The 51,250-nt window shown below is 73.3% G+C and carries 43 protein-coding genes and 1 other RNA gene (1 of these 44 running past the window's edge); 32 read left to right on the plus strand and 12 right to left on the minus strand.

The window, feature by feature from the left end:
• Nucleotides 1–137 carry the 3' portion of an NAD-dependent epimerase/dehydratase family protein gene (locus IQ251_RS09245; protein WP_193928067.1) on the plus strand. Its footprint begins 775 nt before the window's first position, so only the last 137 of its 912 coding nucleotides appear in the window; the start codon falls outside the window, past its left edge; the stop codon is at nucleotides 135–137.
• Between the two features lie 9 nt (nucleotides 138–146).
• Here IQ251_RS09245 and IQ251_RS09250 read toward each other — a convergent pair whose 3' ends face one another.
• Complete coding sequence (locus IQ251_RS09250; protein WP_193928068.1) at nucleotides 147–935, minus strand: enoyl-CoA hydratase/isomerase family protein; 789 nt, start codon at nucleotides 933–935, stop codon at nucleotides 147–149.
• A gap of 165 nt (nucleotides 936–1,100) precedes the next feature.
• Here IQ251_RS09250 and IQ251_RS09255 point away from each other — a divergent pair, with 165 nt between their 5' ends.
• Both IQ251_RS09255 and mshB read left to right on the plus strand, forming a co-directional pair.
• The gene (locus IQ251_RS09255; RefSeq protein WP_193928069.1) at nucleotides 1,101–2,051 is read left to right on the plus strand and encodes a DUF3048 domain-containing protein; all 951 of its coding nucleotides are present in this window, start codon (nucleotides 1,101–1,103) and stop codon (nucleotides 2,049–2,051) included.
• Between the two features lie 77 nt (nucleotides 2,052–2,128).
• A complete protein-coding gene (gene mshB / locus IQ251_RS09260) occupies nucleotides 2,129–2,953 on the plus strand; it encodes an N-acetyl-1-D-myo-inositol-2-amino-2-deoxy-alpha-D-glucopyranoside deacetylase (RefSeq protein WP_193928124.1) in 825 nt (274 codons plus the stop codon).
• Between the two features lie 13 nt (nucleotides 2,954–2,966).
• On the opposite strand, the gene IQ251_RS09265 is transcribed toward mshB, so the two are convergent.
• On the minus strand, nucleotides 2,967–3,665 hold the full coding sequence (locus IQ251_RS09265) for a GntR family transcriptional regulator (protein ID WP_193928070.1): 699 nt from the start codon (nucleotides 3,663–3,665) through the stop codon (nucleotides 2,967–2,969).
• A gap of 270 nt (nucleotides 3,666–3,935) precedes the next feature.
• On the opposite strand from IQ251_RS09265, the gene IQ251_RS09270 reads away from it, so the two are divergent.
• From IQ251_RS09270 to IQ251_RS09300, 7 genes are all read left to right on the plus strand, one after another.
• Entirely contained in the window at nucleotides 3,936–5,156 is a 1,221-nt protein-coding gene (locus IQ251_RS09270; RefSeq protein ID WP_193928071.1) for an NRAMP family divalent metal transporter, read from the plus strand.
• A gap of 8 nt (nucleotides 5,157–5,164) precedes the next feature.
• A complete protein-coding gene (locus IQ251_RS09275; RefSeq protein ID WP_193928072.1) occupies nucleotides 5,165–5,923 on the plus strand; it encodes a LamB/YcsF family protein in 759 nt (252 codons plus the stop codon).
• A gap of 4 nt (nucleotides 5,924–5,927) precedes the next feature.
• The gene (locus tag IQ251_RS09280; protein WP_193928073.1) at nucleotides 5,928–6,542 is read left to right on the plus strand and encodes a 5-oxoprolinase subunit B family protein; all 615 of its coding nucleotides are present in this window, start codon (nucleotides 5,928–5,930) and stop codon (nucleotides 6,540–6,542) included.
• Nucleotides 6,539–7,417 (plus strand): 5-oxoprolinase subunit C family protein, encoded by an 879-nt coding sequence (locus IQ251_RS09285; RefSeq protein WP_193928074.1) that lies wholly within the window; start codon nucleotides 6,539–6,541, stop codon nucleotides 7,415–7,417. Before IQ251_RS09280 ends, IQ251_RS09285 begins: the two co-directional genes overlap by 4 nt.
• 59 nt (nucleotides 7,418–7,476) lie before the next feature.
• Nucleotides 7,477–8,241 carry a putative hydro-lyase gene (locus IQ251_RS09290; protein ID WP_193928125.1) on the plus strand — a complete coding sequence of 255 codons (765 nt, stop codon included), beginning with the start codon at nucleotides 7,477–7,479 and terminating at the stop codon, nucleotides 8,239–8,241.
• Nucleotides 8,242–8,615: 374 nt separating this feature from the next.
• A complete protein-coding gene (locus IQ251_RS09295; RefSeq protein ID WP_370591298.1) occupies nucleotides 8,616–9,200 on the plus strand; it encodes a TMEM165/GDT1 family protein in 585 nt (194 codons plus the stop codon).
• A gap of 113 nt (nucleotides 9,201–9,313) precedes the next feature.
• On the plus strand, nucleotides 9,314–10,372 hold the full coding sequence (locus IQ251_RS09300; protein ID WP_193928075.1) for a saccharopine dehydrogenase family protein: 1,059 nt from the start codon (nucleotides 9,314–9,316) through the stop codon (nucleotides 10,370–10,372).
• Nucleotides 10,373–10,437: 65 nt separating this feature from the next.
• Here the strand turns inward: IQ251_RS09300 and IQ251_RS09305 are convergent, their stop codons facing one another.
• The 4 genes from IQ251_RS09305 to IQ251_RS09320 are packed head-to-tail and all read right to left on the minus strand — an operon-like array spanning nucleotide 10,438 to nucleotide 18,605.
• Nucleotides 10,438–11,691, minus strand: a complete 1,254-nt coding sequence (locus IQ251_RS09305; protein ID WP_193928076.1) for a TIGR02679 domain-containing protein — start codon at nucleotides 11,689–11,691, stop codon at nucleotides 10,438–10,440.
• 16 nt (nucleotides 11,692–11,707) lie between these two features.
• Entirely contained in the window at nucleotides 11,708–15,796 is a 4,089-nt protein-coding gene (locus IQ251_RS09310) for a TIGR02680 family protein (protein ID WP_193928077.1), read from the minus strand.
• Complete coding sequence (locus IQ251_RS09315) at nucleotides 15,793–16,998, minus strand: TIGR02678 family protein (protein WP_193928078.1); 1,206 nt, start codon at nucleotides 16,996–16,998, stop codon at nucleotides 15,793–15,795. The genes IQ251_RS09310 and IQ251_RS09315 overlap by 4 nt, the downstream gene beginning before the upstream one ends.
• Nucleotides 16,995–18,605 (minus strand): TIGR02677 family protein, encoded by a 1,611-nt coding sequence (locus IQ251_RS09320; protein WP_193928079.1) that lies wholly within the window; start codon nucleotides 18,603–18,605, stop codon nucleotides 16,995–16,997. Before IQ251_RS09320 ends, IQ251_RS09315 begins: the two co-directional genes overlap by 4 nt.
• Before the next feature lie 151 nt (nucleotides 18,606–18,756).
• On the opposite strand from IQ251_RS09320, the gene IQ251_RS09325 reads away from it, so the two are divergent.
• A complete protein-coding gene (locus tag IQ251_RS09325; RefSeq protein ID WP_193928080.1) occupies nucleotides 18,757–19,698 on the plus strand; it encodes a cobalamin biosynthesis protein in 942 nt (313 codons plus the stop codon).
• Between the two features lie 9 nt (nucleotides 19,699–19,707).
• On the opposite strand, the gene IQ251_RS09330 is transcribed toward IQ251_RS09325, so the two are convergent.
• From IQ251_RS09330 to IQ251_RS09340, 3 genes are all read right to left on the minus strand, one after another.
• Nucleotides 19,708–20,613: an SURF1 family cytochrome oxidase biogenesis protein gene (locus IQ251_RS09330; protein ID WP_193928081.1), complete on the minus strand. Its 906-nt coding sequence runs from the start codon at nucleotides 20,611–20,613 to the stop codon at nucleotides 19,708–19,710.
• Between the two features lie 115 nt (nucleotides 20,614–20,728).
• Complete coding sequence (locus IQ251_RS09335) at nucleotides 20,729–21,607, minus strand: fructosamine kinase family protein (protein WP_193928082.1); 879 nt, start codon at nucleotides 21,605–21,607, stop codon at nucleotides 20,729–20,731.
• Nucleotides 21,604–22,074: a low molecular weight protein-tyrosine-phosphatase gene (locus tag IQ251_RS09340; RefSeq protein WP_193928083.1), complete on the minus strand. Its 471-nt coding sequence runs from the start codon at nucleotides 22,072–22,074 to the stop codon at nucleotides 21,604–21,606. Before IQ251_RS09340 ends, IQ251_RS09335 begins: the two co-directional genes overlap by 4 nt.
• 127 nt (nucleotides 22,075–22,201) lie before the next feature.
• Here IQ251_RS09340 and cobC point away from each other — a divergent pair, with 127 nt between their 5' ends.
• The 17 genes from cobC (at nucleotide 22,202) to IQ251_RS09425 (ending at nucleotide 39,382) form a co-directional block, all read left to right on the plus strand.
• On the plus strand, nucleotides 22,202–23,278 hold the full coding sequence (cobC, locus tag IQ251_RS09345) for an Rv2231c family histidinol phosphate aminotransferase CobC (protein WP_193928084.1): 1,077 nt from the start codon (nucleotides 22,202–22,204) through the stop codon (nucleotides 23,276–23,278).
• 91 nt (nucleotides 23,279–23,369) lie between these two features.
• The gene (locus IQ251_RS09350) at nucleotides 23,370–24,227 is read left to right on the plus strand and encodes a Nif3-like dinuclear metal center hexameric protein (RefSeq protein WP_193928085.1); all 858 of its coding nucleotides are present in this window, start codon (nucleotides 23,370–23,372) and stop codon (nucleotides 24,225–24,227) included.
• Nucleotides 24,224–24,958, plus strand: coding sequence for a zinc ribbon domain-containing protein (locus IQ251_RS09355; RefSeq protein ID WP_193928086.1), 735 nt, complete (start codon nucleotides 24,224–24,226; stop codon nucleotides 24,956–24,958). Before IQ251_RS09350 ends, IQ251_RS09355 begins: the two co-directional genes overlap by 4 nt.
• Nucleotides 24,955–26,109, plus strand: a complete 1,155-nt coding sequence (locus IQ251_RS09360; protein WP_193928087.1) for a bifunctional RNase H/acid phosphatase — start codon at nucleotides 24,955–24,957, stop codon at nucleotides 26,107–26,109. The genes IQ251_RS09355 and IQ251_RS09360 overlap by 4 nt, the downstream gene beginning before the upstream one ends.
• An 85-nt stretch (nucleotides 26,110–26,194) precedes the next feature.
• Nucleotides 26,195–26,587: RNase P RNA component class A (gene rnpB, locus IQ251_RS09365), an RNA gene on the plus strand.
• 821 nt (nucleotides 26,588–27,408) lie between these two features.
• Nucleotides 27,409–27,696 carry a hypothetical protein gene (locus tag IQ251_RS09370; protein WP_193928088.1) on the plus strand — a complete coding sequence of 96 codons (288 nt, stop codon included), beginning with the start codon at nucleotides 27,409–27,411 and terminating at the stop codon, nucleotides 27,694–27,696.
• A 6-nt stretch (nucleotides 27,697–27,702) separates the two neighbouring features.
• Complete coding sequence (locus IQ251_RS09375) at nucleotides 27,703–28,203, plus strand: hypothetical protein (protein WP_193928089.1); 501 nt, start codon at nucleotides 27,703–27,705, stop codon at nucleotides 28,201–28,203.
• A gap of 16 nt (nucleotides 28,204–28,219) precedes the next feature.
• On the plus strand, nucleotides 28,220–31,075 hold the full coding sequence (locus IQ251_RS09380) for an ATP-binding protein (protein ID WP_193928090.1): 2,856 nt from the start codon (nucleotides 28,220–28,222) through the stop codon (nucleotides 31,073–31,075).
• The gene (locus IQ251_RS09385) at nucleotides 31,072–32,985 is read left to right on the plus strand and encodes a hypothetical protein (RefSeq protein ID WP_370591299.1); all 1,914 of its coding nucleotides are present in this window, start codon (nucleotides 31,072–31,074) and stop codon (nucleotides 32,983–32,985) included. Before IQ251_RS09380 ends, IQ251_RS09385 begins: the two co-directional genes overlap by 4 nt.
• A gap of 42 nt (nucleotides 32,986–33,027) precedes the next feature.
• Nucleotides 33,028–33,603 carry a hypothetical protein gene (locus IQ251_RS09390; protein ID WP_193928091.1) on the plus strand — a complete coding sequence of 192 codons (576 nt, stop codon included), beginning with the start codon at nucleotides 33,028–33,030 and terminating at the stop codon, nucleotides 33,601–33,603.
• Between the two features lies 1 nt (nucleotide 33,604).
• Nucleotides 33,605–34,624 (plus strand): C40 family peptidase, encoded by a 1,020-nt coding sequence (locus IQ251_RS09395; RefSeq protein WP_193928092.1) that lies wholly within the window; start codon nucleotides 33,605–33,607, stop codon nucleotides 34,622–34,624.
• A 36-nt stretch (nucleotides 34,625–34,660) separates the two neighbouring features.
• Nucleotides 34,661–35,119 (plus strand): hypothetical protein, encoded by a 459-nt coding sequence (locus IQ251_RS09400; protein WP_193928093.1) that lies wholly within the window; start codon nucleotides 34,661–34,663, stop codon nucleotides 35,117–35,119.
• Nucleotides 35,120–35,199: 80 nt separating this feature from the next.
• Nucleotides 35,200–35,385, plus strand: a complete 186-nt coding sequence (locus tag IQ251_RS09405) for a hypothetical protein (RefSeq protein ID WP_193928094.1) — start codon at nucleotides 35,200–35,202, stop codon at nucleotides 35,383–35,385.
• A 6-nt stretch (nucleotides 35,386–35,391) separates the two neighbouring features.
• Nucleotides 35,392–36,822: an RNB domain-containing ribonuclease gene (locus IQ251_RS09410; RefSeq protein WP_193928095.1), complete on the plus strand. Its 1,431-nt coding sequence runs from the start codon at nucleotides 35,392–35,394 to the stop codon at nucleotides 36,820–36,822.
• Between the two features lie 78 nt (nucleotides 36,823–36,900).
• Nucleotides 36,901–37,566, plus strand: coding sequence for an NADPH-dependent F420 reductase (gene npdG / locus IQ251_RS09415; protein ID WP_193928096.1), 666 nt, complete (start codon nucleotides 36,901–36,903; stop codon nucleotides 37,564–37,566).
• 32 nt (nucleotides 37,567–37,598) lie between these two features.
• The gene (locus tag IQ251_RS09420) at nucleotides 37,599–38,345 is read left to right on the plus strand and encodes an SDR family NAD(P)-dependent oxidoreductase (RefSeq protein WP_193928097.1); all 747 of its coding nucleotides are present in this window, start codon (nucleotides 37,599–37,601) and stop codon (nucleotides 38,343–38,345) included.
• Nucleotides 38,346–38,389: 44 nt separating this feature from the next.
• Entirely contained in the window at nucleotides 38,390–39,382 is a 993-nt protein-coding gene (locus IQ251_RS09425) for a glutathione S-transferase family protein (RefSeq protein WP_193928098.1), read from the plus strand.
• Between the two features lie 41 nt (nucleotides 39,383–39,423).
• Here IQ251_RS09425 and panB read toward each other — a convergent pair whose 3' ends face one another.
• Together panB and IQ251_RS09435 are read right to left on the minus strand one after the other, a co-directional pair.
• On the minus strand, nucleotides 39,424–40,281 hold the full coding sequence (gene panB, locus IQ251_RS09430) for a 3-methyl-2-oxobutanoate hydroxymethyltransferase (RefSeq protein ID WP_193928099.1): 858 nt from the start codon (nucleotides 40,279–40,281) through the stop codon (nucleotides 39,424–39,426).
• 151 nt (nucleotides 40,282–40,432) lie between these two features.
• The gene (locus tag IQ251_RS09435; RefSeq protein WP_193928100.1) at nucleotides 40,433–42,190 is read right to left on the minus strand and encodes an NAD+ synthase; all 1,758 of its coding nucleotides are present in this window, start codon (nucleotides 42,188–42,190) and stop codon (nucleotides 40,433–40,435) included.
• Between the two features lie 83 nt (nucleotides 42,191–42,273).
• Here IQ251_RS09435 and IQ251_RS09440 point away from each other — a divergent pair, with 83 nt between their 5' ends.
• The 4 genes from IQ251_RS09440 to IQ251_RS09455 all read left to right on the plus strand — a co-directional run bounded on the left by IQ251_RS09440 (nucleotide 42,274) and on the right by IQ251_RS09455 (nucleotide 50,819).
• Nucleotides 42,274–43,845 carry an alpha/beta hydrolase gene (locus tag IQ251_RS09440; RefSeq protein WP_193928101.1) on the plus strand — a complete coding sequence of 524 codons (1,572 nt, stop codon included), beginning with the start codon at nucleotides 42,274–42,276 and terminating at the stop codon, nucleotides 43,843–43,845.
• Between the two features lie 102 nt (nucleotides 43,846–43,947).
• Complete coding sequence (locus IQ251_RS09445) at nucleotides 43,948–45,564, plus strand: SLC13 family permease (RefSeq protein ID WP_193928102.1); 1,617 nt, start codon at nucleotides 43,948–43,950, stop codon at nucleotides 45,562–45,564.
• 135 nt (nucleotides 45,565–45,699) lie between these two features.
• Nucleotides 45,700–47,043, plus strand: a complete 1,344-nt coding sequence (gene glnA, locus IQ251_RS09450; protein ID WP_193928103.1) for a type I glutamate--ammonia ligase — start codon at nucleotides 45,700–45,702, stop codon at nucleotides 47,041–47,043.
• Between the two features lie 125 nt (nucleotides 47,044–47,168).
• Complete coding sequence (locus IQ251_RS09455) at nucleotides 47,169–50,819, plus strand: FkbM family methyltransferase (protein ID WP_193928104.1); 3,651 nt, start codon at nucleotides 47,169–47,171, stop codon at nucleotides 50,817–50,819.
• A 43-nt stretch (nucleotides 50,820–50,862) separates the two neighbouring features.
• Here the strand turns inward: IQ251_RS09455 and IQ251_RS19705 are convergent.
• Nucleotides 50,863–51,250, minus strand: a 388-nt coding sequence (locus tag IQ251_RS19705; protein WP_228046426.1) for a hypothetical protein, incomplete at its 5' end; no start/stop codon positions are given.

Raw genomic sequence — 51,250 nt, forward strand, 5'->3', positions numbered from 1 at the left:
CGGTCGTCTACCGGGCCGGCGAGATCGGGCCCGCCCCGCACCCGCGGGCGAACACCGCCAAGCTGCGCCGGCTCGGCTGGCGCGCCGAGCACTCCGATCCGGCGCTGCTGGTGCGTGAGCAGGCCGCCGCGCGCTGAATCCGCTGTTCAGGCGGGCGGTTTCCAGGGGAACTCGGGGCTGCGCCGCTGCAGGAAGGCCGAGATCCCCTCGGCGCCCTCCCCGTACCGTGCGCTCTGCGCCCGCCAGTACCGGGCGCGTTCGGCCACGGGCAGGCCCTGCGCCGCGCGGTCGATGATCTCCCCGGCCGCGGCCACCGACAGCTGCGAGCGCTGCGCGATGGTCCGCGCCAGCTGCTCGGCGCGCGCGACGGGGTCGGGTGCGGTCTCGTCGACCAGGCCGATCCGCAGCGCGTGCGCGGCGTCGACCAGGTCACCGGAGAACAGCAGGAGTTTCGCGGCGCCCGGACCGACCAGGTGGGTCAGCCGCTGCAGGCTCGTCTCCGGGTAGACGATGCCGAGTTTGGCGGGGGTGATGCCGAAGGTGGCCGCCTCGCCGCTGATCCGGATGTCGCAGGCGGCGGCCAGCTGGCAGCCCCCACCCACGCAGTAGCCGTCGATCGCCGCGATCGTGGGCCGCGGGAAGGAGATCAGCGCCTGCTCGGCGGCCACGGCGAACTCCTCCCGGCCGTCCTCCCCGGAGGAGTCCGCGCCGATGGCGCTGAGCTCGCCGATGTCGGCCCCGGCGCTGAACGAGCCACCGCTGCCGGTCAGCACCACCGCCCGGGCCCGTTCGTCGGCGCGCACCTCGTCGAGGAGCTCGGGGAGCCTGCGCCACATCGCCGCGGTCATCGCGTTGCGCTTGCCCGGGTTGGCGATGGTCAGCCACGCGCAATGGTCGTGCACCGCCAGCTGCAGCGTCCCGCCCGGATCGTCCATCTGGTTCCTCCTCGCGACCGGCGCACCATCCTCGTCGCGGGCACGGCGGTGCGGCAAGGCCCGGGCGCGCTCGATCGGACCGGCGAGCGGTGTGCGTCGAACGGCGCATTGTCCGTCCTCCTCGGACGCGGAACACTGCAGCGGACGGATTCGCACGGAGGTCCCATGTGGTGGTCGCGCCTGCTCACCACGGTGGTCGCCCTGCTGGCCGTGGCCGGTGCGGGGCTGGGGATGCAGCCGAGCGCGACGCTTCCCGTTCCGCCGCCGCCCGCACCACCCGCGCCGCCGCCGCCGCCACCACCTCCTCCGCCGCCGGTGGGGCCGCCGGTGCTCGCGGTCAAAGTGGACAACGCGCCGACCGCCCGCCCGCCGACCGGGGTGGAAGCCGCCGACGTGGTGTACGTGGAGCCGGTCGAGGCCGGGATCAGCCGCCTGGTGGCCGTGTTCGCCTCCCGGGTGCCGCCGGTGGTCGGACCGGTCCGCAGCGCGCGGGAGACGGATCTGCGCCTGCTGCCCCAGTTCGGCCATCCGGCGCTGGCCTTCTCCGGGGCCGCACCGGAACTGCTACCGGACATCGCCGCCGCGCCGGTCACCCCGGCTTCCGAGGCCGAGGAGCCCGGGGCCTACTTCCGCGGCCCGGGAACCGCCCCGCACAACCTGTTCGTGCGGCCCGAGCAGCTGCCGGACGGGGCGGGGTGGTCACCGCGCGCACCTCTGCACATCGGACCGCCGCCGCCCGGTGGCCGACCGAGCGGCGGTGAGCGGATCAGCTACCCCGCCGCGGCGATCGGCGTGGAACCGGCCCCCGGCGGCTGGTCGGTGGTCATGGACGGCGAACCGCTGACGACCGCCGGTGGTGCGCCGCTGCGGCCTGGGACTGTGGTGCTGCAGGAGGTCGACGTGCACGGCTCCGGGTTGCAGGACGTCTCGGGCAACACCTCGCCGTACGCGGAGACGGTCGGCGAGGGGCGGGCCGTGGTGCTGCGCGACGGTCGCTCCTATGACGCGCGCTGGTCGCGCCCCGATCCCGCCGCGGGCACCGCGTACACCACCACCGAGGGCGAGCCGATGACCTTCGCGCCCGGCCAAGTCTGGGTGGTGCTGGTGCAGCGCTAGTCGAGTCACCGGCCACAGATGCGGGCCCGACGTTTCCCGGGCGGATTAGGCTCGCGGCCATGACCGACCGCCGCCTGCTGCTGGTGCACGCACATCCGGACGACGAGTCCACCGCCACCGGGGCGACCATCGCCCGGTACTGCGCCGAAGGTGCGGACGTGGGCGTGGTGACCTGCACCAGCGGGGAGCTCGGCGAGGTGGTCGCCGATGATCTGGCCGCGCTGCGCGGGGATCCGGACGCGCTCGGCGAGCACCGCCGCGCCGAGATCAGCGCGGCGTTGGCCGAGTACGGCGACGTCGGGCTGGACTGGCTGGGCGGACCGGGCCGCTGGCGGGACAGCGGCATGGCGGGTGCGGACGGCAACAGCGCACCGGGCTCGTTCTCCGCCGCCGATCCGGTGGAGATCGTGCGGGCGATGGTGGGGTTGCTGCGCCGGCGGCGCCCGCACGTGCTGGTGACCTACGACGACCACGGCGGGTACGGCCATCCGGACCACATCGCGGCCAACCGGGCGGTGATGGACGCGATCGACCCGGCGGCCGACCCCGCGTTCGCGCCCGAGCTCGGTGCGGCCTGGTCGGTGCCCAAGGTGTACTGGACGACGCTGCCCGACTCACTGGTGCGGCGGATGCGCGAGGCCGGGATCGACGGGTTCGCGCCGCACACCGTTCCGGACGAGCAGCTCACCGCGGTGCTCGACGGCCGGGCGCACCACGCGGCCAAGCTCGCCGCGCTGCGCCACTACCGCAGCCAGGTCGACGTCGACGACGGCGGTTTCTTCTCCGGGCTCGTCTCCCGGCCGGAGTTCGCGGTGGAGCACTACCTGCTGGTGCGTGGCGTGCCGGGACCGGGCGAGGACGAGCTGGGCCGGGAGACCGACCTGTTCGCCGGGCTGGGCTGAGCCTGCGCGGAGGTCAGCCCTGGTGCGCCCGGTAGGCGCCGACCAGCTGGTGCTCCGCCTCGTCGAAGTACTCGTCCAGCCGCGCGGCCGCTCGATCCGGTGCACCGTCCCGGACGAGGTCGGCGATCTCCCGGTTGAGCCCGAGGTAGGGCTGGTGGAACTCCCGGGGCCGGGACATCACGTGGAAGGCCAGCCGCAGCTCGGCCAGCAGCTGGCGCATCGTCTCGTTGACGCGCGGGCTGCCCGCGAGCGCGGCCAGGGATTCGTGGAAGCGCATGTTCGCCGTACCCACGTCCCACCACCGCTCGTCCCGGGCGGCCTGCTCGCCGTCGGCCACCGACTGGCCGACCGCGTCGATGAGCTCCTGCTCGGAGCGCGCGCTGCGGCGCACCGCGCTGGTCTCCAGCAGGCGGCGGATCCGGTAGAGGTCGATGACGTCCTCGTCGGACAGCACCCGCACGAACACGCCCCGGTTGAACTGGTGCACCAGCAGCCGCTCGTGCACCAGCAGCCGGAACGCCTCGCGGAGCGTGTTGCGCGAGACCGCAAGCGCGCGGCCCGCGCTCTCCTCGGACAACCTGGTCCCGGGGGCGAGCGCTCCCTCGATGACCCGCTGCCGCAGCACGTCGGCGACCCGTTCGGCGGTGCTGGTCCGGTCGAGCAGCGACCGGTCCCCCGCGAGCAGGTCCACCCACATGTCGCTGGTGGTCATCGGCCCCCCAACCGGACAGGAGTTGATCTGCTGACTGCAGTGTATCGACGAATTTCCCTGCGGGGTATTGCAGGATTGTTCAACAATTCTCTATCTTGTCCCGAACCGCGGCTCCGCGGTCCGCGCCGAGGTGACCCCGGCACGGCCCGGCCGAGCGGGAGACGGCACCCCCAGGGGTGCCCGGAGCGTCCGGTGATCATCCGCGGGCGTGCCGCCCGGTCCTGATCGACCACGCACACCAACCGAGCAACCGACGTGGAACGGAGCGCCATGGCTCAGCAGAGCGAGGCCGACTCGCGCCCCTCCCCGGCCAAGCGCGGCGCACTGCTCGGCGCCGTGTTCCTGATGGCCACCAGCGCTATCGGACCGGGCTTCATCACGCAGACCACCGAGTTCACCATCCAGCTCGGCGCGGCGTTCGCGTTCGCGATCCTGGTCTCGATCCTGGTCGACATCGCCGTGCAGCTCAACGTCTGGCGGGTCATCGGGGTCTCCGGCATGCGCGCCCAGGACCTGGGCAACAAGGTCGTGCCCGGCCTCGGGTACGTGATGGCCGCCCTGGTCGTCTTCGGCGGGCTGGTGTTCAACATCGGCAACATCGCAGGCACCTCGCTGGGTCTGGACGCGTTGGTCGGCCTGGACGTCAAGATCGGCGGCACGATCTCCGCGCTGGTCGCCGTGGCGATCTTCCTGAGCAAGAAGGCCGGTGCCGCCGTCGACCGGCTCGTGGTCGTGCTCGGCGTGGTGATGATCGGGCTGACCACCTACGTCGCCATCACCTCCGCGCCGCCGGTGGGCCAGGCCATGCAGCAGGCGGTGCTGCCCGACCGGGTCGACTTCCTGGTGATCACCACGCTCATCGGCGGGACCGTGGGCGGCTACATCACCTACGCGGGCGCGCACCGCCTCGTGGACGCCGGGGTCACCGGCCCCGAGCGCATCGCCGAGGTCAGCCGCAGCTCGATCACCTCGCTGGTGGTCACCGGGATCATGCGGCTCGTGCTGTTCCTGGCCGTGCTCGGCGTGGTCAACACCGGCGTCAGCTTGGCCACCGGGAACCCCACCGCGACCGCTTTCCACGCCGCGGCGGGCGAGGTCGGTCTGCGGCTGTTCGGCATGATCCTCTGGGCGGCCAGCCTGACCTCGGTCATCGGCGCCGCCTACACCTCGGTCTCCTTCCTGGTGACCTTCTCCGCGAAGCTGGAGCGCCGGCGCAACTGGCTGGTCGTCGCGTTCATCGCCGTGTCCGCGGCGGTGTTCCTGGTCCTGGGCCAGTCGCCGACCACGCTGCTCGTGCTCGCCGGTGCGCTCAACGGACTGATCCTGCCGGTCGGCTTCGGCGTGCTGATGTGGGTGGCGCTGCGCCGCAGCGACCTGCTGCACGGCTACCGCTACCCGAAGTGGCTGCTGGTCATCGGCCTGGTGGTGTGGCTGCTGACCGTGTACCTGGGCGTCAACTCGCTCGGCGGCATCGCCGAACTGTGGAATTGAGGTGCCTCGTGGATCTGAACTCGGACCTCGCGGAGAGCTTCGGACGCTGGGAGCTCGGTGACGACGACGCGCTGCTGGACATCGTCACCAGCGCGAACGTCGCGTGCGGCTACCACGCCGGGGACGCCACCGTGATCCGCCGGGCCTGCGCGCGGGCCGCGACCAACGGGGTCGCGGTCGGTGCGCAGGTCGCCTACCGGGACCTGCCCGGGTTCGGCAGGCGGTTCATCGACGTCGCGCCCGCCGAGCTGACCAACGACATCGTCTACCAGATCGGTGCGCTGGCCGGGCTGGCCGCGATCACCGGCACCCGGGTCTCCTACGTCAAACCGCACGGCGCGCTGTACAACGCGATCGTCACGCACACCGAGCAGGCCGCGGCCGTGGTCGAGGCGGTCGGTGAGTACGACGACCGGCTCGCCGTGCTCGGGCTGCCCGGTTCGGAGTGGCTGCGGCTGGCTGAGCGCGCCGGGCTGCGGGTGCACCGGGAAGCCTTCGCCGACCGCGCCTACACGCCGGAGGGCACGCTCGTGCCGCGCCGCGAATCCGGTGCGGTGCTGCACGATCCGGACGCCATCGCCGAGCGCTGCGCGCGCATCGCCGCGGGCGATCCGATCGAGGCGGTGGACGGCTCGCCGCTGACCGTGCAGGCGGACTCGATCTGCGTGCACGGGGACAGCCCCGGCGCGGTGCGCATCGCCGAGACCGTGCGGGATCGCCTGCGCGGCCAGGGGATCCGGCTGCGCCCGTTCGCCGGGGAGGGCTGAGGGCGTGCGCTTCCTGCGGTGCGCCGACCAGGGCCTGCTGGTCGAGCTGGCGGACCTGGACGAGGTCCAGGCGCTGTACGCGGCGCTGGCCCCCGACCCGCCCGCGGGGGTGGTCGACCTCGTGCCCGCCGCGCGCACGCTGCTACTGCGGCTGGATCCGGAGCAGGTTGATCCTGCCGAGGTGCAGCGGGTCGTGGCGCGGACCGAACCGGCCGCGGGAAGCCGCGCCGTCGGTGAGCTGCTGCGGGTACCGGTCGTCTACGACGGAGCCGACCTCGCCGACGTCGCCGAGCTGACCGGGCTCGGCCCGCGCGAGATCGTCGAGCGGCACACCGGTATCGAGTGGACGGTCGCGTTCGGCGGATTCGCGCCCGGTTTCGGCTACCTCGCCGGTGGGCCCGCCGAGCTCGTCGTGCCCCGCCGCGCCGAGTCGCGCACCAGGGTGCCCGCCGGTGCGGTCGGGCTGGCCGGCGAGTTCAGCGGCATCTACCCGCGCGAATCGCCCGGCGGGTGGCAGCTGATCGGCCGCACCGAGCTGCAGATCTGGCAGGTCGACCGGGATCCGCCCGCGCTGCTGCGGCCCGGCGTGCGGGTGCGTTTCGAGGAGGTGCCGGCATGAGTGCGCTCTCCCCGGTTCCCGCGCTGGACGTGCTGGCCACGGGCCCGCTGGCCACGGTGCAGGACGCGGGGCGGCCCGGGTTGGCCGACATCGGCGTCGGTGCCTCCGGCGCCGCCGACCGCGCCGCGTACCGGCTCGCCAACCGGCTGGTGGCCAACGATCCGGACGCCGCGGCGGTGGAGATCACCTTCGGCGGATTCACCGCGCGGGCGCGCGGCGACCTCACGGTGGCGGTGACCGGAGCGGCCTGCCCGGTCGAGATCGACGGGCGGGGCGCTGCGGTGGACTCGGTGTTGCGGGTGCCGGCCGGCGCCGAGCTGCGCCTGGGCGCGCCGACCGCCGGACTGCGCTGCTACCTGGCGGTGCGCGGCGGGATCGACGTCGAACCGGTGCTCGGTTCGCGGGCCACCGACCTGCTCGCCGGGCTCGGCCCGCCGGAACTGCAACCCGGGTCGGTGTTGCCCGCCGGACGGCCGCCCGCGGCGTTCCCGACCGTGGACCTGGCGCCGGTGCCCGCCCCGCCGGAAGGGGACGTGCTGCTGCACGCGGTCGCCGGACCGCGGGCGGACTGGTTCACCGAGCAGGCGTTGGAAGCGTTGTCCGGCAGCAGGTTCGAGGTGACCGCGCAGAGCAACCGGATCGGGATGCGCCTGGACGGACCGGATCTGCCGCGGGCGCGCACCGGGGAGCTGCCCAGCGAGGGGATGGTTCCCGGCGCGCTGCAGGTGCCGCCGTCGGCGCGGCCCACGCTGTTCCTGGCCGATCACCCGGTCACCGGCGGCTACCCGGTGATCGCGGTGCTGCGGGCCGCCGACGTCGCCCGGGCCGCGCAGGTGCGCCCCGGGCAGCACCTGCGGTTCCGGGTGCAGGACTGAACCAGCGAGGGGGAGAACCGCCGATGATCGAGCCGCAGGACGCCGCCGCCCGGGCGCAGCTGCCGCCCGCGGAGGCGCGTGCCGCGTTCCGGGCCGGACGACGCGTGCCGACCGCGGGATTCAGCGCCGGATACGCCCAGGCCAACCTGCTGTGCCTGCCGCGCGCGGATGCCTACGACTTCCTGGTCTTCGCCCAGCGCAACCCGAAATCCTGCCCGGTGCTGGAGGTGACCGAACCCGGCGCGGTGGCCGCCCCGACGTTCGACGGCGACCTGCGCACCGACCTGCCCGCCTACCGGGTCTACCGGCACGGGGAGCTCGTCGAGGAGCGCACCGACGTCACCGACCTCTGGCGCGCGGACCTGGTCTCCTTCCTCATCGGGTGCAGCTTCACCTTCGAAGCGGCGCTGCTGGCCGACGAGGTCCCGGTCCGGCATGTCGAGGACGGCGGCAACGTGCCGATGTACCGCACGTCTCGGGCGTGCCGGTCCGCCGGTGCGCTGTCCGGTCCGCTCGTGGTGTCCATGCGCCCGATCCCGGCCGAGCAGGTCGCCGACGCGGTGCGGATCACCTCCCGGTACCCGGCGGTGCACGGCGCTCCGGTGCACGTGGGTGCCCCGGAGCAGCTCGGGATCACCGACCTCGCGGTGCCGGACTTCGGCGATCCGGTCGGGATCCGGCCGGGCGAGGTGCCGGTGTTCTGGGCCTGCGGCGTGACGCCGCAGGCGGCGGTGATGCAGTCGGCCCCCGATTTCGCGATCGGACACGCCCCCGGGCACATGGCGATCACCGACGCGCGGGACGCGCAGTTCCAGGTCCCGTGATCCGGTAGCCGGGCGGGAATCGCACGTCCGGCGCGACCGGTCTTCTCGTTCGCTCCGCGGAATCCGTCTTCCGCCGGTGCGGCGAGTTCTTTTCGGTGCTCCGAAATGACGCGTCCGAGATTCCCGAAACCGAGGAATCGCCGCCTCGGAATCGCGCATTCGCTTTTTCTTCCCGCGAATCGGTGTGTAGGGTTTTCCGCAGAGAAGGGGAGTAGTCCGCAATACCGCGGTCGACATGATGGCGATCCGTTCGCCCGGTCGCGGAGCCTCGGCGTTCCACCAGGTGGGCGAGACCTTCGGTATCCGGTTGTTGTCCTCCGGGCCGAAGCGCGTCCGCTTCCGCGGCCCGGGAACGTCGAAAGAGGCGGTACCTCGTGGTGCTCAGCAGTTTCGCCATCAGCACTGCAGCCATCTTCGTCGCCGAACTCGGCGACAAATCGCAATTGCTGGCGATGACGTTCGCCGCCCGATATCGCGCGTGGCAGGTCCTGCTCGGAATCACCGTCGCCACCACTGCGGTGCACGCCGCATCGGTGGGATTGGGAGTCGGGCTGGGTAGTCTCCTCTCCACCGAATTGATGGGGCTGTTGGCCGGGGCCGCATTCCTCGGATTCGCCGCGTGGACGGTGCGCGGCGACAGGCTCACCGATGCCGAGCGCAACGCGGGCAGCAATCGGGTCGGCTCGGCGGTCCTCATCGTCACGATCGCGTTCTTCCTGGCCGAGCTCGGCGACAAGACGATGCTGGCCACCGTCACCCTGGCCACCCAGCAGCACTGGCTGGGCACCTGGATCGGCTCGACGGTCGGCATGGTGGTGGCCGATGCGCTGGCCATCGGCGTGGGCCTGCTGCTCGGCAAGTACCTGCCCGACCGGTTGATCCGCTACGGGGCGGCCGCGCTGTTCGTGCTGTTCGGGCTGTGGCTGGTGGTGGACTCGCTGCCCGCCGTGCTGGCCTGACCCTCGTCCGCTGCTGCGTCCGGGTGATCGGGTCAACCCGTGTCCGGCCGGCCGAGTGTTCGTTGGCAGGGTGGTGCGCGAACCCGGGTGCGCGGCTGCATGGAGGACTTTCGATGACGTGGATGATCTACGGCGCCAACGGCTACACCGGGCGCCTGGTGGCCGACCTCGCGGTCCAGCGCGGCGAACAGCCGGTGCTGGCCGGGCGCGGCGCGGAGAGCGTCGCCCGGCTGGCCACCGCGCGCGGGCTGGAACACCGGATCTTCGACCTGGCCGACCCTGCCGCGGTCGACACCGGACTGGACGGGATCGACCTCGTCGTGCACTGCGCCGGCCCGTTCTCGGCCACCTCCCGGCCGATGGTGGACGGCTGCCTGCGCAACGGCGCGCACTACCTGGACATCACCGGGGAGGTCGACGTCTTCGAGTCGATCTTCGCCCGCGACGAACAGGCCCGCGGCGCCGGAGTCGTGCTGCTGCCCGGCGTCGGCTTCGACGTGGTGCCCACCGACTGCCTGGCCGCGGCCGTGGCCGCCGAACTGCCCACCGCCACCCGGCTGGACCTGGCGTTCCAAGCCGGCGGCGGGATCAGCGGCGGCACGCTGAAGAGCGCGCTGGAAGGCGCCGCGCTGGGCGGCCGGGTCCGGGTGGACGGGCAGCTGCGCGACGTGCCGATGGCCTGGCGACGGCGCGAGGTCCCGTTCCCGTCCGGGCCGCGCAAGGTGGCCTCGCTGCCCTGGGGCGACGTCGCCACCGCCTACCGCAGCACCGGGATCGGCACCATCACCACGTTCGCCCGGCTGCCCGGTGTCGACCTCGGTGGACCCGCCGCGCGGTTGGGCCGGTTGGCGCTGCGCGCACCCGGTGCGCAGGCGCTCGGCAAGGCCGCGATCGGCCGGTTCGTGCGCGGGCCCGGCGAGGGCAAGCGGTCCGCCAGCTGGGTCGAGGTCTACGCCGAGGCCACCGATCCGGACGGCACGACGGTGTCCGCGGCGCTGATCGGGCCGGACACCTACGACTTCACCGCGGACTCGGTGCTGCGCTCGGTGGCCGCCGTGCGCGCCGAACGGCCCGAGCCCGGCGCGCACACCCCGTCGACCGCGTTCGGCGCCGATTTCGTCCGCCGCATGCACGGAGTGCGCGTCATCGAACCCGCGCGCGTCTCCGGATAGGCAGGGTCCGCGGGGCGGTACCGGTCGAATGCCCGTGGCAGCGGCTGCCGCCGCGGCAGCACGCCTCAGCGGCCCGGACCAGCCGCCAGGTCGGCGAGGAGCACGTCGAGCAGCTGCTCTTGGCGCACGGCGCGGGCCGAGGTGGCCATGAGTTCGGCCAGGTGCGGATCCCACGGCGTGGCACGGGATTCGCCGACCAGGTTCGGCAGATCCGTCCTCGACTCCGCGGCGGCGTCGACGGCGCTGCGGTAGTCGTCGGCACCCATCCGCCACGGCTGCGCGCCGAACTCGGCGTGCAGCAGACCGGTCAGCGCGACGCCCGGCCAGTCGAAGTCGGCGTTGACGTGCAGCATCGCGCCGTCCGCGCGCAGCCGGGTCAGCAGCAACCGCGCCACGGGCCCCGGGCGTCCGCCCAGCCCGAGCACCGCCGTCGCCGTCCCCGCCTCCGCGGCGGCCTCCAGCAGCCGGTCGTGTTCGACCACGGCGACGGGCGTACCGGGTTCCACCAGCCGCTGCGGGGCCGTGCGCAGGTCCGCCGCGGTCAGGTGCGCGGGCAGGCCCAGTCGGGTGCGCGCGGTCACCGATGCCGACCACGGATCCGTGCCGGTCAGCGGCAGTGCCCAGCACAGCGCGGTCGCGGAGACCGCGTCGGGCAGCACCCCACTGCGTTCCCACAGCGCGTCCTGCGCCGCGGCCGATCCCGAGGGCTCGACCTCGTGCGCCAGGGCAGCGGCCTTGAGCGCCAGCCTGCTCAGCGCGGTTCCGGCGTCGAGCCCGCGCGGATCCCCGGCGCGTGCGGCCAGTTCGGCGCGCGGTGTCCAGCTGGTCGCCGGGCCGCGCAGCGACATCGCCGCGAGTACCCGGGCGGTGCGGTCGGCCAGCGCGGGCAGCTCACCGGCCGCGATCCGGCCGTACTGCGGGATCCAGCGCAGCCAGGGCTCGGCCCACGGCTCGTCGAGCAGGTCGTGCGCGGCCAGCGCGGTGCGGGCCGGGTCCGGAGCGGACGGGCTCGCGGTGTCGGCCGTGCCGGTCTCTGTGGCGTCGACGGGAGTGCCGTGCAGTGCTTCGAGCGCTTCGCGCAGCCCGACGCCGACCCGGCTCGCCCGCAGCGCTTCGTCCAATTTGGACACGCTGATCCGGGTGCCCGCGCCCCACATCGGGCGCCCGTACAGCTCGCCCACGGCCTGCCGGGTCGCCTCGTCCGGCAGCTGCAGGCGGAAGGTGGGCGCGGACGTGCGCAGCGCCTCGCGCGCCGCGTCCCACAGCCCTCGCAGCTCCGCGCCGCCCCACGCGTCGCGGATCCGTTCTGCGTCGTCCATGCTCTCTCCCCTCCGCTCACCAGCCGCCGGAGCGCTGCAGATCGGCGCCGTCCCAGGTGGTGTGCGTGCAGGCGATCCCGTGCCCGCTGCGCGGCCGCAGCACATCGTAGATGTGCATCCGCGGGATCTTCGGCGAGACGCCCCACCCGCTGGGCCAGGTGATCAGCCAGTCCATGTCCAGATCCACCAGCAGCCCCAGCATCCGCGCGATCGTCGGATCGTCCAGCCGCTCGAACGCCTCGTCCAGGAGTACCAGCCGCAGCGGACCCCGCCCGTCGGCGGAGACGCTGACCGCGTCGTAGAACGCCGCCGCGGCGGCGAACAGGGTCACGTAGGAGATCAGCCGTGTCTCACCGGAGGAGAGCTGGCGCAACCGCCGGACCCGCGGTTTGCCGTCCGGACCGGAATCGCGCACCCGCACGGTGAACGCAAACCAGGAGCGGTAGTCCAGCGCGCGGGCCAGGATCTCGGCGTAGCCGCCGGACGTGGAGTCGCGCTCGGCCTCGATCAGCCCGGTGAACACCCGGCGCAGCAACGCGTCCTGGTCCTCGCTGCGCTCGGCGAACGGGGTGCGCACCAGCTCGATCGCCTGCCGGATGTCCTCGCCCAGCGCGGCCGAGGGCTGCCAGTCCAGCTGGACGTGCACGCCCTGGCTGGACCGCGCCCCGTCCAGCACCTCGTTCATCCGCGCGCACAGGTCGTCGGCGATGCCGATCTGGCTGCGCAGCCGCTCGGCGAGATCGCGGATCAGGTAGTCGGCGAAGATCGACTGGTAGCGCTCGTTGAGGTATCCGCGCTGCTCCGCCAGCCGTTCGGCCACCTGCCGGGCGGCCTCGGCCACCGGCTGTGGCCCCTCCTCGCCGGTCACCGTCACGGTGAGCAGGCCGTCCTGGTCGGCGGCGGTGATGTCGTAGCCGCCGCTGAGCGAGTGCTGCAGCGCCTGCAGCCGGTTGAGCACGGTGGCTTCGGTGGATCCCTTGCCCTCGGCGGCGGCGACGAGCCGCGCCGCCTCGTCGAGCTCGGCCGGCTGCTCGCCCGCGCCCGCGGCCGCCCACACGCCCGGGGCGCGCAACGCGGTGCGGAACGCCTCGGTGGCCTCGTCGGCGTCCCGCTCCCGGCCCGCGAGCTGGGACTGCTTGTTCTCCAGCTGCGTCTCCAGGCGCGCCGCGGACTCGCGCAGTGAGCTGAGCTCCTCCCGCGCCTTCGGCAGCCGGTCGCGCACCTCGGTGCGCTCGCGTTCCAGCGCGGAGACCTTGTCGGCGACCTCCTCGGCCTGCCCGCCCACGGCCGCGCCCAGTTCGTCCAGCGCGGCCTGCTGCTCGGCGTGTTCGGTGCAGCGGCTCTCGGCCTGGCTTTCGGCCTCCATCCGGTCGGCGACGGCGACGTCGTGGTGCAGCGCGATATCGCGCAGTTCGTGCAGCGTGGGCAGGCAGCGCGCTTCCACCGCCTCGCGCAGCGATTCGATGGCGCTGCCCGCTTCGGCGGCCGCGCGGCGGGCCGCGTCCAGCGCCGCCGTGTCGGCCGGAAGCCCCGCCTCGCCGGTCGCCCGGGTCAGTTCGGCCTGCTGGGCCTGCCGGCGCTGGTCGGCTTCCCGGTGCTGTTCGCGCAGCTGCGCGGCTTGCTGCTCCGCGGTCCCGGCGGCCTCGATCGCGTCGGCGCAGCGGGTGTGCGCGGTGAGCACCTCGTCGGCGCCCGGATAGGACTCCAGGTGCTGCTCCAGGGCCGTCGTGCGGTCCGCCGCTTCCCGGTGGCGCTGCTCGGCGCGGCCGATGCGCTCGCGCAGCCGGGCGAGCTCCTCCTCCAGCTCGGCCACCCGCCGGTCGCGGGCGGCTTCGCGGGCCCCGGACCCGACGAACTCGGCCGCCTCCTTGTGCCAGGTGCCGGTCAGGACTCCGGCGCGCCAGGAACCGGTCACCGACACCGCGAGTCCCGCGCCGTCACCGGTGGGCACGGCGGCCAGCAGCGCGGCCACCCGGTCGTTGGGCACCGGGCTGTCCTGATCGGCCGCGGGCACCAGCAGCTCACCCAGGTGTGGACCGTCGACCGGATCGCCGGGCCGGGCGAGCAGCTCGGCCAGGTCGGGGACTTCGCCGCCGGCGCTGACCCATGCGCTGAGCAGGCCGCTGGCCTGCAGCGCGGCCTCCAGGCCCGCCCGGTCGCGGTCGCCGAGGTCCGCCCGGAAGTCGACGAGCCGGTGGAAGGCCCTGCCCGTGGCGGGATCCCGGTCGGCGGTGGTCCAGCCGGGCGGTTGCGGTGCGTGTTCCCGGCCGGACCGCAGCTCGGCGAGTTCCTGCTCCCCGGTGCCGGCGAGCTCGCGCAGGTCGGCGATCTCGCGCTCGGCCGCGGCGACCTCGGTGCGCGCCTGCTGCAGCTGCGGGCGCGCCCACTGCCGGATCCGCTCGCGGGAGCGGCGCGGGGCGTCCGGGTCCTCGGCGAGGGTGTCCGGCTTGGGCGGTTCCGGGGCGGGATCGTCCGATGTGGATGGCCATTCGGCGATCCAGGTGCGCGCCCGCTCGGTCCAGTCCGCGGTGGCGTCGGCGAGCTGCTGGTCGGCCTGGTTGCGGCGGCCGGAGGCCTCGGTGGCGCTGAGCTGCACCTGCCGCGCCTGCTTGTGCAGGTCGTCGACCCGGTCGCGTTCGGCGTCCAGTTCCACCGACTGCTGGTGCAGGCTCAGCACCAGCGCGGCGTGCCTGCGCGCGGTGCTCACCGCCTCCGCGCAGGTCGCGGACACCGACCCGAGCTCGGTGGACAGCGCTTCGGCGTCGAACGCGGGCACCACCGGGCGCTGGATCGCCAGCGGCTCGGCGTCCGGTTCGACGGTGGTGCGCACCCGGGCCTGCTCGGCGCCGAGCTCGGCGGCGGGCACCCGGGGCAGCGCGGGGAGGTCGGCGCCGCCGAGACCGGCGGTGGACAGCTGCTCGCGCGCGTGCCCGGCGGCCTGGTCGGCCGCGTCGACGTCGGTGGCCAGCCTGCGCAGGACACCGGCCACCGATTCGGCCGAGCGGTTTTCCTGCGAGCGGTGCCGGTTGGCGGTGTCCAGCGCGGCCACCGCGCTGGCCCGTCCGCTCTCCACGAGCTTCTCCCGGTCCCGCAGGTTCTGCAGCTCCGAGTACGCCGGATGCGAGCGCAGTGCGTCCACACTGGACTCCAGCTCGGACTCGCGCCGCTCCAGCTCCGCGATCTCGGCCTGCGCGGTCTCCCGGTGCTGCCGCTTGCCCGCGACCTGTCCGTCCAGTTTGGACAGTTCACCGCGCAGTGCGCCGAGCTTGTCCTGCGCGGTGCGCATCGACGCGGCGCGGTCGCGCAGCGCCGCCAGGGCGTAGCCGGAGTACGTGCTCAGGAACCGGCCCAGCGCCTCGTCGGCACCGGTCAGCCGGACGATGTTCTCCCGGATCGACTCCAGGTCGTCGAACGAGGTGGCCAGCCGCTCGATGAGCCCGGCATCCAGCGGGGGCAGCGCGTCGGACAGGATCTGCTCCAGCTGGCCCTCCAGCACCTTGAGCCCGACGTCCGGGTTGCGCAGCGTGCGCTGCAGGTGCAGCAGATCGCCGTAGCGCGCCGCCGGGACGCCGTAGACCGTCGCGGCCACCTTCGCCCGGAACGCCTGGTCGTCCAGCACGCAGTCCGCGCCCAGTTCGTCGCGCAGCTGCGCCGAGCTCAGCGGCACCCGCTCCGGACCCACCAGGTGCAGCCCGGTGCCCACGCGCCGGGAGGTGATGAACCGCCACGAATCGCTGATCGACTGCGAGGTCCGGGACGCCTTCACGCCGACACCGCAGGTCAGGAACTCCTCCTCGCCGTCGGGGCCCTCCCGGCGCAGCTCGACCCACGCGTAGCCGATGCGGTTCGGCCCGCCCGGGTACTCGTCCAGCATCAGCCGGCGCATGCTGACCGTGTCGAAGCCCTTCGACCCGAGCTGGCGCAGATCCCCGTCCAAGCACAGCGGCAGCAGCAGCTCCAACGTCCGGGACTTGCCCGAGCCGTTGGTGCCCTGGAAGATCGCCCGCCCGCCGGAGAGGTCGAACGTGGACTCGGCGTACTGCCAGATGTTGACGATGCCGCCGCGGTGCAGCCGCCACCGGTTCGTGGCCGAATCCTGGTTCACCGTGGACCGTCCTCTTCCATGTCGTCGAACAGTGACCAGCCCGGGGGTTCCGGGGTGGGTTCCGGTTCCCTGCCGGGGGCCGGGGTGGCATCCGGCTCGGGCGCCCAGCGGTGCGCCGCCGGGCTCAGCAGCCGGTCCGCGCGCTGCTCCGGATCGTCGTCGAGCAGCCCCAGCCGGTGCAGCAGCGCGGTCACCGAGCGCACCAGCTCCGCGTGGTCCTCGGTGGCCTGCCGCGACCACGCCGCCGGGTAGGACTCCACGAGCTCGCGGCACACCTCGGTCAGGTCCGCATCGCGCAGCGGGTGCTTGCCGTCGGCGCGCGGGGCGCTGCGCGCGAGCAGCTCGGGCAGCGCCAGCAGCGCGATCCGGGCGACCGTGCCCGGCCCGGGGAAGACCAGGTCGGTGAGGTAGTCCTCCGGATCGCAGACGGCGATTCCCTCGGCGCGCGATTCGCTGACCAGGCCGAAATACCGCTCCAGCAGCCGAGCCTGCGCGGTGCACTGCCCGCGCAGCCAGCTCGCCTGCTGCTCCGGCAGGTCGGCGTAGAGCACCACCGGGTCCTCCACCATCCTGCGCCGGACCAGCTGCTCCTCGTTGCGCGGACCGGCCTGGGCCGCCGCGGTGACCAGCTCGTCCGGTGAGCCTGCCTCGGCCAGCGGGCCGGACACCAGCTGGCCCAGCAGATCGGTGTCGATGGTGATCAGCGCCTCCGCGCTGGATTCCACCGCCACCGTGCCCTCGGTCTCGGTGATCACGCCCAGCGCGACCAGGTGGCGCAGCGCCGCGGTCAGCGCGCGCCGGTCGGCCGGGTCGTCGGCGACCTCCACCCCGGCCTCGGCGGCCGAGGCGCGCACATCGGCGACCAGCCGGGACAGCAGCACCTGCCGCCCGATCCCGGTCAGCGTCGCCAGGGTCAGCGCAACGTAGGCGTACCCGCGCGGAGTCAGCGTCGGCTGCCCGCGCGTGTCGTCCTCACCGCGGCCCGTCTTGTGCAGCCGAGCGAACCGGCGTTCCACCACCAGCCGGTAGCCCAGCAGCGTGGAGAACATCTCCTGCAGGACCGCCCGGTGCCGGTAGACCATCGGCAGCAGGTCGCCGTCGGGGCCCTCCGCGCGCAGCAGCGGCCTGCGCAGCAGCACCCGCGCGCAGCGCACCGCGTTGGCCGCGTCGATATCGCCCAGCTCGTCGAAGGCCGCGATCATCCCGCCACCTCCGGAACCGCGCTGTCCCCGGCCACGTCCAGCACCGCGTCCTGCAGGGTCAGCGTGCCGCTCGCCCCGCGCACGCTGGTGCTCGTCCCCGGCTCCGGACGGATGGTCACCCGCAGCCGGTGCACCGGATCCAGCGCCGAACCGGCGTCCTCATCGCTCTCGCGCTGCGCCATCGCCAGGGTGAGCAGCTCGCACAGCACGCTCAGCGCGTCCGGGGACAGCTCCGCCTCGGACAGCCGCGCCCCCGCCGCGGCCAGCTCGGATACCGCCGCGCTGCGCTGCTGGTCGGCCTCGCGCGCCTCGGCCAGCAGCGTCTCCTCGGTCATCGGGTCGTCCAGCATCCGCGAAGTCCGCCCCCGCGCGCCGCGGTCGCCGCGGCTGCGCACGCTGACCGTCACCTCCTGCACCGGGCCGTCCGACCACGCGACGTCGTCGTTGTCGCTGTCGTAGTCCGGGGCCGGCTGCAGGTGCCGGGCCGAGTGCAGCCCGAACGCCGCCGAGTAGAGCCGGTGCGCCTGCCGCTGGTCGGCCGCGTCGAACCAGCCGGCCAGTTTGAGCAGCTCACCACGCCGACCGGGCACCAGTCCGCCGCCCGAGGTCGCGCGCTTCACGCTGGCCAGCAGCGCCCCGATCGCCCGGGCCGTGGCCTCGCGCAGCGCCGCCACCTGGCTCGGTCGGCCCGGGGAGTCCACGAACCAGTCGGTGAGCTCCTGCCAATCGGCCGCGGTGCGCCCGCGGGCCCGTTCCACATCGGTGCCCAGGTCATCGGCCGGACCGAGCAGCCGCAGCAGCCGGGCGCGCTCGCGGGCCAGCACCGCCAGCGCGGCCGCGATCGCCTCGGTGTGCCGCAGCACGTCCTCGACGACCATCTGGATGTACTCGACCAGCAGGTTGCGGAACCCGGAGATCTCGTCCGGGGCCAGCTGGTGCCGGGTGACGACCTGGCCGAGGTAGGCGTAGAAATCGCGCACCGTGGCCGCGAGTTCGGCGTGCTGCAGGAACACGGTGGTCACCTGCTCGGCGAGTTGCTCGCGGGTGCGCCGGGCCGGGGCGTCGTCGGGCGCCTCGGCCAGCAGATCCCGGATCCGGGTCACCCCGCGCTCGATGGCGGGCAGCAGTTCGCGCGAGACCTCCCGCGCGCCCTCCGGCACCCGCAGCAGCGCGTCCACGTCCCGCTGCACCCGCACCGCCAGCTTGCTGACCTGGTAGCGCAGGCTGCCGTGCTGGAACTCGGCGATGCTGGAGGCGATCGTCTCCCGCCTGCCGACCACCAGGTTGCCCCAACGCACCAGCTGGCGGAGCCGATCGATCACCGTGTCCACCGCCGACTCGCCCGGTGCGACCCGGCCGTCCCGCTCGGCGACCGCCAGCGCCCCGGCGACCTCCTCGGCGGACAGGTCGGCCAGCAGCGTGGAGGTGAACAGCCGCATGATCACCAGGTACGTGCGGTGCTCCGGAGCCTGCAGGTAGGCGAACAGGTGCAGGCGCTGCTCGTCCTCCGGCGGGCGCTCGTCGGCGTGCGTGCCGGGCGGGCCGGAGGTCGTCGACCCGGCCACGCTCGCGCGCAGCACGTCGGCTTCGTGATCAGGGACCGTCACGGTGCGCCACGATAACCGGTGCCGCTGATACGGCCGGTCACCTGGCTGGTCCGGAGGCGGACCCGCCGCCCCGCCCGGGTAGCGTCGCCCGACGGACGGCGCCCGCGGCAGGCGGTGCGCACCCGATCCGCGGACAGGAGGCGGTGCACCGGTGAGCGCGGGCAGAGCGGTCGGACTGCTACTGGGAGTGGCCGCGGACGCGGCGTTCGGCGATCCGCGGCGCGGGCATCCGGTCGCCGCGTTCGGGCGGGCGGCGCAGGCCGTCGAGCGCGTCCTCTACCGGGACGGCCGCGCGGCCGGTGCGGTGCACGCCGCCGTCCTGGTCGGGGGAGCGGTCGGCATCGGCGCGCTGGTCCAGCGGCCGGCCCGGCGCGGTCCGGTGACCGAGGCCGCGCTGACCGCCGCGACGACCTGGGCGGTGCTGGGCGGCTCCTCGCTCGGCGACGAGGGCGCCGCGATGGCCCGGGTGCTGGACGCGGGCGACGTCGCCGCCGCCCGGGACCGGCTCGGCCACCTGTGCGGACGTGATCCGCGGTCGCTGGACGGGCCGGGTCTGGCGCGCGCGACGGTGGAATCGGTCGCGGAGAACACCTCGGACGCGGTGGTGGCCCCGCTGCTGTGCGGCGCCGTCGCCGGGATCCCCGGCATGTTCGGCTACCGCGCCGCCAACACGCTGGACGCGATGGTGGGCAACCGCTCGCTCCGCTACCGCGAGTTCGGCTGGGCCGCGGCCCGGCTGGACGACCTGCTCAACCTGGTGCCGTCCCGCGCGGCCGCGGCGTTGACCGCGCTGGGCGCGCCGGTCGTGGGCGGATCGGCGCCCGGTGCTTGGCGGGCCTGGCGCCGGGACGCCGCAGCGCACCCGAGCCCGAACGCCGGGCAGGTCGAGGCGGCCTTCGCCGGTGCGCTGCAGATCAGGCTCGGTGGGCGGATCGTGTACGGGTCGATCACCGAGCAGCGGCCCATCCTCGGCGACGGGCGCACCGCAGATGCCGGTGACGTCACGCGCGGGGTCGAGCTGTCCCGGGTGGTCGGCGCGGCGGCCGCGGTGCTGGCCGCGGGCCTGGCGCTGCTCGCCGGCCGCCGCCGCTGAGCTCGCGGGTCAGGAGCGTTCGCGTTCGGCGGCTTCGCGGCGCTCCTCCTCGGCGATCGCCTCGGCGACCGAGGCGCGCTTGCTGCGCCGCTTGCGGGAACCGCCCGCGGCCGGGGAATTCCCGTCGGGATCGGGATTCGCGCCGGAGCCCGCATCGCCGGACTGCTCGGCGGGCGGGCCGAACGCGGGCGCCGGCCGCAGCTCGGCGTAGACGAGGTAGCCGATCGCGGCGATGGCCATGACGCCGAACGAGATCCACTGCAGCGCGTAGGAGAAGTACGGGCCGGACTCCAGTCGCGGCAGCGGCAGCGGGTTGAGCACGCCGGGCTGGTTCTCCACCAGCGAGAAGTACCCCGGGCGCAGGTCCAGCCCGGTGCCCTCGGCCACCGTCTGCGCGTTGATCGCGTACGTCCAGTGGTGCCCGTCGTGGTCGAAGGTGGGCCGGCGCTCGCTGTCCTGCTCGTCGGTGCGCACCCGCGCGGTGATCTCCGCAGGTCCGCTCGGCGCCGCCGCGTACTCCGGGGTGCGGGTGCCGTCCACCGGGCGGATGTAGCCGCGGTTGACCAGCACCGTTGAGCCGTCGTCCAGCCGGAACGGGACGAGGACCTCGAACGCGGGCTCGCCCTGCACGGTGCGCTGCCAGCCGAGCACCTCCTGGTCGGGCAGGTAGTGCCCGCGCATCTCGACCTCGGCCCACTCGGTGTCCTCGGCCGGTGCGCGTCCGCCGGGCAGCACCTCGCCGATCGGGCGCGGGTCGGCGTCCATCGACTCGGCGATGTTGTCGTTGCGCGTCTGCGCCTGCTCGTTGCGGTCGAACTGCCACGGGGCCAGGAACGTGAAGCACAGCGAGGCGAACAGCACGACCAGCAGGATCAGGCCGAGCCATCCGGGTCGGAGCAGGAACTTCAGGCGCACGTCCCCACGGTAAGCCGCCCGCGGGACCGGCTCGGTCGGGGGCTGCCCGAATCGCCGGGTCTGCGCGGACGTGGCGTGCGGACCCGGTCACCCGGTGTCGATGGCCGGTCTCCGGTCAGCGAGCCGCCAGCGCACTGCGCGCCGCGGCCACAGCCTGGGCGCCGAACCCGCCGCCGAACAGCACCGCGTGCACCAGCAGCGGGAACAGCTGGTGCAGTCCCACCCGCTCGCGCCAACCGTCCGCCAGCGGGCTGACCTCCTGGTACGCGGTGAGCACGTGGTCGAGCTGCGGGCAGCCGAACAGCTGCAGCATCGCCAGATCGGTCTCCCGGTGCCCGCCGTGCGCGGCCGGGTCGATGAGCCACGCGCGCTCGCCCCAGCGGACGTTGCCGCTCCACAGGTCGCCGTGCAGCCGGGCCGGCGGCTCGGCGGGTCCGGCCAGATCGTCGAGTTCGTCACACACCCGCGAGATCACCGCCGCCCCGTCCCGGTCGATGGCACCGCGCTCGACCGCGGAGCGCAGGTAGGGCTCGATCCGGTGCCGCGCGTAGAAGTGGGGCCAGTCCGCGGTCGGCTCGTTGCGCATCGGTGCCAGCCCGATCCACGCGTCGGCGGGTCCGCCCGGCGGGGCGGCGCCGAACGCTTCCGCGCCGCTGGCGTGCAGCCGGGCCAGCGCAGCGCCGAGTCCGGCCGCCGCGGTCTCCGTCGGGCGGGTGCTCGGCACGAACTCGGTCACCAGCCAGGACGAGTCGTGCCCGTGCACGGCGGGCACCGCGGCCACGCCCGGTTCGGCCAGCCACTCCAGGGACGCGGCTTCCGCGTCGATGGCCCCGGGCATCTTCTCCGGTGCCCACTTGGCGAACGCGGACGAACCGTCGGCGAACCGGACGGCGAAGGCCGCCGCGGTGTCCCCACCGCCCACCGGGCGCACCTCCGCGGGCTCCCGGCCGGTGATCCCGGTGATCGCCCGGCGGGCGACCTCGACGCCGTTCACCCGGCCGCTCGCACCTGCTCGCGGACCAGGTCCAGCAGTGCGGGCATCGCGCGCTCGATCATGCCGAGCACATCGGCGAAGCCGCGCTCCCCGCCGTAGTACGGGTCCGGCACCTCGGCGCCGGGGTCCGCGGACGGGTCGAACGAGCGCAGCAGGCGCACCCGCGCGGGGTCGTCCAGCATGCCGCGCACCGCGCGCAGGTGGCCGGAGTCCATGGCCACCAGCAGATCCGCGTCGAGGTGCTCGGGCCCGATCTGCGCCGCCACGTGCTCGATGGGATAGCCGTGCTCGGCCAGGGCCTCGGCCGCGCGGGGGTCGGCGGGTTCGCCCTCGTGCCAGGGACCGGTCCCGGCGCTGGAGATCTGCACCGAACCGTCCAGCCCCGCGCGCCGCAGGTGGTCGGCGAAGATCAGCGCGGCCATCGGGGAGCGGCAGATGTTGCCGGAGCAGATGAACGAGATGTGCACGTGCGCAGGACTCCGATCGGCGCGGTGGGCGGACGGCGGGCGCCCATTTCTACCAGGCACGACGCCTCGCCCGAGTATGCGCCGCGTGGCGCGTTGGTCGCCCGCTCCGGTGGGTAGACTGCTCGGGATGAGCAGCGTGGACGACCGGATTCGCGGGGGTGCCGGCGATCCCGCGGACGAGCGGGACCTGCTGCGCCACCACGGCGATGTCGATGCCGCGGGCGATCTGCTCGACTTCGCGGTCAACGTGCGGCTGGGCGAGCCGCCGGAGTGGCTGCGCGCCCGGCTCGGCGCGGTGCTCGGCAGGCTCGGCAGCTACCCGTCGGCGGCCGGGGACGCCGCGGCCCGGGAAGCCGTCGCCGCGGCGCACGGACGCGATCCCGCCGACGTGCTGGCACTGTCCGGCGCGGCCGAGGGTTTCGCGCTGCTGCCGTGGCTGCGCCCGCGGCTGGCGGCCGTGGTGCACCCGTCGTTCACCGAACCGGAGCTGGCGCTGCGCAACGCGGGGGTCGAGGTCGCCCGGGTCGGGCTGGATCCGGCCGACGGCTACCGGCTGCGCGCCGCGGACGTGCCGGAGCGGGCCGATCTCGTGGTGCTCGGCAATCCCACCAACCCGACCTCGGTGCTGCACCCGGCCGAGGAGGTGCGCCGCCTGCTGCGCCCGGGGCGCGTCGTGGTCGTCGACGAGGCGTTCATGGATGCCGTGCCCGGCGAGCCGGAGTCACTGGCGGGCGTGCGCGAGCCGGGGCTGCTGGTGCTGCGCAGCCTGACCAAGATGTGGGCGCTGCCCGGGCTGCGCGCCGGGTACGCGCTGGGCGAACCGGAGCTGCTGGCGCGGTTGGCGCACAACCGCCCGCACTGGCCGGTGAGCGCGCTGGTGCTGGAGGCGCTGGTGGCGTGCTCGGAGCCGGGAGCGCGGGCGGAAGCGGCCGCGGCGGCGCGGACGTTCGCCGCCGACCGCGCCGAGCTGGTGGCCGGGCTGGACGCGGTGCCGGGGTTGTCCGTCGCGCGCCCGGCGCACGCCCCGTTCCTGCTGGTGCACGCCGCGGGCGGAGCGCGGGTGCGGGAGTCGTTGCGCGAACGCGGGATCGCGGTGCGCCGCGGGGACACGTTCCCGGGACTGGACGAGGGGCACTTCCGGGTGGCGGTGCGGTCGTCGGCGCAGAACGCGCGGCTGGTGCGGGAACTCGACGCGGTGCTGTGAGGCGGCCGCCCGGGGCCCGTCGCGGTTCGCCGGGGCCGTCGTGGAACCGTGGTGCGGATTCGGGGACGTCGTGGAATCGGGGGTGGAGCGGATGACCGTCCGGGTGCAGCAGGTCGTCGAGGCGCTGGAGGCGGCCTACCCGCCGGAGCTGGCCGAGGGCTGGGACTCCGTCGGGCTGGCGGTAGGTGATCCGCAGACGGCGGTGCAGCGCGTCGTGTTCTGCGTGGATCCGGTCGAAGCGACCGTGGACGAGGCGATCGGTTTCGGCGCCCAGCTGCTCGTCGCGCACCACCCGCTGCTGCTGCGCGGGATCCACGAGGTGCGCGCCGACGACCCCAAGGGCCGCCTGGTGCACCGGCTGATCCGCTCCGGGATGGCGCTGTACTGCGCGCACACCAGCGCCGACAGCGCGGTGCACGGGGTTTCCGACGCGCTGGCCGCCGCGCTCGGCGTCACCGCCGAACGCCCGCTGGCCCCGCACGCGCCGGGTGCGGACACCGGGCTCGGCCGGATCGGTCGGTTGCCCGCCCCCGAACCGTTCCGCGACTTCGTCGCCCGCGTCGCCGACCAGCTGCCCAGCACGGCCTGGGGCGTGCGCGGAGCGGGCGATCCGGACCGGGAGATCCGCAGCGTCGCGGTGTGCGGCGGCTCCGGTGACTCGAACCTGGCCGCGGCGACCGCTGCCGGCGTGGACGCCTACGTGACCGCCGATCTGCGCCACCACCCGGCCGCCGAGCACGCGGCGCTGGCGGAGGTCCCGGGTGGACGGCCGCCCGCGCTGGTCGACGTGGCGCACTGGGCGAGCGAATGGCCCTGGTGCCAGCAGGCGGCCGACATCGTCTCGGCAGCGTTGCCGGATAGTGTCGAGGTTCTCGTTTCCACTCGCCGCACCGACCCGTGGACCCTCCACGCGGGTGCGGCTTCCGATCAAGGGAGGGCGTCCGCGTGAAAGCCGACCCCGCCGTTCAGCGACGGCTGCTCGACCTCGTGGCCGATGACGCCGAGCTCACCCGCGCCGCCCACCGGCGCCGCAATCTGCCCGAGCTCGCCGAGATCGACGAGGCCGAGCGCGATCTGCAGGCCAAGCGGGACGATCTCGTCGTGGCGCAGACCTCCGCGGGCGATCTGGAGCGCGAGGTCAAGCGGCTGGAGGGCGAGGTGGAGCAGATCCGCGCCCGCGAGCAGCGCGACCGAGAACGCATGGAGGCGGGCGGATCGGCCAAGCAGATGGCCGATCTGGACAGCGAGCTGCAGACGCTGAGCCGCAGGCAGGGCGTGCTGGAGGACGAGCTGCTCGACGTCATGGAGCAGCGCGAGGCGCTGGACACCAACGTGTCGAAGGCGCGGGAGGCCGTCGACGCGGCCGAGGAGCGGCTGGCCGATGCGCAGCGGCGCCGGGACGAGGCGTTCACCGATCTGGACGCCGCCGAGTCCCGCTACCGCGAGGACCGGGACAGCATCGTCGCCGAACTGCCGGAGGACCTGCTCGCCGTCTACGACCGGGTCCGCGCGCAGCGCGGCGTGGGTGCCGGCGCGTTGCAGGGCAGCCGGTGCGAGGCGTGCCGGCTGGAACTCGATCGGGCCGCGCTGGTGGAGGTCCGCGAGGCCGCGGCCGACGACGTCGTCCGCTGCGCCGAGTGCGGCGCGATCCTGGTGCGCACCGGGGGGTCCGGCCGGTGAGTTCGCGCGTGGTGATCGAGGCCGACGGCGGGTCCCGCGGCAATCCCGGCCCGGCCGGGGCCGGTGCCCTGGTGCGCGACGCCGACAGCGGGGCGGTGCTCGCCGAGCGGTCCGTTCCGCTGGGGTGGGCCACGAACAACCACGCCGAGTACCGCGGGCTCATCGAGGGGCTGGCGGCGGCGGCCGATCTCGGTGCCCGGGTTGCCGAGGTCCGGATGGATTCCAAGCTCGTCGTCGAGCAGATGTCCGGGCGTTGGCGGATCAAGCACGAGAACCTGCAGCAGCTGGCCGTCGAGGCGCGGCAGCTGCTGGACCGGTACGACGAGGTGCGCCTGGAGTGGGTGCCGCGCGCGGACAACGCCGACGCCGACCGGCTCGCGAACCGGGCGATGGACGAACAGGAGCGCGGCGGGTCCGATCCCGCGCCGGAGCCCACGCCCGAAACCGGGCAGGACCCGGCTGCGCAGGACGCGACCTCCACTCCGACCACCTCGGCGGGATCGTGGCTGGGCGCCGTGGGGGCGCCGACCCGGTTGCTGCTGCTGCGGCACGGTCAGACCGCGATGTCGGTGGACAAGCGCTACTCGGGCCGCGGTGACGTGGAGCTGACCGCGCTCGGTGCGCAGCAGGCCGCCGCGGCGGCCAAGCGGCTGGCGGCCGAGGCGGAGGTGCTCGGTGCCGAACAGCCGCTCCCGGTGATCTGTTCCCCGCTGGCCCGCGCCCGGCAGACGGCGCAGGCGGTGGTCGAGGCGACCGGTGGTCAGCTGGAGACCGACGACGGCCTGCTGGAGACGGACTTCGGCGGCTGGGAGGGCCTGACGTTCGGCGAAGCGGCGGCGCAGTACCCGCAGCTGCACCGCGGGTGGCTGGGCGATCCGAGCGCGGAACCGCCGGGCGGGGAGAGCCTGGAGGCGGTGCACGAGCGGGTCGGCGTGGCCTGCGGCCGACTGCTGGAGCGCTATGCCGGTCGGACCCTGGTTCTGGTCAGCCACGTCACGCCGATCAAGTCGGTGCTGCGCACGGCCCTGGATGCCGGGCCGTCGGTGTTCTACCGGCTGCACCTGGACCTCGCGTCGCTGTCCGTCGCGGAGTTCTACCCGGATGGCAACGCCTCGGTGCGCCTGGTCAACGACACGACGCACTGCCCCTGAGTCGAGAGCGCCGGACTCCTGGGGACCGCTCGCGGGCCTGATCGGCGCGCCGCGCGCGCTCCCGGCTAAACTCGGGCGGAGCGGATGAGTCGGCCGGGCGGCCGCGGCGGTTCCGCCCGTCGAGGAAAGTCCGGACTCCGCAGGGCAGGGTGGTTGCTAACGGCAACCCGGGGAAACCCGCGGGAAAGTGCCACAGAAAGCAGACCGCCCGGCGGGTTCGCCCGCCGGGTAAGGGTGAAACGGTGGTGTAAGAGACCACCAGCGCCCCGGGTGACCGGGGCGGCTCGGCAAACCCCACCCGGAGCAAGGTCAAGAGGGCGCTGCGCGCGCCTGCGCGGACGTTCGAGGGTTGCCCGCCCGAGGTCCGCGGGTAGACCGCACGAACCTGTCGGCAACGGCAGGTCGAGATGGATGGCCGCCGAACGGGTCGCTGCGAAGCACCCGGGAACAGAATCCGGCTTACAGGCCGACTCATCCGCCCCTTCCCGCCGAGCACGTCTCCATCCCGACCGTCGTCGGTCGGGCGGATCGCGGCGAACCGCCGGTCTCCGAGGGGCGAGCAGACGTTGAGACGGAGGTCCGCCCCGCCTCGCAGGTCGACCCATCCGCCCTCGCGCATGATCCGCACCACTCCCGCAGCGCCGCGGTGCGCCGAGCGGACCTGTCCGCTGCTCCGAACGGCCCTGCCCGCCGCGTGCTCGCCGCGTCCTCGTCCCGCGCCACGGCGGGTGGTTCCGCCGCATCCCGCGCCACATCCGGCATTTCGCCCCGACCTGCTGTTCCGGTTGCTCGGATCCGCCACTGGCCGCCGAGCGGGTGTGGCATGATCGTCCCTGGTGACGCGGAATGCACGGACCTGCACCGAGTGCCTCGGGCGGGACCCGTTACGCTGAGTCCGCGAGTCAAGATCACCCGGCCGGATCGCCGTGCTGCGGCGCGGGTTTCACGTGATCCGGACGAGTGCATCTGGCGCCATGTGGGGAGATCCACTGTCCACGAGCAGGTGCACGGTGCGTGACGAACGGACTCGCAACCGAGTGACCGGGTACCGGTCCTGCGGTCGGGAAACCGGTCGTGGGGCGGCTTTCCGCCGCGGTGCGCGGGATGGAGCACGCTCGATCGGCCCATTCGCCGCAGGACGGTCCGGGCTGTCCCGGGAGTGGTCCGAGCACACCGCAGCGGACAACCACTAACTTCTGGTCACCACATCATGTTCTACTCGTACCTGCGTGCCGGGGGAATCCCGGTGTGCCGAGGTACCGGGCCCGACGACACTGAAGCGCACCCAGGGGTAACGAGATGACCGTCATGTCGCTGGAAGCACTGGCACAACTGGATGTGCTGGCGCAGCAGGAAGTCGGCACCAGTGGCATCCAGAGGTGGATCCTGGACAACCTGCTGCCCCTGCTGCTGTTGACGGTCGCCGTGCTGCTGCTGTGGCTCGGCGGCGGCAAGGGCGACAACGCCGGTGTCATGCGACGGGTCGGCGGCGTGATCGTCGCGCTGGCGATCATCGGGCTGGCCGTCAACGGCGCGGGCGTGGACATCGGCACGTTCATCGCCGGCTTGTTCTCCACCAGCGGGTGATCAGCAGTGCGCGTTCGCACCGATGACGAGGTCTACCGGGTCGATGCGGTGTGGCTCGGCCCGCCGCGGGCCACCTTCCCGTGGCGGGCGCGCTACGTGGCCTGGGGTGTCGGTCTCGTGGTGTTCCTGCTGGTGCTGGCCGTCGAGCGCCGGATGGGCATCGGTTTCGGATTCATCTCCACCGGGTGGGCCGTGGTGATCACGGTCGCGCTCACCCAGGTCATCTGCTCGCGCATCGGTCACGAACGTCCGTTGAGCGCGGTGTTGGTGATGTGGCTGCGCGAACTGACCGCGCCCCGGGAGCGGAGTTCCGGCACCGGAGGTGCCGCCAGCGCCGCGCAGATCCGGGTCCGGAACCACCGGCCGCGCCCGGCCGAAACCGGGCGCAGGCGTCCGGAGCGGCGGCAGCGGGCGCGTTCCGGCCGCGGCGGCCGGCGCGACGCGGTTTCCAGCAGGCGAACTCGTAGCAAGGAGGTTCGGGGTGTTCGGTCGCCGGCGAGGCCGTGAGCGCAACACGAACCAGATGCCGGGAGCGGTCCGCGGCTCCACCGGCAAGGGCGGCGGAGCCAAGAAGAAGCAGCCCCGCGGGCTCGGCGACGAGCAGTCGATCCCGCAGTACACCCCGTCGATCGCGGCCCGGTCCATCGACGGCCACCTGCTGCGCACCGGTCAGGACGTGTTCGCCTGGTACCGGTTGTCCCCGCAGCGCTGGTCGTTCCGCTCGGATTCGCAGCGCCAGGACCTCATCGCCGCGATCGCGGGCCAATACGCGGAGTTGCAGGGCCGGTGGATGCACCTGCGCGTCACCAACCGCCCGTACCCGATCCGGATGTGGGCCGAGGCGCACGTGCACAACGCGCGCAACCCGCTGCCGGACACTCCGGACGCGTTGAGCTTCGACGACTACATGGTCGGTGAGCAGCAGCAGCTGATGGGCCGTTCCATGGCCGAGAAGGAGGTCTACCTCGGCGTCCAGGTGCAGACCCGCAACGTGGTGGACCGCGCGGTGGAACGCGCCGCACCGCTGCTGCAGCGGGTGTTCCCGGAGGCGGTGGATGCCGAGCTCGTCGCGCTGGACAGCGAGATCGACCACCTGGACCAGGTGATCGGTTCGGCGGGGCTGGACGGGCGTCCGGTCACCGCCGAGGAGGTCTCCTGGCTGATGCACCGGTCCTGCTCGCTGGGCCTGCCTGCGCCGCGCAACCTGCCCGCGGTCCCGGGAGCGCCGTGGGAACCGGAGGACCTCGCGTCGTTCACCGACGCCTCGGACATGCACCAGGAGCCGTACGCGCCGACCGTGACGGTCCGCGGGCGCACCGGTTCCAACGCCGGCATCACCCGGCACGTGGCGCTGCTGACCGTGGGCCAGTCGCACGGGCTGCAGATCCCGGAGATCGACGATCCGTGGATGCAGCACTCCGACCGGCTGCCCGCGCCCGTGGAGTGGTCGGCGCGCATCTACGTCCGCCGGCCCGAGGAGGTCGGCGGCGAGCTGCAGCGGCAGATGAACAAGGTCCGCTCCCAGGTGCGGCACTACACCGAGGAGCACGGGCTGGAGCCACCGACCTCGCTGGCCCGCCAGGCCGGCCGGGTGCTGGAGATCGACGACGAGATGACCACCGGGTTCACCGCGCTGGCCACCCGGGTGCGCTCCTGGTGGCGCGCGGCGGTCTCCGGTCCGACCGAGCGCGACGCGCTGCGGCTGGCCCAGCAGCTGCTGGACCTGTACAAGCCCAAGATCGCCATCGAGCACCCGGAAGCGCAGTACGCGATGGCCCGCGAGTTCATCCCGGGCGAACCGCTGGCCAACGGTGCCTACATGCGCCGCGGTTCGGTCGTGTGGGCGGCGTCCGGCGTTCCGCAGGCCACTGCCGAGGTCGGCGACCGGCGCGGCATCCTGCTCGGCGAGACGTGCACCGCGACTCGGCGTCCGGTGGCCTGGGATCCGTGGATGGCGCAGGAAGTACGCGACGCGTCCGGGCTGACCGCCCTGGTCGCCGGGCTCGGCGGCGGGAAGTCGTTCCTCGGCGGCGGAATCGTGTACAAGACACTGCGCGCCGGCGGGACCTGGACGTTGCTGGACCCGTCCGGACCGCTGGCCGAGCTGTGCAAACTGCCCGAACTGCGGCCCTACGCGCGGCCGATCAACCTGCTCAACGCCCAGCCCGGCATCCTCAACCCGTACCGGGTGGTGGCCGAGCCGGAGCTGGAGCACTTCGTCGACGAGGACGATCCGGAACGCAGCTGGCGGCGGGAGCGCGCGCTGGCCGCGGCCACCCGCAGGCGACTCGTGCTCGACGTGCTCACCGGGCTGCTGCCCTTCGAGGTCGCCCGGTTGCCGCAGACCCGGATCGTGCTGCTGCGCGCCGTCCGCGCGGTCGGCGGGCGGGCCGATGCGCACCCGGGCATGGTCTTCGAGGCGCTGCGCCGGGACGCCAGCGAGCACCACGAGCACGCGATCGTGGTCGCCGACTTCCTCGACGAGATCCGGGAGCGGATGTCGCTGCTCATCCCGGAAGCCGACGCCGACCCGTACTCCGAGCACCGCGAGGACCGGCTCACCGTGCTCACGATGGCCGGGCTGAACCTGCCCAAGGACGGTGTGGGCCGCGAGCACTGGACCGACGCCGAGGCGCTCGGCGTGCAGATGCTCAACCTCGCCGCCTGGCTGACCCAGCGCTCGCTGTACGAACGGCCGAAGGACGAGCGCAAGGGCGTGTGGATCGACGAGGCGTTCTTCCTGTCCGAGGTGCCGACCGGCCGGGTGCTGATGAACCGGTTCGCCCGCGACTCGCGGAAGTGGAACGTGCGGGTGCTGCTGTCCAGCCAGATCCCGGACGACTTCCTGCGCATCCAGGGCTTCGTCTCGCTGCTGGATTCGGTGTTCATCGGGCGCCTGGACGACGAGCAGGCGCAGGCCGATGCGCTGCGGCTGCTCAAGGTTCCGGTCGACGCCGGGTACGAGCAGGTGGTGGCCGCGCTCGGCCGCAGGCCGGGTCCGGCGCGCAACAGCACCGAACGGGACCGCGCACCGCGGCAGTTCATCTTCGGGGACGGCGCGGGCGGAGTGGAGAAGATCCGCATCGACTTCTCCGGTCCGCACCTGGAACACCTCCGCGAGGCGCTGGACACCACACCGGCCGCCAAGGACGCGGTCGACCGGCGCGAGCTGCGCGCCGGCGGGGACGGCGCCAACTCCGACCGCGGTGATCCGGCCCGGCCCATCGGCGCGGCGGTCCCGGACGTCGACGACCGCTCCGCGGAGTTCGAGGACTTCGACGAGTTCGAGCTGGAATCGGTCGGCATCGGCTACGGCGATGACGACGGCGAGCGCTCGGCCCGCCAGCAGGGCGAGCGGGGTGGGGACGACGCCCGGTGAGCGGGGTCGCGCTCCTGGCGCTCGCGGCCGTCGCGGTCGCGGGTTGCGCGCTGCTGCTGCGGCGGTTCCGCATCCCGGTGCGCGGCGCGTTGCTGCTGCTGACCGGGGTGCTGGCCGCGCAGCTGGCGTTCGGTTCCGCCGCGTGGGCGCAGGGTTCGGACTGCAAGGAACCGCCGAACCCGGAACGGCCCGGATCGGGCATGGTCGGCGCGCTGGACCCCGCGCCGATGGGCATCGGCGAACCCGGTAGCGCCTACGACGAGGTCGGCTACGCCGGTCTGGTCTGGAACACCTACGACCTGGGCTGCGGACCGCAGGGCATCACCAACCCGGACGCGCTGGCCGACACCTGGGTCGGCAACGAGCTGTTCGACATCGCCAAGAACCTGGTCGGTGCCACGAACGGCTTGCACTACGCGCTGCTGAACGGGGACCTGCTCAACCCGCTCGACGAGCTGATCGCCACCGGCACGGTGGCCCTGTACGACAGCGTTTTCGCGCCGTGGTTCGGCCTGGTGGCGCTGGTCTTGGCCGTGCTGCTGTTCCGCTACATCTGGCAGGGCGACCTGGCCACCATCGGCAAACGCAGCATGTGGGCGCTGGCCGGGTTGTGGTTCGCCTCGGCGACCTACCTGACGCCACTGGTGTACACGCACGCGCTGGACGAGGTGGTCATCACCGGAACGTCGGCGGTGCAGGCGGGTTTCCTCAGCGAGGTCGGGGTGGACGAGAGCAATGCGCTGCCCACTCTGCTGCACGACCGGGTCATCTACGACAACTGGTTGCGCGGCGCGTTCGGTTCACCGGACGCGCCGCAGGCGCGCGAACTCGGCCGCGATCTGCTGACCGCGCAGGCGTGGACCAAGGAAGAGGTCAACGAGGGCGCCGACCAGGGGTCGCCCGAGCCGAAGAAGCAGCAGTTTCGCGATGTGGCCGGGCAGACCGGCAGCACCTACGGCTACTTCCAGGGCGTCGACGGCAGCCGCATCGGCGCGGGCGGGCTCGCCATGGTGCAGAGCCTGGCGTTCGCCTCGTTCCAACTGCTGGCCAAGGCCGCGATCCTGCTCGCGCAGGTGATGCTGCGGGTGCTGATCCTGGCCGGACCGCTCATCGGCCTGGTCGCGATCGTGCACCACCAGGTGCTGCGCACCGTCGGGCGCATCGCGGGCGCCGCGGTGCTCAACGTCGTGATGATCTCCGCGATGGCCGGCCTGCACACCCTGGTGCTGACCTGGATTTTCGCCCCGGGGCGCGGTTTCTCGCCGCTGACCCAGATCCTGCTGGCCGCGCTGGTGACGATCGTGTTCCTGATGATCGGCCGCCCGGTCCGCCGGATGGGGCAGATGGTGGAGCTGTCCGTCGGCCGTTCCGGGATGCGCGACCAGCGGGTCCCGCCGAGCGTGTTCTCCCGGTTCCGCGGCAGGCGGCGCGGCGACGGGTCCGCCGACGGCAGCGACGAGTTCTGGGACCAGGTGCGCACCAGCGACGCCGAGCCCGAGCACGGGGCCGGGGCGGGGACGGGCCGGCGCAGGCCGGAAGCCGAGCACCACTCGGTGGCGGCCACGGCGCAGCGGTTGGACCAGCCGCCCGCCGCGGATCCGCAGGCCCCCAGCGCGGCGATCCCCATCGGCTCCGGCGACCGGGAGCGGCGCGCGGGCGCGCGATCGCTGCCGGAGGCGCGGTCGGACAGCCGGGTCGTGGACACGAACCCGGTGGCCGAGGCCGGTTGGGACCGCGCGGACGAGGATCCGGTGCTCGTGCCGTCCCGGGTCGCCGCTGAGCAGGACCGGGGCGCGCCCGATCCGGGACCCGGTCCGCAGCCGCGCCGTTCGGAGAACGAAGTGGTGGCCGGACGCCCGGTCAACGTCATCTACCGGCCGTCGCGCGGTCTGGAGGTGGCCGATGGGTGACCGGTCCGGACCCCGACGCCCGGCCGTGGAGAGGAGCACCTGATGCCGATCCGCACGCACCGCGGGCGGGCAGCGGTGTACCGCAGGTTGTGGGGTTGGCCGCTGCGCTCGCCCCGGCATCTGGTGGTGGCGCTGGTCGTGGTCGTGGGCGCGGCGACGGTGGTCGGGCTGCTGCTCCCGGATCCGCCGCCGCAGCAGCGGTCGCCGACGTACACCGCCGAGCCCGGCGGGGACGTGCGGGCCGAGGCGCCGACGCAGCCGAAGTCGCCGCCGACGCTGTCCGTCCCGCAGAACGCCCCGCCGCCGGCCCGCCCGTCACCGCGGGGAGTGGCCGTCGCGGACGCCTGGGCACAGCGGTTCACCGCCTTCCGCCCCGGCATGGACGAGCAGCGGTGGCTGGACGGGCTCCGGCCGCACACCACGGACGAGTTCATCACCGAGATGGCGTCGGTCGATCCGGCCAACGCCCCGAGCGCCGTCACCGGGCGGCCCGAACCGGGTCCCGCCACCAGCACCTCGATGGTCGTGCGGGTGCCCACCGATCTGGGTCCGCTGCGCGTGACGGTGAACCGCACACCTGACGGCTGGCGCGTGGCCACTTACGACAGGGAAGGTTGACATGCGGAAACTCGTGGTTGCGGTGGTCGTGTTCGCGGGTTTCGCAGGGTTGCTCGGGGTGGGGGTGCTCACCGCCCTGCTCGGGGCCACCGGCGGGTCGCAGCGCGACTGGACGAGCTGCGCGGCCGGGCTCGGGCCGTGGGGCGAGGGCGCCGGCCGAGGGGAGAGCGACGCCGCCTCGCTGGACGGCGAGTCGGTGGACATCGCGCAGCGGATCATCGAGATCGGCCAGGAGCGGCAGCTCCCCCCGCGCGCCTGGCAGATCGCCATCCAGGCGGGCAAGACCGAGTCCAACCTGGCCAACCTGACGCACGGCGACCGGGATTCGCTGGGCATATTCCAGATGCGCCCGTCCATGGGCTGGGGAACGGTCGCGCAGGTCACCGACGTCGAGTACCAGGTGCACAAGTTCTACGACGTGCTGGTGGAAATCCCGGGCTGGGAGGAGATGCGTCCGGGCACCGCGGCGCAGCGCGTGGAGCGCTCCGCCTTCCCGATGCGCTACCACGAATGGGAGCCGATGGCCGCCCACCTGGTCAGCACCGAGGGCGACGTGGAGGGCATCACCGGCTGCGACGACCTGCCGAGCCCGAGCGTCCTGGCCGGGCAGGCCGTGGAGTACGCGGTCGGCAACGTCGGCGCCCCGTACGTGTGGGGAGCGGCGGGCCCGGACGTGTTCGACTGCTCGGGACTGACCCAGCAGGCGTGGAAGGCGGCCGGCGTGGAGATCCCGAAGTACTCGCAGACGCAGTACGACGAGGGCGGGGTCCCGGTCCCGCTGGCCGAGGCGCAGCCCGGTGATCTGGTCTTCTGGGGCTACGGGCGGGATCCGCAGGCGGTGCATCACGTCGCGCTCTACCTGGGCGATGACGAGGTGGTGCACGCGCCGCAGCCCGGCGAGGAGGTGGAGGTGACCGAGATGTGGGACAGCGGTGAGCTGCTGCCGCACGTGATCCGGCCCGCCGACGAAGCACCCGCCGCGGAAGCCGCAGCCGTCCCCGCGAGCGGCGCCGGCCGATGAGCACGGCGGTCCGCCCGACCACCGGAGGGGTTGATCATGTTCACACCGGACCCGATCCCGCGGCACACCGGCCCGCCCGCATCCAGCACACCGCTCGGTGACTACCTCGCCGGCGAGGGACCCGGGGTGGACGGCGGGTACGCGGTGTTGCCGCGCTCGCTGGCGGAGAACATGCCGCTGCCGTGGCAGCAGCAGATGCGCAACCTGCTCGCCGAGTTCCACCAGGCCTACGGGTACCTGCAGTGGCCGGTGTACCGGGTCGTCCCGTCCCGCTACGAGTGGCTGGCCGACCTGGACGAGGACCAGCTGGCCGAAGTCGGCTGCACCATCGAAGTGGGGGACGGTGGCGATTTGGAGTACCGGCTGCGCGACGGGAGCCGGGTGCCGGATCCGGAGAACCACCGGGTGCTGGTGTCCTGCCTGGATCCGATCCCGCGCAACCCGCCCGACGGGCAGCAGCCGCCCCCGGCCGCCCCGGCGCCGCAGCAGTGGTGACCGCCGTGCGGGTGGTGCCGCGGCCCCGATGGACTCACGGGCCAGTGACACCCGCGCGCCCGCGTGCGAGGCTTGCCGTCATGGGCCAGAACGCTTGGTACTACTGCCTGAAGCACCAGCGGGTCGAACCGCAGGCGGGCTGCCGCGCGGCCGACCGGCTGGGCCCCTACCCGGACAGGGAGACCGCCGCGCACGCCCTGGACATCGCCGCGCGCCGCACCGAGCAGGCCGACGAGTCCGACGAGCGCTGGGAGCAGGGGGACTAGCCCGACGTGCCGCGGACACCGGCAGGGGACGGTCTCGGCGCCGCCGCGACGTGCGGCGCGGAGACCGATTTCGCTGCGGTCCGCGCGGAACTGGGATTGGCCCGGGACTATCCCGCCGAGGCGCTGGCCGAGCTGGAGCGCCCGGTGGCGGGCCTGCCCGGCAGGCGGCGCGACGCCACCGACCTCCCGCTGGTGACGCTGGACCCGCCCGGCTCGCGCGACCTCGACCAGGCGGTCGTGCTGCAGCGCAGGCGCAGCGGATACCGGGTGCACTACGCGATCGCCGATGTGGCCGCGTTCGTCACCCCGGGCGGCGCGCTGGACGCCGAAGCGCGGCGGCGCGGCCAGACGCTGTACCTACCGGACGGCAAGGTCCCGCTGCATCCGGACGGGCTGGCCGAGGACGGTGCGAGCCTGCTGCCGGGTGCGGTGCGCCCGGCGGTGTTGTGGACGTTCGACCTGGACTCGGATGCGCTGCCGGTGCGGGTGTCGGTGTGCCGGGCGATCGTGCGGTCCACGGCCCGGCTCGACTACCGCGGGGTGCAGGGCGAACTCGGGCTCGGTGTGGCGCACCCGTCGATCGAACTGCTGCCGGAAGTCGGTCGGCTGCGCCGCAAGCAGGCCGCGCAGCGCGGCGCGATCGAACTCGGGCTGCCCGAGCAGCAGGTGGAGCCGGACGGAGCCGGCGGCTGGCGGCTGATGCTGCGCCCGCGGCCCGCGGTCGAGGAGTACAACGCCGAGATCTCGCTGCTGACCGGGATGTGCGCTGCGGAGATGATGCTGTCCGCCGGGACCGGTGTGCTGCGCACCGTGCCGGATCCCGAGCCGGACGTGGTCGCGGGTCTGCGCCGATCGGCCGACCGGCTCGGCGTGCACTGGCCGTCCGGTACGTCGGCCGGGGGCGCGTTGGCCGCACTGCCCGCCGACCGCCCGGAAGCGCTGGCGGTGCACGTGGCGGCTGCACGATTGCTGCGCGGTGCCGGGTACACCGCGTTCGACGGCGGGGCCCCGGCGCAGACCGGGCACGCCGGGATCGGTGCCGCCTACGCGCACGTCACGGCACCGCTGCGCAGGCTGGTGGACCGGTTCGCGGCGGAGGTCTGCCTGGCCACCGCGGACGGGCGCGATGTACCGCGGTGGGCGCGGGATGCGCTGGCCGAGCTGCCCTCGGCGATGGGCGGCTCGGACCGGGTCGCCGCCCGGGTGGAGCGCGCCTGCATCGACCAGGTGCAGGCGTGGTCGCTGGCGCACCGGGTGGGCGCCGAGTTCCCGGCGACCGTGCTGCGCTCGGCGAACGGGTCCGCGGGGGAGGTCTACATCGCCGATCCGCCGGTGATCGCGCCGTGTTCCGGTGTGCCCGGCGAGGGCAGCCGCGTCCGGGTGCGGCTGGTGCGGGCGGATCCGGACACCCGGACCGTGGCCTTCGAAGTGGCCTGACGCACACCCCCCGACTGTGGCGGGCGCGGTTCGCGGGGTCGATCGTGGAGGCGCATCGGACGGACGAAAGGGGCAGCAGTGGCTGGCGTGCAGGACATGACGGTGGGAGTGCTCGGCGGTACCGGTCCGCAGGGCAAGGGGCTCGCGATCCGGTGGGCGCAGGCCGGGCTGCGGGTGCTGATCGGCTCGCGCAAGAGCGACCGGGCCCAGGAAGCGGCCCAGGAGATCGCCGCGACCAGCGGCGGGGACGTGGCCGGCCGGGACAACGCCGGATGCGCCGCCGAGGCGGATATCGTGCTGGCGGCGCTGCCCTGGGACGGGCACGCGGACACGCTGCGCAGCCTGCGCACCGAACTCGCGGGCAAGATCGTCGTCGACTGCGTGAACCCGCTCGGTTTCGACGGCAAGGGGCCGTACGCGTTGCCGGTGGAGGAGGGCAGCGCCGCCGAGCAGGCCGAGCAGCTGCTGCCGGACTCCCGGGTGACGGCCGCGTTCCACCACGTCTCGGCGGTGACGCTGGCCGATCTGGACGTGCCGCACGTGGACCTGGACGTGCTGGTGCTCGGCGACGACCGGGAGGCCACCGACGTGGTGCGCGAGCTCGCCGGGGTCATCCCCGGGGTGCGCGGCATCTACGGTGGGCGGCTGCGCAACGCGCACCAGGTCGAGGCGTTGACCGCGAACATCATCGCGATCAACCGCCGGTACAAGGCGCACGCGGGCCTGCGGATCACCGACGTGTGAGCCGTCCCGGGCCGGTGCCTAGGCTCGGGAGCATGGATCTGGATCTTTCCGGGCGCTGCTTCATCGTCACCGGCGCCAGCAAGGGGCTCGGCTTCGCCACCGCGCGGGCACTGGTCGGCGAGGGGGCGCGCGTCGTCGTCTCCTCCTCGGACGCGGACAACACCGCTGCCGCGGTGCGCGAACTGGGCGAGTCGGCAGAAGGGGCGGCGGTCGACCTCACCGATCCGGCCGCGCCGCACCTGCTCGTCGAGCGCGCGCGGGAGCGGTTCGGTCGGCTGGACGGGCTGTTCGTCAGCCACGGCGGGCCCCCGCCGGGCATGCCGTCGGCGATGGACGACGACACGCTGCGCCGCGGGTTGGAGATCGCCGCCGTCGCCCCGATCCGCCTCGCCCGCGAGGTGGCCGGGCAACTGGGCGAGGGCGGTTCGGTGCTGGTGCTGACCTCGACGTCCGGTGCCGAACCGCTGGCGGGGCTGGCGAGTTCGAACGTGGCCCGCCCCGCGACCCAGGGCTTCGTCAAGGATTTGGCCAACGAGGTCGGGCCGCGCGGGGTGCGGGTCAACGCGCTGCTGCCCGGCCGGTTCGACACCGAACGCGCCCGGTCGCTGGCCGCCGCCGACCCCGCCGGCCAGGAGCAGGCCGAGCGGGCCACGGCGCTGCGTCGCTCGGGGGATCCGGACGAGCTCGCCGCGGTCGCGGCGTTCCTGCTCTCGCCGCGCGCGTCGTTCGTCACCGGCGCCGCCTGGACGGTCGACGGAGGCCGCCGCGCCGAGATGTGACCGGCGGGTGTTCGCCGCGGCGGCGGGTGCTTACCGTGGGTGCCATGACCGATGCGCAGCGTACATCGGCCCAGTTCGCCGGGGAGACCGCGCGGAGCGGCGAGTGGGTCCGCCAGCCGAACCGGTTCACCGCGCGGATCACCGCCGACGGCTCCTCGGGCTGGCCGGTGCAGGCCGACCGCTACCACCTGGTGGTGAGCCTGGCGTGCCCGTGGGCGCACCGCTCGCTGATCGTGCGTGGGCTGCTGGGCTTGCAGGACGTGCTCTCGCTGGGCGTGGTCGATCCGATCCGGGACGACCGCGGCTGGCGGTTCACGCTGGATCCGGGCGGTCGCGATCCGCGCACCGGCATCGCGTTCCTGTCCGAGGCGTACCTGGCGGCCGATCCGGATTTCGCCGGGCGGTTCACGGTCCCGGCGATCCTGGACGTGCCCACCGGCCGGGTGGTCAGCAACGACTACCCGCAGATCACCCTCGACCTGTCCACCGAGTGGACCCGGTTCCACCGGCCCGGCGCCCCGGACCTGTACCCGGAGGGACTGCGCGAGCAGATCGACGAGATCAGCGCCGCGGTGTACGAGGACGTGAACAACGGCGTCTACCGCTGCGGGTTCGCCACCACGCAACGGGCTTACGAACAGGCGTTCCGCCGCCTGTTCGAGCAGCTGGACCGGTTGTCCGAGCGGCTGTCCCGGCAGCGCTACCTCGTCGGCGAGACGATCACCGAGGCCGACGTCCGCCTGTTCACCACTCTGGTGCGCTTCGACGCCGTCTACCACGGGCACTTCAAGTGCAACCGGCACAAGCTCGCCGAGCTGCCGGTGCTGCGCGACTACGCGCGAGACCTGTTCCAAACGCCCGGATTCGGCAGCACGGTGGACTTCGGGCACATCAAGCGGCACTACTACGAGACGCACCGGCAGCTGAACCCGTCCGGGATCGTGCCCGCGGGCCCCGACGAGTCCGGCTGGTACGCCCCGCACCACCGCGAACAGCTCGGCGGCAGCCCGTTCGGCACCGGCACCCCGCCGGCCTGACCCGGCCGGGCCGCCGCGGCGGACGACCCGGCCGGGGCGGCTCAGAAGCTGTGCTCGGCCGCCGGGAACTTTCCGGAGCGCACGTCGGCGGCGAAGTCGCCGGCCGCCTCGGCCAGCGCCCCGCCCAGGTCGGCGTACTTCTTGACGAACCGCGCGGTGCTGCCGGTGTTCATGCCCGCCATGTCGGTCCACACCAGCACCTGGCCGTCGGTGTGCGGGCCCGCGCCGATCCCGACCGTGGGGATGTCCAGCTCGGCGGTGACCTCGCGCGCCGCCTCGGCCGGAACCATCTCCAGCACCACGGCGAACGCCCCCGCCTCCTGCAGAGCCCGGGCGTCGGCCAGCAGTTCCGCGGCCTGGTCCCCGCGCCCCTGGACGCGGTAACCGCCGAGCCGGTGCTCGCTCTGCGGTGTGAAGCCGAGGTGGCCCATGACCGGGACCCCGGCATGCACCAGCGCCTCGACCTGCGGTGCGAAGTGCCTGCCGCCTTCGAGCTTGACCGCGTGCGCGCGGCCCTCCTTCATGAACCGGCCCGCCGTGGCCACGGCCTGCTCCGGGGATCCCTGGTAGGAGCCGAACGGCAGGTCCGCCACCACCAGTGCGCGCTCCGCCGAGCGGGTGACCGCGCGGGTCAGCGGCAGCAGCTCGTCCACGGTCACCGGCAGCGAGGATTCGTAGCCGTAGACGTTGTTGGCGGCCGAATCCCCGACCAGGAGCACGGGGATGCCCGCCCGGTCGAAGATCTGCGCGGTGTACATGTCGTAGGAGGTGAGCATCGGCCAGGTCTCCCCGCGCTCCTTGAGCTGCTGGAGGTGGTGGATGCGCACCCGCCGGCCAGCGGGGCCGGATCCGTACGGCGCGGCGGTCTCCGCCTGCGCCGGGTTCTGAGCACCAGTCATCGTCGACCGTCCTTGTCCCTCGAAGCCCGCGCAGCGGGTCCCCGGGTGTGTCGGAGGAAGGTTGCGCGGAGAGCCTCGCACGATTGCCGACCGGACGGGTACCCGCCGGAACGACGTCACAGTCGCCGTGACCGGTGCCGCAGCGAAGTGCCTACCGCTGGTCGGGGCGCAGCTCGCGCCAGCGGTTGGTCAACGGCAGCCTGCGGTCCCGGCCGAACGCCTTGAACGTGATCTTGGTGCCCGGCGGGTACTGCCTGCGCTTGTACTCGGCGCGGTCGACCAGCTGCAGCACCCGCTCGACGAGGTCGGCGTCGAAGCCCTCGGCGATCAGGTCGGCGTAACTGCGGTCGCTCTCCACGTAGCGGTCGAGCACCTCGTCGAGCAGGTCGTAGGGCGGCAGCGAGTCCTGGTCGACCTGTCCCGGGCGCAGTTCGGCGGACGGCTCCTTGCTGATGGAGTTCTCCGGGATCGGAGCCACCTCGCCGCGCTTCTCGGCCTCCGCGTTGCGCCACCTCGCCAGCTGCCACACCAGCGTTTTCGGCACGTCCTTGATCGGCGCGAACCCGCCGACCGCATCGCCGTAGATGGTGGAGTAGCCCACCGCCAGCTCGGTCTTGTTGCCGGTGGCCAGCACCAGGTGGCCGTACTGGTTGGACAGCGCCATGAGCGTGATGCCGCGGCAGCGCGCCTGGACGTTCTCCTCGGCCAAGCCGGTGAGCCCGAGCCGGCCGACGAACACCTCGACCATGTCCCGGATCGGCTGCTCCTGGTAGTGGCAGCCGATCCGCTCCGCGAGGTCCGCGGCGTCCGAGCGGGAGTGCTCCGAGGAATAGTCCGACGGCAGGGAGACCCCGTGCACCGCGTCCGCGCCGAGCGCGTCGGCGGCCAGCGCCGCGGCCACCGCCGAGTCGATCCCGCCGGAGAGTCCCAGCGTCACGGTGCGGAAACCGTTCTTGTGCGCGTAATCGCGCAGGCCCGTCACCAGCGCCGACCACACCTCCGCCTCATCGGGCAGCGGTTCGGCCACCGGTGGTGCCGGCAGCGGTTCGTAGGCGGGCACCGGGTCGGGCTGCAGCAGGATGCGCTGCACGTCGAACGCCGCCGGGCTGCGCACGGTGCCCGGTTCGGTCGGCACGGTCGTCGTGGTGTGCTCGCCCGCGGGCAGGTCGGTGTCCAGCACGAGCAGCTGCTCGGTGAACTGCGCGGCGCGGGTGAGCAGCCGCCCGTCCCGCCCGGTGACCATCGAGTCGCCGTCGAAAACGAGCTCGTCCTGCGCGCCGACCAGGTTGACGTAGGCCACCGGAGCGCCCGCCTCGGTCGCCCGCCCGGCGACCAGCGGGGTGCGCGCGTCGTCCTTGGCGCGTTCGTAGGGCGAGCCGTTCAGGCACACCACCAGGTCGACGCCCACCTTGCCCAGCGCGGCGACCGGTCCGCCGTTCTGCCAGATGTCCTCGCAGATGACCGCGCCGATGTCCAGCCCGTGCAGCCGCACGATGGGCAGGTCGAACCCGGGCGCGAAGTAGCGGGCCTCGTCGAAGACGCCGTAGTTCGGCAGGTGGTGCTTGTGGTACGTCGCCACGACCTCACCGGCGTGCAGGAACGAGGCCGAGTTCCGCGGCCCCTCGTCGTCGCGGCCGAGGTGCCCGACGAGCACCAGGGCGTCCCCACAGCCGTCTTCCTGCAGATCGGCCGCCAGCTGCTCCAGCGCCACGCGGTTGGCGGCGGCGAACGACTTGCGCAGCGCCAGGTCCTCCACCGGGTACCCGGACAGCACCATCTCCGGGAACGCGACCAGGTGCGCTCCCCGCTCGACCGCCGAGCGGGCCCAGTTCCGGATCATGGCGCTGTTCGTGGCGATGTCGCCGACACATGCGTTGACCTGTGCGAGTGCGATGCGCAGCTGGGGCATTCCGTCATCCTCGCGCACATCGCGGCCGCGTGTCGTGCTGCCCGGTGTGAATCACGCCGCTCCTGCCATGTCACGATCCCACGGTGATCCGCCTACTGACCGTGCTCGCGGCCGTGCTCGTGCTGGGCGGTAGCGCCTGCAGCCTGCCGGGGCAGGATTCGGAACCGCTGCAGCCGCACACCGAACGCAACGGGCCGACCGGTCCGGTTCCGCCGGGGCTCGACCGCTTCTACGGCCAAGAGTTGTCCTGGGGGCCGTGCGAGACGTACGCGACCACGGCCCAGGACCGGCCGCTGTACCAGGATCCGGGACTGGAGTGCGCCCGGCTGGAAGTGCCGATGGATTACGCCGCCCCGGATGGCGAGACCGTCCAGCTGGGACTGCTGCGCAAACCCGCGACCGGCGGCGACGAGCGGATCGGCTCACTCGTGCTCAACCCGGGCGGGCCGGGCGCCTCCGGGATGAGCGCGGCGGCGAGCATGGCCGGTCAGGACGCCGAACTCGCGGACCGCTTCGACATGGTCGGTTTCGACCCGCGCGGGGTGGGCGCCTCCGAACCGCAGGTGCACTGCCTGACCGGTCCGGAACGCGACGCCGACCGGCTCGACTCCGATGCGGACTCCTCGCCGAGCGGCGTCGCCCGCTCCGAGCAGGAGGAGCGCGAGTACGCGGGCAAGTGCGCCGAGCGCACCGGTCCCGAGCTGCTGGCCAACGTCGGAACGCGGGATGTGGCGCGGGACTTGGACGTGCTGCGTTCGGCCCTGGGCGACGACAAGCTCAGCTATCTGGGCTTCTCCTACGGCACTCGGATCGGCTCGGAGTACGCCCAGCAGTTCGCCGGGAACGTACGTGCGCTGCTGCTGGACGGGGCGATCGACCCGGGTCAGTCCACCGTGGACCAGCTCGTGGCTCAAGGTGCGGGGTTTCAGCGCGCTTTCGACGACTTCGCGGCCTGGTGCGCCGAGCAGGACGACTGCGCGCTCGGTCGGGACCCGTCGGCGGCGGTCACCCGGTTCCAGGAGCTGACCCGGCCGCTGGTGGAGCAGCCCGCGTCGGCGATGCAGGACCGCAGGCTGTCCTACGAGGACGCGACCACCGCCGCCATCCAGGCGCTGTACGCGCCCTCGCTGTGGGAGCAGCTCAACACCGGGTTGCACGAGCTGCGCGCGGGCAGCGGGAACCTGCTGCTCACGCTCGCCGACGTCTACTACGGACGCGAGCCCGATGGCCGGTACTCCAACACCACGGATGCCTTCGACGCGGTGCACTGCGTCGACGACCAGCGGGTGCACGATCCGGACGAGGTCCGCGCCGCCGATCGGCGCTACCGGGAGGCGGCCCCGTTCCTCGACGACGGCAACCCGCCGAGCGCGGCGCGGGACATGTGCTCGTTCTGGCCGGTGCCGGTCACCGGTGATCCCTCGCAGCCGGACGTCTCCGGGCTCCCGCCGACGCTCGTGGTCTCCACGACGGGGGATCCTGCCACGCCCTACCGGGCGGGTCAGGAGCTGGCGGACGCGCTCGGCGGCGGTCTGCTGACCTACGAGGGCACGCAGCACACGGTGTTCCTGCAGGGTAATTCCTGTGTGGACGAAGCGGGCCGGGACTACCTGATCGACCTGGAGCTGCCGGAGCCGGGTCAACGCTGCAACTGACGCAACCGCAGCCCGGCCGGGACCCGCGGCTGGTCCGGATGAGCCGGAAGTACCGACGTTCACCGTATAGTGAACTGGCTCACTGTCCTTTACCGTCACCGCATGGACAAACAGGACGATGCGGGTCCCTCCGGGGCGGCGCAGGACGTCACGTCGGTGCTGCTGTCCGGCAGCACGTACCGCGGGCTCGGCGAGCAGGTGCTGTCGCCGTCCGAGGAGCGGTTCGAACGAGCGCGCCGCACGGTCGGCCTGGTGCTGGCCCCGGTCCTGACGATCGTGTTCCTGCTCCTGCCGGTCCAGCTCGACCCGGCCCAGCACAAGCTCTCCGCGGTGCTGCTCGGCGTGATCGTGCTCTGGGTCTGCGAACCGGTGCCGATCCCGATCGGCGGGCTCATCGGCGTGGCGGCGATCGTGGTGCTTGGCGTGTTGCCCCCGGACGACGTGCTGGAGCCGTTCGGCTCCAGCACCGTGTTCACCTTCATCGGGGCGTTCATCCTCGCCCAGGCGATGCTGCGACACGGGGTGGCGCGCAGGTTCGCGTTCACGATCCTGTCGATGCCCGGCGTCGGGCGCAGCACCTGGCGGGTGATCATCGCGTTCGGCGTCATCACCGCGCTGCTGTCGGCCGTGGTGTCCAATACCGCCACGGTCGCGATGCTGCTGCCCACCGCGGTCGGCATCCTCGGGGTCATCGCCGAGCTGGTGCGCCAGCGGCTGCCCGAAGGGGCCGCATTCGACCCGCTGCGCCTGCGGGTCGGCACCGCGCTGATGCTCATGCTCGCCTACGCCGCCAGCGTCGGCGGACTGCTCACACCGATCGGCTCCCCGCCGAACCTCATCGGCCGCGGCATGATCGAGGAGGCCACCGGCGAGCGGATCTCGTTCCTGCAGTGGATGGCGGCCGCCGCACCGATCTGCCTGCTCATGTTCGTGGTGCTCGCGGTGATCCTGCTGCTGCTCAACCGCCCGGAGATCAGCAAGCTCACCGGCATCGAGGAGTACGTGGCCGCCGAGCGCGCGAAGCTGGGCCCGGTCAGCCGCGCGGAGAAGAACACCCTCGTCGCGTTCGCCGTCACCGTGGGGCTCTGGGTCGCGCCGGGATTCGTCGCGCTGTTCGCCGGCAACGACTCCGCCGCCTACGACGTGATCAGCGAGCGGCTGGACGAGGGGATCGTGGCGGTGCTCGGCGCTTCGCTGCTGTTCCTGCTGCCCACCGACTGGGGCAAGCGGCAGTTCACCCTCAGCTGGACCGAGGCCAGCCGCATCGACTGGGGGACCGTGCTGCTGTTCGGCACCGGGATCATCTTCGGCTCGCTGCTGGAGGACACCGAGCTCGCGCAGACACTCGGCCAGGGAACCGCCGGTGCGCTCGGGTTGTCCAGCGCGGTGGCGATCACCGTGTTCGCCGTGGTGCTGGCGGTGGTCGTCTCGGAGACGACCTCGAACACGGCCGCCGCGGCGGTGGTGGTGCCGATCGTGATCCCGGTGGCCGTGGCGGCCGGGATCAACCCGTTCATCCCCGCGCTCGCCGCGACCTTCGGCGCGTCGTTCGGGTTCATGCTGCCGGTGTCCACGCCGCAGAACGCCGTCGTCTACGGCTCGGGTTCCGTGCCGATCACCAAGATGATCCGCTCGGGCGTGGTCTTCGACGTCGCGGGCGCGATCCTGATCGTGTCGCTGGTCCCGCTGATGGTGGCGGCGCTGTCGCTGGGTGGCTGACGTTCCGGGCGGGCGGCGGTTCGTCCCCGGGGGCGAACCGCCGCCCGTGTTGCGCGCGTGCTACCTCCGGCTACCGGTCGATGACGTTCGCCGTCCGGTTACGCGACGGGCCCGGTGAGCTTTTAGGCTGCGGGCATGACTCGCCAGCAGGAGTTCGTGCTCCGCACCTTGGAGGAACGCGACATCCGCTTCGTGCGGCTGTGGTTCACCGACGTGCTCGGCATGCTCAAGTCCGTCGCCATCTCGCCCGCCGAGCTCGAAGGCGCCTTCGCCGAGGGCATCGGGTTCGACGGTTCGGCGATCGAGGGCTTCGCCCGGGTCTACGAATCGGACATGGTCGCCAAACCCGATCCGTCCACCTTCCAGGTGCTGCCCTGGGAGACCTCCGACGGCGAGCACTATTCCGCGCGCATGTTCTGCGACATCCACATGCCGGACGGATCGCCGTGCTGGTCGGACCCGCGGCACGTGCTGCGCCGCACCCTGGCGCGCGCCACCGAGTCCGGGTTCACCTGCTACGTGCATCCGGAGATCGAGTTCTTCCTACTCAAGGACCTGCCCGACGACGGCGGCGAACCCCGTCCCGCCGACTCCGGCGGGTACTTCGACCAGGCCAGCCACGACGCGGCCCCGCACTTCCGGCGCAACGCCATCGAAACCCTCGAAGCGATGGGCATCTCGGTGGAGTTCAGCCACCACGAGGGCGCGCCGGGCCAGCAGGAGATCGACCTGCGCTACGCCGACGCGCTGACGATGGCCGACAACGTGATGACCTTCCGGTACGTGGTCAAGGAGGTCGCGATCACCCAGGGCGTGAAGGCGTCGTTCATGCCCAAGCCGTTCAGCGCCCAGCCGGGTTCGGGGATGCACACCCACTTCAGCCTGTTCGAGGGCGACCAGAACGCCTTCTACCACCCGGAGAACCCGTACGAACTCTCCGATGTGGGGCGGGCTTTCGTCGCCGGGATCATGCACCACGGCCGCGAGATCAGCGCGGTGACCAACCAGTGGGTCAACTCCTACAAGCGGCTGGTCGTCGGCGGTGAGGCACCCACGGCCGTGTGCTGGGGGCACGCCAACCGGTCGGCGCTGGTGCGCGTGCCGATGTACTCGCCCGGTCGCGCCTCGTCGCGGCGCGTGGAAGTGCGCAGCCTGGACACCGCGTGCAACCCGTACCTGGCGTACGCGGTGATCCTCGCCGCCGGCCTGCGCGGGGTGCAGAAGGGCTACGAACTGCAGCCGGCCACCGAGGACGACGTGTGGTCGTTGACCGACGCCGAGCGCCGCGCCGCCGGGTACGCCAACCTCCCGCAGAACCTGAACGAGGCGCTGGCCGAGATGGAGTCCTCCGAGCTGATCGCCGAGACGCTCGGGGAGCACGTCTTCGACTTCTTCCTGCGCAACAAGCGCGAGGAGTGGAACGCCTACCGCAGCCACGTCACGCCGTACGAGCTGCGCACCCTGCTGCCCATGCTCTGATCCGGCAGGTCGGGGCGCGGTACCGCCCGCGTCCCGACCGATCCACCCGAAGACGTGGTCCTGCTCGCCGCTTCGGGTGGGATCTGGCGTGTCGGGCGTGCGCGTCGAGGCGATAGGTTCCGACCGTGACCGATTCGCAGCCCGGCGCCGACCGTCCCGAGTCCGCCGCGCCCCCGCCCGGCGGCGACCAGCCGGAAGAACTCCAGTGGCCCGCAGAATCCGCGGACGGCGGCGACCTGGTCGGCTGCGTGCTGGCGGCGCGTGACCGGTTGCCCGCAGCGCGGGTGCTCGCGGACTCGTTCCGCCGCCACCACCCCGGAGCCCGGTTCGTGCTGCTGCTGATCGAGGCCGCCGATGCGGAGCCCGATCCGGACGGGCTGCCCGCGGAGGTGCTGCGTCCGGCCGATCTCGGGCTCGCAGCCGATGAATTCGCCCGCCTCGCCGTGTCCTGCACCGCCGACGGGTTGCGCACCGCGCTGCGCCCGCTGCTGCTGCAGCACCTGCTCGCCGGCGGGGGCACCGTCCTGTGCTTCGAACCGTCAGTGCAGGTGTACGCCCCGTTCGACGACCTGCTGTCCGGACTTTGCCCGCGCCGACCGGTCGCCGTGGTGCCGCGGGTGCTGCGAGCGCTGACCGCGGACGGCCTGCGGCCGGACGCGGGCGACCTGGCGCGCTCCGGTGCGTTCGACCCGGCCTGCTTCGCCGTCCGGCCCGGCGCCGAACCGCTGCTGGAGGCGTGGGCGCAGCAGTTGCGCGCGGATCCCGCCGCGGACGCCCCGCTGCTGGACGGGATCGGGGTGCACGTCGACCACGAGGTGCTGCGCGATCCCGGCGTGGGGCTGTCCGCGTTCAACGCCGCCCAGCGCGAGCTCACCGCCGAAGCCGACGGCTACCGGGCGGACGGATCCGCGCTGCGCAGCGCGCACTTCGCCGGTTTCCAACCGCAGCGGCCCTGGCTGCTGTCCACCGAGTACGCCGACCGCCCGCGGGTGCTGCTCTCCGAGGATCCGGTGCTGGCCGGGCTCTGCGCCGGCTACCGCACCGCCCTGGTCGAGGCCGGTTACGCCCGCGAGGAGCCCTACCCGTTCGACGTGCTGCCCGGCGGCTGGCGCATCCCGGAGCCGCTGCGGACCGAGTACCTGCAGGCGTGGTCTGCCGGCACCGCGCCGGCCAGCCCCTTCGAGCCGGGATCCGACGGCGCCGAGTTCCTGGACTGGGCGTGCGCACCGGCCGACGCCCGGCAGCGCGCGGCCGGGGGGTCGCGCTGGACGGCCGCGGTGTGGTCCGCGGATCCCGCGCTGCGCCGCGAACACCCCGATCCGTTCGGGACCGGCGCCGAATCGTTCCACGAGTGGTGCACCGGAGTCGGCGTGGCCAGCGGACGGGTTCCCGCGGCCGCCGTGCAGCGCGGTCCGGCCCGGGAGGCGGCGCTGGTCGACCAGCTCGGCGTCGCGATCCTGGGTTCGGGACGGCTCGCCGGGCTCGTCCGCGCCGCCGTGCACGCGTCCGGGCTCGCCTCGGCGGACAGCGCCTACTACCCGGTGGTGCTGCGCTGCGAACCGGATCTCCCGGTCCCGGCCGGCCGCTACGTGGTCGACGTGTGCCCGTCCGCGGACCGGGAGGTGCCCGCGGACACCGCCGAGACCTGGGTGCTGTCCGAGGCCGCGCGGGTGCTCGCGCGGGGCTCCGGCGAACCGGGCCCGCGGGTGGTGCGGCTCCCGGTCCCGCAGGGCGAACCCGATCCGGTCGCGGGCAAAGCTGTACGGGACGGCCTGGACCTGTCCGCCGAGTTCGCCGTCGGCGCGTTCGCCGATCACGGCACCGAGCGGGCGGACAACGCGCTGGGCGCGGTCAACGCGTTCCGCACCGCGTTCGACGACCGGGACGACGTGCGACTGCTGATCGCCGCGAGCGGATCGGCGGCGCATCCCGAGGCGGCCGAGCGCCTTCGCCTGGCCACCGCAGCCGACCCGCGCGTCGTCCTCCTGGAGGGCGACGGCGCGGCCGAGGACGTGCTCGCGGCCGCCGACTGTGTCCTCTCGCTGCATCGCGGGGCTGCCGGCGAGCACAACGTGCTGCGCCTGCTGGAAGCCGCTGGGGCCGGTGTGCCGGTCGTCGCCGGCGAACACGGTGCGGTCGCCGAGCTCTTCGGACCTGCTGGTGCCGCGCTGGTGCCCGGTGCGTCCGGCGAGCCGGACGTCGACGCCGCCGCGGACCTGCTGCGTGGGCTCGCCGAGGATCCGGAGGCCGCGGGCGAGCTGGGCGAGCGGGTGCGCGACCAGCTGGTGTCCGTGCACCCGCCGGCAGCGGCGGGGGAGAAGGTGCGCGCTCGCGTCGAGCTGGCCTACCGGACCTGGCGCACGAAGTGGGCGCACGACAGCCACGGCCAGTTCGATGATCCGCTGCGTCCGCTGGTCGTCGCGCGGCACGCGCTGCACCGGGCCCCGGACGTCGGCGTCGGTAGCCGCAACGCGATGGCCCCGGCGCTGCGCAAGGCGGTGCTCAAGGCGCTCGGGCACTACGACGAGCACATCCGCGACGTGCTGCGCTCGGTCGTCGACGGTGTCGAGCGGACCGCGTCGGAAGTGCTGCGCAGGCAGCACGAGGGCGAGGACGGCGACCAGGAAGCAGTGCGCGGTGAGCTCGCCCGGCTGGCGCAGCTGCACGAGCAGAGCAGCGCCCGGCTGGCCGGGGTGGACGACGGGGTGGTGCGCGCCCGCGCCGATCTCGCCGACCAGCACCGCAGGCTGCGCGACCTGGAGTCGGGCTCGGGAACCGATCACCGCTCGGACGCGCTCGCCGAGCGCATGGACAGCCTGACCAGCGCGGTCGAGCGGTTGCTGGACCGGATGGATGTCCTGGAGCAGCGGCAGGCCGCAGCGCACGAGCAGCTGGAGTCCGCGCAAGCTGCCGGCCGGGACGCGGCGAACGCGCTGCAGCGCACCGAGGTGTTGCAGCGCATCGTGCTGCGCGAGCACGAGCGCAGCAGCGGATCGGCGGACACCGGCAGCGCACCGGTGCTGTGCGACGCCGGCCTGCTGCGGCTGCCCGCCGATGACGCGGTCCTGCTGCCCTGGCTGTCGTCCAACCAGGAGTGGGATGCCGACGTCTCCGCGCTGATCGATTCGCTCCTGGAACCGGACGGCGTCTTCGTCGATGTCGGCGCCTACGCCGGATACCAGACGGTCCGGGTGCTGGGCCGCCTCGGCGGCACCGGGACCGTCGTCGCCGTCGAGCCCTGCTCGCGCAGCATGCAGCTGCTCAAACACAACGTCGAGGTCAACGTGCCCGCGGCACCCGGCGGCGAGCTGGTGCTGGTGGAAGCCGCGGCCTGGGACGGCGTCGGTTCGCTGAGCTCGGAACCGGCCGCCTCGGGCGGCGTGTCCGTGGGCAGTACGGCCGCGGAATCGGGCGGTGTCGTCCCGGCGGTCCGGCTGGACAAGGAGCTGGAAGGCCACGCCGCGCTGCAGGGCAGGCGGTTGTCCGTGGTGCACGTCGACGTCGGTGGCCGGGTGCACCGCGCGCTCGGCGGCCTGGTCCGCCTGCTCCGCCGGGACCGCCCCTCGGTGGTCTGCTCGTTCACCCCGTCGTCGATCGAGCAGCTGGGTGACGACCCCGCGGCCGTGCTCCGCGAGTTCGGCACCTGGGGCTACGAACTGGTCCCGGTCGGCCGGACGACGCCGGTTTCCGCCGATGACCTGCTCCGCGCCGTGCACTCCGCCGGTCCCGGGCGGACCCTGAAGCTGTGGCTGCGCCCTACCGGCAGGACGACCTAGCCGCCGGAGTGATTGTCAAGGGTCTGACCAGGCGATTTGACTTTCACGGAGAGTGTGCGTAACTTATTTCTTGCCGCACGGAAAGCCGGACGGAACAGGACGTACGAGCCTGGCGGGTACGGCTGTGGGAGCGACCAGCGATCGGCATGACGATCGCGTGGAGCGCAGACCGCTCGGGGCGCGCGGGTTTGACACCGCGAAGCGAACCGGGTAACGTGAAGCGGTCGCCAAGAGAGGTGAACTCGATTGGTGCAGCGTTGACAAACTTGAGCACGGCTTCGATCTCCACGGAGATCAGGCGGGGGACCCCCCTGAAAACGCCGAGATCCGGCCCTGCTAAAGTAGGAACAACGCAAAACGCGAAAGAAATATTCACCTGGCTGGGCTTCATGCTTATCGGGTGTGTTCTTTGAGAACTCAACAGCGAACTG

The sequence above is a fragment of the Saccharopolyspora montiporae genome (assembly GCF_015209505.1).
In the GTDB taxonomy this organism is placed as follows: Bacteria; Actinomycetota; Actinomycetes; order Mycobacteriales; family Pseudonocardiaceae; genus Saccharopolyspora; species Saccharopolyspora montiporae.

Coding starts and splice junctions, on each gene's coding strand:
- IQ251_RS09350 (WP_193928085.1), top strand. CDS start 23,370: ATGACCGTCCGGGTGCAGCAGGTCGTCGAGGCGCTGGAGGCGGCCTAC.
- IQ251_RS09265 (WP_193928070.1), bottom strand. CDS start 3,665: ATGACCACCAGCGACATGTGGGTGGACCTGCTCGCGGGGGACCGGTCG.
- IQ251_RS09445 (WP_193928102.1), top strand. CDS start 43,948: ATGGACAAACAGGACGATGCGGGTCCCTCCGGGGCGGCGCAGGACGTC.
- IQ251_RS09420 (WP_193928097.1), top strand. CDS start 37,599: ATGGATCTGGATCTTTCCGGGCGCTGCTTCATCGTCACCGGCGCCAGC.
- IQ251_RS09425 (WP_193928098.1), top strand. CDS start 38,390: ATGACCGATGCGCAGCGTACATCGGCCCAGTTCGCCGGGGAGACCGCG.
- IQ251_RS09300 (WP_193928075.1), top strand. CDS start 9,314: ATGACGTGGATGATCTACGGCGCCAACGGCTACACCGGGCGCCTGGTG.
- IQ251_RS09315 (WP_193928078.1), bottom strand. CDS start 16,998: ATGATCGCGGCCTTCGACGAGCTGGGCGATATCGACGCGGCCAACGCG.
- cobC (WP_193928084.1), top strand. CDS start 22,202: ATGAGCAGCGTGGACGACCGGATTCGCGGGGGTGCCGGCGATCCCGCG.
- IQ251_RS09305 (WP_193928076.1), bottom strand. CDS start 11,691: ATGGACGACGCAGAACGGATCCGCGACGCGTGGGGCGGCGCGGAGCTG.
- IQ251_RS09405 (WP_193928094.1), top strand. CDS start 35,200: ATGGGCCAGAACGCTTGGTACTACTGCCTGAAGCACCAGCGGGTCGAA.
- IQ251_RS09395 (WP_193928092.1), top strand. CDS start 33,605: ATGCGGAAACTCGTGGTTGCGGTGGTCGTGTTCGCGGGTTTCGCAGGG.
- IQ251_RS09285 (WP_193928074.1), top strand. CDS start 6,539: ATGAGTGCGCTCTCCCCGGTTCCCGCGCTGGACGTGCTGGCCACGGGC.
- IQ251_RS09400 (WP_193928093.1), top strand. CDS start 34,661: ATGTTCACACCGGACCCGATCCCGCGGCACACCGGCCCGCCCGCATCC.
- panB (WP_193928099.1), bottom strand. CDS start 40,281: ATGACTGGTGCTCAGAACCCGGCGCAGGCGGAGACCGCCGCGCCGTAC.
- IQ251_RS09255 (WP_193928069.1), top strand. CDS start 1,101: ATGTGGTGGTCGCGCCTGCTCACCACGGTGGTCGCCCTGCTGGCCGTG.
- IQ251_RS09390 (WP_193928091.1), top strand. CDS start 33,028: ATGCCGATCCGCACGCACCGCGGGCGGGCAGCGGTGTACCGCAGGTTG.
- IQ251_RS09380 (WP_193928090.1), top strand. CDS start 28,220: ATGCCGGGAGCGGTCCGCGGCTCCACCGGCAAGGGCGGCGGAGCCAAG.
- IQ251_RS09370 (WP_193928088.1), top strand. CDS start 27,409: ATGACCGTCATGTCGCTGGAAGCACTGGCACAACTGGATGTGCTGGCG.
- IQ251_RS09270 (WP_193928071.1), top strand. CDS start 3,936: ATGGCTCAGCAGAGCGAGGCCGACTCGCGCCCCTCCCCGGCCAAGCGC.
- IQ251_RS09250 (WP_193928068.1), bottom strand. CDS start 935: ATGGACGATCCGGGCGGGACGCTGCAGCTGGCGGTGCACGACCATTGC.
- IQ251_RS09435 (WP_193928100.1), bottom strand. CDS start 42,190: ATGCCCCAGCTGCGCATCGCACTCGCACAGGTCAACGCATGTGTCGGC.
- glnA (WP_193928103.1), top strand. CDS start 45,700: ATGACTCGCCAGCAGGAGTTCGTGCTCCGCACCTTGGAGGAACGCGAC.